General features: G+C 54.3%; 53 protein-coding genes and 1 pseudogene (2 of these 54 cut by a window edge). 27 read left to right on the top strand and 27 right to left on the bottom strand.

Annotated elements, in window-relative coordinates; all coding sequences use genetic code 11:
• The 5 genes from RAC60_RS00765 to RAC60_RS00745 all read left to right on the top strand — a co-directional run.
• Positions 1–188, top strand: partial view of a YeaH/YhbH family protein gene (locus tag RAC60_RS00765; protein WP_006119424.1) — the 3' end only. 1,087 nt of this gene lie to the left of the window's left edge; only the last 188 of its 1,275 coding nucleotides appear in the window; the start codon falls outside the window, past its left edge; its stop codon occupies positions 186–188.
• 249 nt (positions 189–437) lie between these two features.
• A complete protein-coding gene (locus RAC60_RS00760; protein ID WP_033741886.1) occupies positions 438–2,165 on the top strand; it encodes a potassium/proton antiporter in 1,728 nt (575 codons plus the stop codon).
• Positions 2,166–2,242: 77 nt separating this feature from the next.
• Positions 2,243–2,476, top strand: coding sequence for a DUF1480 family protein (locus RAC60_RS00755; RefSeq protein WP_033741887.1), 234 nt, complete (start codon positions 2,243–2,245; stop codon positions 2,474–2,476).
• A 379-nt stretch (positions 2,477–2,855) separates the two neighbouring features.
• Positions 2,856–4,322, top strand: a complete 1,467-nt coding sequence (wbaP, locus tag RAC60_RS00750) for an undecaprenyl-phosphate galactose phosphotransferase WbaP (protein WP_033741889.1) — start codon at positions 2,856–2,858, stop codon at positions 4,320–4,322.
• A gap of 121 nt (positions 4,323–4,443) precedes the next feature.
• On the top strand, positions 4,444–5,637 hold the full coding sequence (locus RAC60_RS00745) for a multidrug effflux MFS transporter (protein WP_033741891.1): 1,194 nt from the start codon (positions 4,444–4,446) through the stop codon (positions 5,635–5,637).
• On the opposite strand, the gene dadX is transcribed toward RAC60_RS00745, so the two are convergent.
• Together dadX and RAC60_RS00735 are read right to left on the bottom strand one after the other, a co-directional pair.
• Entirely contained in the window at positions 5,630–6,700 is a 1,071-nt protein-coding gene (dadX, locus tag RAC60_RS00740; protein WP_006119432.1) for a catabolic alanine racemase DadX, read from the bottom strand. The genes RAC60_RS00745 and dadX overlap by 8 nt on opposite strands.
• 19 nt (positions 6,701–6,719) lie before the next feature.
• On the bottom strand, positions 6,720–8,021 hold the full coding sequence (locus RAC60_RS00735; RefSeq protein WP_375092442.1) for a D-amino acid dehydrogenase: 1,302 nt from the start codon (positions 8,019–8,021) through the stop codon (positions 6,720–6,722).
• 502 nt (positions 8,022–8,523) lie between these two features.
• On the opposite strand from RAC60_RS00735, the gene RAC60_RS00730 reads away from it, so the two are divergent.
• On the top strand, positions 8,524–10,059 hold the full coding sequence (locus RAC60_RS00730; protein ID WP_033741895.1) for a SpoVR family protein: 1,536 nt from the start codon (positions 8,524–8,526) through the stop codon (positions 10,057–10,059).
• Between the two features lie 39 nt (positions 10,060–10,098).
• Here RAC60_RS00730 and fadR read toward each other — a convergent pair whose 3' ends face one another.
• Positions 10,099–10,818: a fatty acid metabolism transcriptional regulator FadR gene (fadR, locus tag RAC60_RS00725; protein ID WP_033741897.1), complete on the bottom strand. Its 720-nt coding sequence runs from the start codon at positions 10,816–10,818 to the stop codon at positions 10,099–10,101.
• Positions 10,819–11,183: 365 nt separating this feature from the next.
• Here fadR and dsbB point away from each other — a divergent pair, with 365 nt between their 5' ends.
• Positions 11,184–11,714: a disulfide bond formation protein DsbB gene (gene dsbB, locus RAC60_RS00720; protein ID WP_039343052.1), complete on the top strand. Its 531-nt coding sequence runs from the start codon at positions 11,184–11,186 to the stop codon at positions 11,712–11,714.
• A 41-nt stretch (positions 11,715–11,755) separates the two neighbouring features.
• On the opposite strand, the gene RAC60_RS00715 is transcribed toward dsbB, so the two are convergent.
• The 3 genes from RAC60_RS00715 to RAC60_RS00705 all read right to left on the bottom strand — a co-directional run bounded on the left by RAC60_RS00715 (position 11,756) and on the right by RAC60_RS00705 (position 13,497).
• Positions 11,756–12,202, bottom strand: a complete 447-nt coding sequence (locus tag RAC60_RS00715; protein ID WP_033741898.1) for a YcgN family cysteine cluster protein — start codon at positions 12,200–12,202, stop codon at positions 11,756–11,758.
• A 63-nt stretch (positions 12,203–12,265) separates the two neighbouring features.
• Entirely contained in the window at positions 12,266–12,925 is a 660-nt protein-coding gene (locus tag RAC60_RS00710; RefSeq protein ID WP_058701812.1) for a fumarylacetoacetate hydrolase family protein, read from the bottom strand.
• Between the two features lie 296 nt (positions 12,926–13,221).
• The gene (locus RAC60_RS00705) at positions 13,222–13,497 is read right to left on the bottom strand and encodes a YcgL domain-containing protein (RefSeq protein ID WP_006119443.1); all 276 of its coding nucleotides are present in this window, start codon (positions 13,495–13,497) and stop codon (positions 13,222–13,224) included.
• A 154-nt stretch (positions 13,498–13,651) separates the two neighbouring features.
• On the opposite strand from RAC60_RS00705, the gene minC reads away from it, so the two are divergent.
• Genes minC through minE form a run of 3 tightly spaced genes read left to right on the top strand, consistent with a single transcriptional unit; the run spans position 13,652 to position 15,469 of the window.
• The gene (minC, locus tag RAC60_RS00700) at positions 13,652–14,350 is read left to right on the top strand and encodes a septum site-determining protein MinC (protein WP_006119444.1); all 699 of its coding nucleotides are present in this window, start codon (positions 13,652–13,654) and stop codon (positions 14,348–14,350) included.
• Positions 14,351–14,383: 33 nt separating this feature from the next.
• Positions 14,384–15,196, top strand: coding sequence for a septum site-determining protein MinD (minD, locus tag RAC60_RS00695; protein ID WP_006119445.1), 813 nt, complete (start codon positions 14,384–14,386; stop codon positions 15,194–15,196).
• 3 nt (positions 15,197–15,199) lie between these two features.
• Positions 15,200–15,469 (top strand): cell division topological specificity factor MinE, encoded by a 270-nt coding sequence (gene minE / locus RAC60_RS00690; protein ID WP_006119446.1) that lies wholly within the window; start codon positions 15,200–15,202, stop codon positions 15,467–15,469.
• A 48-nt stretch (positions 15,470–15,517) separates the two neighbouring features.
• Here the strand turns inward: minE and rnd are convergent, their stop codons facing one another.
• The 6 genes from rnd to RAC60_RS00660 form a co-directional block, all read right to left on the bottom strand.
• Positions 15,518–16,639 (bottom strand): ribonuclease D, encoded by a 1,122-nt coding sequence (gene rnd / locus RAC60_RS00685; RefSeq protein WP_033741901.1) that lies wholly within the window; start codon positions 16,637–16,639, stop codon positions 15,518–15,520.
• A 99-nt stretch (positions 16,640–16,738) separates the two neighbouring features.
• Complete coding sequence (fadD, locus tag RAC60_RS00680) at positions 16,739–18,415, bottom strand: long-chain-fatty-acid--CoA ligase FadD (protein WP_152998362.1); 1,677 nt, start codon at positions 18,413–18,415, stop codon at positions 16,739–16,741.
• Between the two features lie 206 nt (positions 18,416–18,621).
• A complete protein-coding gene (locus RAC60_RS00675; protein WP_375092441.1) occupies positions 18,622–19,215 on the bottom strand; it encodes a Slp family lipoprotein in 594 nt (197 codons plus the stop codon).
• A 60-nt stretch (positions 19,216–19,275) separates the two neighbouring features.
• Positions 19,276–19,974, bottom strand: coding sequence for a tRNA (adenosine(37)-N6)-threonylcarbamoyltransferase complex dimerization subunit type 1 TsaB (tsaB, locus tag RAC60_RS00670; RefSeq protein WP_058701808.1), 699 nt, complete (start codon positions 19,972–19,974; stop codon positions 19,276–19,278).
• A gap of 44 nt (positions 19,975–20,018) precedes the next feature.
• Positions 20,019–21,929, bottom strand: coding sequence for an ATP-dependent DNA helicase (locus RAC60_RS00665; RefSeq protein ID WP_033741909.1), 1,911 nt, complete (start codon positions 21,927–21,929; stop codon positions 20,019–20,021).
• 143 nt (positions 21,930–22,072) lie between these two features.
• On the bottom strand, positions 22,073–22,240 hold the full coding sequence (locus RAC60_RS00660) for a hypothetical protein (RefSeq protein ID WP_006119453.1): 168 nt from the start codon (positions 22,238–22,240) through the stop codon (positions 22,073–22,075).
• 151 nt (positions 22,241–22,391) lie between these two features.
• Here RAC60_RS00660 and RAC60_RS00655 point away from each other — a divergent pair, with 151 nt between their 5' ends.
• Positions 22,392–22,736, top strand: coding sequence for a RidA family protein (locus RAC60_RS00655; RefSeq protein WP_006119454.1), 345 nt, complete (start codon positions 22,392–22,394; stop codon positions 22,734–22,736).
• A 16-nt stretch (positions 22,737–22,752) separates the two neighbouring features.
• Here RAC60_RS00655 and RAC60_RS00650 read toward each other — a convergent pair whose 3' ends face one another.
• On the bottom strand, positions 22,753–22,935 hold the full coding sequence (locus RAC60_RS00650; protein ID WP_006119456.1) for a YoaH family protein: 183 nt from the start codon (positions 22,933–22,935) through the stop codon (positions 22,753–22,755).
• A 108-nt stretch (positions 22,936–23,043) separates the two neighbouring features.
• Between RAC60_RS00650 and pabB the strand changes: the two genes are divergently transcribed.
• The 4 genes from pabB (at position 23,044) to RAC60_RS00630 (ending at position 28,295) form a co-directional block, all read left to right on the top strand.
• Positions 23,044–24,402 (top strand): aminodeoxychorismate synthase component 1, encoded by a 1,359-nt coding sequence (pabB, locus tag RAC60_RS00645; RefSeq protein WP_039343069.1) that lies wholly within the window; start codon positions 23,044–23,046, stop codon positions 24,400–24,402.
• A complete protein-coding gene (locus tag RAC60_RS00640; RefSeq protein ID WP_006119458.1) occupies positions 24,403–24,966 on the top strand; it encodes a CoA pyrophosphatase in 564 nt (187 codons plus the stop codon).
• Between the two features lie 185 nt (positions 24,967–25,151).
• Positions 25,152–26,516: an L-serine ammonia-lyase gene (locus tag RAC60_RS00635; protein WP_033741913.1), complete on the top strand. Its 1,365-nt coding sequence runs from the start codon at positions 25,152–25,154 to the stop codon at positions 26,514–26,516.
• Between the two features lie 216 nt (positions 26,517–26,732).
• Positions 26,733–28,295: an EAL domain-containing protein gene (locus tag RAC60_RS00630; RefSeq protein ID WP_033741915.1), complete on the top strand. Its 1,563-nt coding sequence runs from the start codon at positions 26,733–26,735 to the stop codon at positions 28,293–28,295.
• A gap of 62 nt (positions 28,296–28,357) precedes the next feature.
• On the opposite strand, the gene RAC60_RS00625 is transcribed toward RAC60_RS00630, so the two are convergent.
• On the bottom strand, positions 28,358–29,926 hold the full coding sequence (locus tag RAC60_RS00625) for a TerC family protein (RefSeq protein ID WP_205958535.1): 1,569 nt from the start codon (positions 29,924–29,926) through the stop codon (positions 28,358–28,360).
• A 501-nt stretch (positions 29,927–30,427) separates the two neighbouring features.
• Here RAC60_RS00625 and manX point away from each other — a divergent pair.
• The 4 genes from manX (at position 30,428) to RAC60_RS00605 (ending at position 33,636) form a co-directional block, all read left to right on the top strand.
• A complete protein-coding gene (gene manX, locus RAC60_RS00620) occupies positions 30,428–31,399 on the top strand; it encodes a PTS mannose transporter subunit IIAB (RefSeq protein WP_375092440.1) in 972 nt (323 codons plus the stop codon).
• Positions 31,400–31,442: 43 nt separating this feature from the next.
• Entirely contained in the window at positions 31,443–32,243 is an 801-nt protein-coding gene (locus RAC60_RS00615) for a PTS mannose/fructose/sorbose transporter subunit IIC (RefSeq protein ID WP_375092665.1), read from the top strand.
• Between the two features lie 15 nt (positions 32,244–32,258).
• The gene (locus RAC60_RS00610; RefSeq protein WP_006119465.1) at positions 32,259–33,104 is read left to right on the top strand and encodes a PTS mannose transporter subunit IID; all 846 of its coding nucleotides are present in this window, start codon (positions 32,259–32,261) and stop codon (positions 33,102–33,104) included.
• Positions 33,105–33,177: 73 nt separating this feature from the next.
• The gene (locus tag RAC60_RS00605) at positions 33,178–33,636 is read left to right on the top strand and encodes a DUF986 family protein (protein ID WP_033741922.1); all 459 of its coding nucleotides are present in this window, start codon (positions 33,178–33,180) and stop codon (positions 33,634–33,636) included.
• Here the strand turns inward: RAC60_RS00605 and rlmA are convergent.
• The 5 genes and pseudogenes from rlmA to RAC60_RS00580 form a co-directional block, all read right to left on the bottom strand.
• Positions 33,633–34,442: a 23S rRNA (guanine(745)-N(1))-methyltransferase gene (gene rlmA, locus RAC60_RS00600; RefSeq protein WP_033741923.1), complete on the bottom strand. Its 810-nt coding sequence runs from the start codon at positions 34,440–34,442 to the stop codon at positions 33,633–33,635. The two genes, RAC60_RS00605 and rlmA, sit on opposite strands and share 4 nt — an antisense overlap.
• Positions 34,443–34,578: 136 nt before the next feature.
• A complete protein-coding gene (gene cspE / locus RAC60_RS00595; protein ID WP_001062678.1) occupies positions 34,579–34,788 on the bottom strand; it encodes a transcription antiterminator/RNA stability regulator CspE in 210 nt (69 codons plus the stop codon).
• A 36-nt stretch (positions 34,789–34,824) separates the two neighbouring features.
• A pseudogene (locus RAC60_RS00590) lies at positions 34,825–34,943 on the bottom strand (DUF2627 domain-containing protein).
• Between the two features lie 529 nt (positions 34,944–35,472).
• The gene (locus tag RAC60_RS00585) at positions 35,473–36,477 is read right to left on the bottom strand and encodes an MBL fold metallo-hydrolase (protein ID WP_375092439.1); all 1,005 of its coding nucleotides are present in this window, start codon (positions 36,475–36,477) and stop codon (positions 35,473–35,475) included.
• 17 nt (positions 36,478–36,494) lie between these two features.
• Complete coding sequence (locus RAC60_RS00580; protein WP_185199370.1) at positions 36,495–36,767, bottom strand: YebO family protein; 273 nt, start codon at positions 36,765–36,767, stop codon at positions 36,495–36,497.
• A 218-nt stretch (positions 36,768–36,985) separates the two neighbouring features.
• Between RAC60_RS00580 and RAC60_RS00575 the strand changes: the two genes are divergently transcribed.
• Positions 36,986–37,225, top strand: a complete 240-nt coding sequence (locus tag RAC60_RS00575; protein WP_033741931.1) for a YobH family protein — start codon at positions 36,986–36,988, stop codon at positions 37,223–37,225.
• A 31-nt stretch (positions 37,226–37,256) separates the two neighbouring features.
• Here the strand turns inward: RAC60_RS00575 and kdgR are convergent, their stop codons facing one another.
• Positions 37,257–38,051, bottom strand: coding sequence for a DNA-binding transcriptional regulator KdgR (kdgR, locus tag RAC60_RS00570; RefSeq protein ID WP_058701802.1), 795 nt, complete (start codon positions 38,049–38,051; stop codon positions 37,257–37,259).
• A 184-nt stretch (positions 38,052–38,235) separates the two neighbouring features.
• Here kdgR and RAC60_RS00565 point away from each other — a divergent pair, with 184 nt between their 5' ends.
• Entirely contained in the window at positions 38,236–39,609 is a 1,374-nt protein-coding gene (locus RAC60_RS00565) for an MFS transporter (protein ID WP_375092438.1), read from the top strand.
• A 37-nt stretch (positions 39,610–39,646) separates the two neighbouring features.
• Here the strand turns inward: RAC60_RS00565 and htpX are convergent, their stop codons facing one another.
• From htpX to RAC60_RS00545, 4 genes are all read right to left on the bottom strand, one after another.
• Positions 39,647–40,528 (bottom strand): protease HtpX, encoded by an 882-nt coding sequence (gene htpX, locus RAC60_RS00560; protein ID WP_033741934.1) that lies wholly within the window; start codon positions 40,526–40,528, stop codon positions 39,647–39,649.
• 245 nt (positions 40,529–40,773) lie between these two features.
• Complete coding sequence (gene prc, locus RAC60_RS00555) at positions 40,774–42,819, bottom strand: carboxy terminal-processing peptidase (RefSeq protein ID WP_033741935.1); 2,046 nt, start codon at positions 42,817–42,819, stop codon at positions 40,774–40,776.
• A 19-nt stretch (positions 42,820–42,838) separates the two neighbouring features.
• A complete protein-coding gene (proQ, locus tag RAC60_RS00550; RefSeq protein WP_375092437.1) occupies positions 42,839–43,543 on the bottom strand; it encodes an RNA chaperone ProQ in 705 nt (234 codons plus the stop codon).
• A gap of 96 nt (positions 43,544–43,639) precedes the next feature.
• Entirely contained in the window at positions 43,640–44,140 is a 501-nt protein-coding gene (locus RAC60_RS00545; RefSeq protein ID WP_033741940.1) for a GAF domain-containing protein, read from the bottom strand.
• Positions 44,141–44,349: 209 nt separating this feature from the next.
• Between RAC60_RS00545 and yebS the strand changes: the two genes are divergently transcribed.
• The 3 genes from yebS to rsmF all read left to right on the top strand — a co-directional run bounded on the left by yebS (position 44,350) and on the right by rsmF (position 49,711).
• Positions 44,350–45,594, top strand: coding sequence for a membrane integrity lipid transport subunit YebS (gene yebS / locus RAC60_RS00540; RefSeq protein ID WP_375092436.1), 1,245 nt, complete (start codon positions 44,350–44,352; stop codon positions 45,592–45,594).
• On the top strand, positions 45,563–48,202 hold the full coding sequence (locus tag RAC60_RS00535) for a PqiB family protein (RefSeq protein WP_033741944.1): 2,640 nt from the start codon (positions 45,563–45,565) through the stop codon (positions 48,200–48,202). The genes yebS and RAC60_RS00535 overlap by 32 nt, the downstream gene beginning before the upstream one ends.
• 81 nt (positions 48,203–48,283) lie before the next feature.
• Positions 48,284–49,711 (top strand): 16S rRNA (cytosine(1407)-C(5))-methyltransferase RsmF, encoded by a 1,428-nt coding sequence (rsmF, locus tag RAC60_RS00530; protein WP_039343108.1) that lies wholly within the window; start codon positions 48,284–48,286, stop codon positions 49,709–49,711.
• 144 nt (positions 49,712–49,855) lie between these two features.
• Here the strand turns inward: rsmF and RAC60_RS00525 are convergent, their stop codons facing one another.
• The 3 genes from RAC60_RS00525 to RAC60_RS00515 form a co-directional block, all read right to left on the bottom strand.
• Entirely contained in the window at positions 49,856–50,074 is a 219-nt protein-coding gene (locus tag RAC60_RS00525) for a DUF1272 domain-containing protein (protein WP_375092435.1), read from the bottom strand.
• 79 nt (positions 50,075–50,153) lie between these two features.
• Positions 50,154–51,533 (bottom strand): MFS transporter, encoded by a 1,380-nt coding sequence (locus RAC60_RS00520; protein WP_054633658.1) that lies wholly within the window; start codon positions 51,531–51,533, stop codon positions 50,154–50,156.
• Positions 51,534–51,788: 255 nt separating this feature from the next.
• Positions 51,789–53,819: a choline transporter gene (locus RAC60_RS00515; RefSeq protein WP_375092434.1), complete on the bottom strand. Its 2,031-nt coding sequence runs from the start codon at positions 53,817–53,819 to the stop codon at positions 51,789–51,791.
• A gap of 257 nt (positions 53,820–54,076) precedes the next feature.
• Between RAC60_RS00515 and betI the strand changes: the two genes are divergently transcribed.
• The 3 genes in view from betI to betA are tightly spaced (at most 23 nt apart) and all read left to right on the top strand, a layout consistent with a single transcriptional unit that may run on beyond the window.
• Positions 54,077–54,670 (top strand): transcriptional regulator BetI, encoded by a 594-nt coding sequence (betI, locus tag RAC60_RS00510; protein ID WP_054633656.1) that lies wholly within the window; start codon positions 54,077–54,079, stop codon positions 54,668–54,670.
• A gap of 17 nt (positions 54,671–54,687) precedes the next feature.
• Positions 54,688–56,160, top strand: coding sequence for a betaine-aldehyde dehydrogenase (gene betB, locus RAC60_RS00505; RefSeq protein ID WP_164482025.1), 1,473 nt, complete (start codon positions 54,688–54,690; stop codon positions 56,158–56,160).
• A 23-nt stretch (positions 56,161–56,183) separates the two neighbouring features.
• Positions 56,184–57,671, top strand: the 5' portion of a protein-coding gene (betA, locus tag RAC60_RS00500) for a choline dehydrogenase (protein ID WP_033741949.1). 195 nt of this gene lie beyond the right edge of the window; only the first 1,488 of its 1,683 coding nucleotides appear in the window; the start codon lies at positions 56,184–56,186; its stop codon lies off the right edge, out of view.

Here is a 57,671-nt window from a genome sequence, read left to right as displayed (position 1 = left end):
ACCTGTTGCCGGTGGTGCGTTACTACACCTACATCGAGATAACACGTCGCGCGCATCAGACCTTATGGCGCGAATACGAACATCTGCAGTCAATGTTCGACAACTTTGCGATCCAGCACATCCGGGAGCCCGAAGATATTTATCCTGTGTTTCGTGAGCTGTTTCACAAACAGGCAATGGAAGCCTGAGACACTAAGCCGACGCCCAGTCGGCTTTTTTTTATTGTATTTATAACCTCTTAAAATGCGGTCTTGCCTGCTGCAAGCTATCTAACTCCCCTATTAGCCTTGTTAACTGGGATTATCCAGTGCATTAGCAATTAAGATAAATTGCAAAATGACAATGACAACTCATTGATAAAACATTATCTTGCAGACATAGCATGGTTGTTTCTACACCTTAGTTAACATTGTCTGCCGTATCTCAGGAGACCGCGTTTGAACCACACTATTGTTTATAGTCTTTTCATTATTGGATCCGTGTTGGTTGCGTCGAGTATCTTGCTCAGTTCCTTTTCGTCCCGATTGGGCATTCCTATCCTGGTGATTTTTCTGGCGCTGGGCATGCTGGCCGGCATTGACGGTATTGGCGGCATCGCATTTGATAACTATCCGGCGGCCTACCTGATCTCTAACCTTGCCCTGGCAATCATCCTGCTGGACGGCGGCATGCGCACCAAAGCCAGCTCCTTTAAGGTGGCGCTCGGACCGGCCTTATCACTGGCAACCGTAGGCGTGATCATTACGGCAGGCCTGACTGGCATGGTCGCGGCCTGGCTGTTCAGGCTCGATATGATGCAGGGCTTCCTGATTGGTGCGATTATCGGCTCCACCGACGCGGCTGCGGTATTTTCCCTGCTCGGTGACAAAGGTCTGAATGAACGTGTCAGTGCCACGCTGGAAATTGAGTCCGGCAGCAACGACCCGATGGCGGTGTTTCTGACCATTACGCTGATCGAAATGATTGAGCAGGGACGAACCGGTCTGGACTGGATGTTCGTGGTGCATCTGATTCAGCAGTTCGGTCTGGGGATTGTCCTCGGTCTGGGCGGTGGCTGGGCCCTGCAGCAACTGATTAACCGCATGAATCTGGCTCCCGGCCTGTATCCCTTACTGGCACTGAGCGGCGGCATTCTGGTCTTTGCGCTGACCACCGTGCTGGAAGGCAGCGGCATCCTCGCCGTCTATCTGTGCGGCTTCTTACTGGGTAACAGCCCTATCCGCAACCGTTTCGGCATTTTGCAGACCTTTGACGGTATGGCCTGGCTCAGCCAGATCGGCATGTTTATCGTACTGGGATTGTTAGTCACGCCTTCCGACCTCTGGCATATCGCTGTTCCGGCGATGATTCTGTCCCTGTGGTTAATTCTGGTGGCACGTCCGCTGTCGGTGTTTATCGGTCTGTTACCGTTTCGTGGATTCACGGCGCGGGAGCGTATCTTTATCAGCTGGGTCGGTCTGCGGGGAGCAGTGCCGATTATCCTGGCCGTCTTCCCGATGATGGCCGGTCTGGAGAATGCCTCGCTCTATTTTAATATTGCGTTTTTCGTGGTGCTGGTTTCCCTGATGCTACAGGGCACCTCGCTGGGCTTTGCGGCGAAGAAAGCCAAAGTAGTGGTTCCGCCTACCGCCTCTCCGATTAGCCGTATCGGGCTGGATATTCATCCGGAGAATCCGTGGGAGCAGTTCGTCTATCAGCTCAGCGCCGACAAATGGTGCGTGGGCGCGGCGCTGCGGGATTTACAGATGCCACGCGAAACCCGTATCGCCGCACTGTTTCGGGACAACGTGTTAATGCACCCCAACGGCGCAACGCGTTTAAAAGAGAATGACGTGATTTGTGTGATTGGCCGTGAGCGCGATCTGCCTGCGCTGGGTAAAATGTTCAGTCAGTCGCCGCCTGTCTCGCTGGATCAACGTTTCTTCGGCGACTTTATTCTGGATGCCGACGCCCGACTTCATGATGTCGCGCAGATTTATGGCCTTGAACTCGACGAAGATACGAACGCGCAACAGTCGCTGGGTCAGTTGATGATGAGTATGTTAGGCGGGGCACCTGTGGTCGGTGACCAGATAGAATGGAATCAACTGACATGGACGGTGGCGGAGAAAGAAGATAATCATATTGTTAAAATTGGCGTACGCCCCAATGAAGACAAAGAATAATCTTATTTAAATAGCGCGGTTTAATTAGCTGAATTGCACTACGCTTTTATAACATTCAGTTAAAACGGGAGTTATCCATGAGTCACGTGGTTAAAATTGGTCGCTATGAAATTGTTGATGCGGAATTCAGCAGCGAAGACCCGGTGACGGTGAGTATTCCCTGCCACACCAATCCCGGCCTGAGTTATCAGCTTGACGGCTGGGATCAGGAAACCAGCGTACCGGCCTGGATCGACGGTAAAGAAGTGATATTAGCGATCGGTCATTACGATAAACAACAAGACCGCTGGGTATTAAAAAAACCCGCGTAAGCCCGGAGGATTACCGCCAGTCAGCCCGTTTGGCGGTAATTCCTAAAAATGGACCTGAATATCTCCGTGCATCACGCTTATCCCTGATACAATATTCTGCATATCAATAACTTAAATAAAACCCGCGCGATTATCCCCTGACTTTTTAAGAATTATTCCGTATTAACTCTGTCAAACATCTCCTGCATACTCTTCTCCAGTGCTGCATTTTTACGTGACTTGTCTCACGTTTAGAGAATCTGTTTTTTGCAGCGTCAATGGCTCTAATGACTGTAACAAACTGAAAACGTCCCGGTTTCGGGTTTTCAGTCGTTAACCCCTGAACGCGTACTTGATTCTGGTCAGGCCATCTTTTACTTCATTAAAGAGAGCAGGTTTTATGGCAAGTACAATTGTAATGAACAATGCGACTCGCTCGTGGAGCGGTCTTCGTAAAAATATTCTTGTAAAGCTTGCGTTAAGTTTTTCAGATCTCATTGCGCTGAATTTAGCGCTGTTTCTCTCTGCCGCAACCGTGCAGGGAATTTGGGGCGACCTTGATGCCTTTATTCCACCCCATCAAATTGAGAACCGTTTTATTGCGCAGTTTATTATGTCGGTGCTTTGCACCGGTTGGTTCTGGATGCGCCTGCGTCACTATACCTACCGCAAACCTTTTTGGTTTGAACTGAAAGAGATTGTTAAAACCCTCGTCGTGTTCTCTCTGCTGGATCTGGCGTTAATCGCCTTCTCCAAATGGGACTTCTCCCGCATGGTCTGGGTGTTCAGCTGGAGCTATGCCCTGCTGTTGCTGCCGTTAATGCGTGCAGGCGTGAAAAGCGCGATTAACCGGGCCGGACAATGGCAAAAAGAAACCATTATCATTGGCTCGGGCCGTAACGCTACCGAAGCTTACGCCGCATTACAAAGCGAGGAGATTCTCGGGTATAACGTTCAGGCGTTTATTTCCGTTGAAGACGCACCGCTGCAGCAGAGCGTTAATGGTGTGCCTGTTATCTCCGCCAACGATATTAACTGGCAGACCATCGACCGTGACAATGTGCAGTTCATTGTGGCAATGGAATACGAACAGCAGCCTGAGCGCGACCGCTGGCTGAAATTCTTGTCTAAAATGAACTGCCGTTCCGTGTCGGTTATCCCAACATTACGCGGTGTACCGCTTTACGGCACAGACATGTCCTTTATCTTCAGCCATGAAGTGATGATTCTGCGCGTCAGCAATAACCTGGCGAAGCATTCGTCACGCTTCCTGAAACGGGGATTTGATATTGTGGTAGCTTCGCTGCTGCTGCTCTTCCTGGCACCGGTTTTTGCCTTACTTTGCTATATGGTGAAGCGTGATGGCGGTAATGCCATTTATGGTCACGAGCGCGTGGGTCAGGATGGCAAGAAATTTAAATGTCTGAAGTTCCGTTCGATGGTCACCAATTCCAAAGAGGTGCTGGAAAACCTGCTGGCGACCAGCGAAGAAGCGCGTCGCGAATGGGACAAAGACTTCAAGCTGAAAAATGATCCGCGCATTACCCGCATCGGGGGCTTCCTGCGCAAAACCAGCCTGGATGAGTTACCTCAGCTCTGGAACGTGATTCGGGGTGAAATGAGCCTGGTCGGCCCACGTCCGGTTATCGAAGCGGAACTGGAACGTTATGCCGGCGACGTGGATTACTATCTGATGGCGAAGCCCGGGATGACCGGCCTGTGGCAGGTGAGCGGACGTAACGACATTGACTACGATACCCGTGTCTACTTTGATTCCTGGTATGTCAAAAACTGGGCGCTGTGGACGGATATTGCCATCCTGTTTAAAACAGCCGGTGTGGTATTACGCCGCGACGGCGCGTACTGATTTAGCCTGCGATGCCTGTTTCAGACAGGCATCGCCATTTCGCTGGTAATTCGCTTTCCTTTTGCTTTATTAATCATTACCCTCTTCCCTCGCTTTATCGTACGTTTACCCTCTGGTTGCTATGCAAAAATATACCCTGTTGCTGTTAAGCCTGGTGCTCCTGGCGCCTTTAGGCATCGATCTCTATTTACCCACGCTGCCGCAGATCGCAGAAGGTCTGTCAACACCGGTGACGCTGATACAAACAACGATCCCCCTTTTCCTGCTGATAATGGGACTGGGTCAGCTGGTGAGCGGCCCGCTGGTCGATAACTATGGGCGTAAACCTATTGCGCTGCTGGGCCTGACGCTCTACATAGCGGGCAGCGCCATTGCGGCCACCGCCACCTCCTTCCCGCTGTTCCTGCTGGCCCGCGTCGTACAGGGCTGTGCAGTATGTTGTAGTGCCGTCGTTGCGTTCAGCGGCGTACGCGACCGGTTAAGTGGTGATGATGCCGCCCGGGCTTATGGCTTTCTGAATGGCGCACTGAATATCGTGCCCGCACTGGCACCGTTGCTGGGTGGACTGCTGGCCAGCGCCTTTGACTGGCGCGCGCCCTTCTGGTTCCTGTGTACTTATGCCGCCGTCGTGATGCTGATGGTCATTATCTGGCTGCCGGAAACCCGTCCGGCCGATACGCTGCGTGTAAAAGGGCTTCCCGTTAATCAGTATGCCGCCATTTTACGTCAGCCGCGCTTTCTGGCCTTTGCCTTCGCGAATGCGGGCGCACTGGGCATGGTGCTGACGTATGTTTCGCTGGCCCCCCACATTCTGATGACCGAGGGCGGCCTGTCGCCTCTGGCATTCTCTTTTGCCTTTGGCGCGAATGGCTTTTGGATCATGCTGGTGAGCGTGGTGGTAAACAAGGCGATTCGTAAGGCGGGCAGGCCATTTTGCCTGGCGATGGGTTGCCTGACCATGCTACTGGGTGCTGGCCTGCTGCTGGCCGGTATGACACTGCTGCCTGACAGCCTGCAGTCACACTGGGCGCTGTATATGTTCCCTGTCGCCGTAGCCGTAGCCGGACTGGCCTTCACCGTCGGCCCGGCCACCAGCTATGCGCTGGAACCTTACCAACAGCAGGCTGGTGTCGCATCGGCGTTACAGGGTTTTATTCAGATGGCAGGCGGTGCAGCGGGGAGTTTGCTTATTGTCGCCCTGCCACTGGCAGAGAAAATGTCGCTGGCGTTGATGATGCTGCTGGGTGCAGCGCTGGCGTTCCTCGCCTGGCGCTGCAGTAAAAACATGCACAGCCGGATTACAGCGATTAAATAACGTTTACCGGAACGCGTGGAGCCAGGGCACACATCAGCTCATAACCTACCGTTCCGGCCGCTTTTGCTACCTGATCGATTTTGACATTGTTTCCCCACAGCTCGACAGGTGAACCAATGCCCGCCTGTGGGCAGGGTGTTAAATCAACGGTAATCATATCCATCGACACCGCACCCACGACCTGCGTCAGCACGCCATCAACAAAAACCGGCGTCCCGTTGGGCGCATGGCGAGGATAACCGTCGGCATAGCCACAGGCGACAACACCTATTCGCTGCGGCTGGGATGCCCGGTAGCGATAGCCATAACCCACGCCATCTCCGGCCTGAAGCTGCTGCACACCAATGATTTCACTGGACAGGGTCATCACCGGCTGAAGTCCACTGCTGGCCACGTCCTGCCAGTCACCACTGGGTGACGCACCATACAAAATGATCCCCGGTCGCACCCAGTCCCGGTGCGCCTCAGGATGCCACAACGTACAGGCCGAATTGGACAGCGAGACCGGGCTGTCCAGCCCTTCGGTGGCGTCGGCGATTCGCTGTAGCGGTGCCACAATGCCGTCGGGATTCTCGGCATCAGCGAAATGCGCCATCAACGTAATATCCCCGACGTTTTCCAGCGCACGCAGTTTATGCCAGATGCCATTTACCTGTTCAGGGCGAAAGCCCAGTCGGTTCATACCGCTGTTTATCTTCAGGTAAATATCGACAGGCGCCGAGAGCGTCGCATTGGCCAGGGCATGAATCTGCCAGTTGCTGTGCACGCTGGTCGTCAGACGGTAACGATCGATTAAGGTCAGATCGTCAGGGTGAAAAAAGCCTTCAAGCAGCAGGATGGGTTTCTTCCACCCCTGCTCCCGCAGCAGAATGGCTTCTTCCATATTCAGTAACGCGAAGCCATCGGTGCTGGACAGACTTTCCCACACGCGGGCAATGCCATGGCCGTAGGCATTGGCTTTCACCACAGACCAGACACGTGATGCGGGGGCCGCACGACGCACAATGGCCAGGTTATGTCGCAACGCCTGTTGATTGATGGTTGCGACAATTGGACGTGACATACTTCCTCTCCCTGAAGGCTTAACGTGTAGCGTTAACGTTACGAAGCGGTGATCGGCTGGCCGCAAAACCAGGCAAATAACGGAAGACCGTGAGATCGTCCGATGCAATCGCAGGCGACGTGCCGGAAATGACGTCAGCCAGTAACTGACCGGAGCCACAGGCCATTGTCCAGCCCAGTGTGCCGTGTCCGGTATTCAGATAAAGATTGGACAGCGGCGTCGCCCCGACAACCGGCGTACCGTCTGGCGTCATAGGACGCAGGCCTGTCCAGAAACTGGCCTGGCTGACATCACCCCCTTCAGGATAAAGATCTGTAACCACCATCTCCAGCGTTTCGCGACGCGCTTCAGACAGTTTGGTGTTAAAACCCACAATTTCTGCCATACCGCCGACTCGAATACGGTTATCAAAACGTGTGACGGCCACTTTGTAGGTTTCGTCCAGGATGGTGGAGACGGGTGCCGCATCGGCATTCGTCACCGGAATCGTTAAGGAATAGCCTTTCAGAGGGTAGACCGGGATATCCACAATATTTTTCATCAACGCGGTGGACCAGGAGCCCAGCGCAACGACGTAGCTGTCGGCTTTAATCACCTCATCGCCGCACTTCACACCGTAAATCCGGTTACCGTCGCGCAGCAGCTGATCGATGGGTGTATTGAAGCGGAAGACCACACCGGCTTCCTCGGCCATTTTGGCCAGACGCTGGGTAAAAAGCTGGCAGTCGCCGGTTTCATCATTTGGTAAACGCAGACCGCCGGTAAGTTTATGCTGCGTCGCCGCAAGGGCAGGCTCAACGCTGGCCAGCTGATGCGACTCCAGTAATTCATAGGGCACGCCGGCCTCGCGCAGAACGGCAATGTCTTTGCTTGCGCTCTCGAATTGCTGTTGCGTACGGAATAGCTGGAGCGTGCCGCCCTGTCGGCCTTCATAGGCAATGCCCGTTTCGGCGCGGAGGGCCTTCAGGCAATCGCGGCTGTATTCAGCAAGCCGGACCATGCGACTTTTATTCTGCTGGTAGTGCTGCATGTCACAGTTACGCAGCATATGCCACATCCACTCAAGCTGAAAGCGGCTGCCATCCAGCCGGATGGCCAGAGGCGCATGACGCTGAAACATCCATTTCATCGCCTTAAGCGGCACACCGGGTGCAGCCCAGGGCGCCGCATAGCCTGGCGAGATCTGCCCGGCATTTGCCGCGCTGGTTTCCATGGCGGGTTGAGGCTGACGATCGATCACGGTGACCTGATGGCCGGCGCGCGCCAGATACCACGCGCTGGTTACGCCCACAACGCCACTACCAAGAATAACTAAGTGCATAAGTCCCCCGCGAAAATAAAAAGCATAATCCACTATTCACCGGTTAACATTCAGAGTGATCACAAAGTGGAAACATCCTTTACACAATCCATCCATTTCACCTCTTTTTGCGCCTACAGGTAACTAAAATCATTTCACGCCCTCAAATTCAGAGAATTATGCGTCCTTTATTAAAAAATCAGGCATAAATGACACCAGTTCTGGTTAATTATGCCTTTCACAGGAGAATCCTTCATAATCTCCCCCTCTGAAAAAAGTCAGCATTTAATGCTGAAAAGTGACAGATATTCAGTGTGTAGAGCTATTTAATCCCAGCACGGTAAACCTGAAATGATTTTTCTGCCAAAGAATTCGTTTGAGTTCCCGGATCGGATAAGCGACAGTGAACTATCATTGATCTGTTCACTCAGTTTTTTTGGGTTCCTTTCTCAGGAAGAGCCTTAAATAAATCGTAACGGACAACGCGTCAGGGTGAGTCCGTTCGCCAAAACAGAGGTGCGCTATGACAACAATCTTTGACGATTCCATCATGGACAGCAAACGACTCAGCGACGGGCCCGACTGGACATTCGAGTTACTGGATGTCTATCTCGCTGAAATCGACCGCGTAGCGAAACACTACGGTCTGGATACCTACCCGCACCAAATTGAAGTGATTACCTCCGAGCAGATGATGGACGCCTACTCCAGCGTCGGTATGCCCATCAACTATTCGCACTGGTCGTTTGGCAAAAAATTTATTGAGACTGAGCAACGTTACAAGCATGGGCAGCAGGGTCTGGCTTATGAGATCGTGATTAACTCTAACCCCTGCATCGCCTATCTGATGGAAGAGAACACCATGACCATGCAGGCGCTGGTTATGGCGCACGCCTGCTATGGGCATAATTCCTTTTTTAAAAATAACTACCTCTTCCGCAGCTGGACCGATGCCAGTTCGATTGTGGATTACCTGTTATTTGCCAGAAATTACATTGCCGACTGCGAAGAGCGCTATGGCGTTGAAGAAGTGGAGCGCCTGCTCGATTCATGTCACGCCCTGATGAATTACGGTGTGGACCGCTATAAGCGCCCGCAAAAAATTTCCCTGCAGGAAGAGAAGGCCAGGCAAAAAAGCCGCGAAGAGTATCTGCAAAGCCAGGTCAATACCTTATGGCGCACCTTACCGCGGCGTGAAAAAGAAGCCGCGCATTTTGAAGCGGCGCGCTACCCTTCTGAACCGCAGGAAAACCTGCTCTACTTTATGGAAAAGAACGCGCCGCTGCTGGAGCCGTGGCAGCGTGAAATTCTGCGCATTGTGCGTAAGGTGAGCCAGTATTTTTACCCGCAGAAACAAACTCAGGTGATGAATGAAGGCTGGGCGACCTTCTGGCATTACACCATCCTGAATCACCTCTATGATGAAGGCAAAGTGTCAGAACGCTTTATGATGGAGTTCCTGCACAGCCATACCAACGTAATCTATCAACCGCCCTACAACAGCCAGTGGTACAGCGGTATCAATCCGTATGCACTGGGCTTTGCCATGTTCCAGGATATTAAACGTATTTGTCAGTCGCCGACGGAAGAGGATCGCTACTGGTTCCCGGATATTGCCGGTTCTGACTGGCTGAAAACCCTGCATTTCGCGATGCGTGAATTTAAAGATGAAAGCTTTATCAGTCAGTTCCTGTCGCCTAAGGTCATGCGTGACTTCCGGCTGTTCACTGTGCTGGACGACGACCGCAACAATTATCTGGAAATCGCCGCGATCCACGACGAGTCCGGCTATCGGGCCATTCGGCAGCAGCTTTCGGCACAGTACAACCTGAGTAATCTGGAGCCCAATATTCAGGTTTACAATGTGGACTTACGGGGTGATCGTTCCCTGACGCTGCGCTACGTGCCACAAAGCCGTGCACCACTCGATAAGAGCCGTCGGGAGGTGCTTAAGCACGTGCACCGCCTGTGGGGCTTTGATGTGATTCTGGAACAGCAGAATGAAGATGGCAGCGTCGAACTGCTGGATCGCAATCCGCCGCGCAATGTTCCCCTCTAAAACAGGCATAAAAAAACCGGACGCGCAGTCCGGTTTTTTTTAGCGCTTAGCGCCTAAGTCGTTCGGCATACTCTTTTGCATCGAATGCCAGATATCTCCACTCTGGCGTCCGTAGTGCCGGACACACTCCACGATTTCATCCTGAGTGGGCTGTTTGTCACACAGGTCGAGCAGTGTCAGATAAAACTCGCGGGCGACTTTACGGGCTTCCGGATTGGAGAAATAGTGCCGCCCAACGCGCGTATACAGTCCTTTCAACCCATTCAGGATCAGGCCATAAATCGGATTGCCCGAGGCGAACGCCAGGCCGCGAAACACCCGATAATCGAGTTCCGTATAGCTGTCCACCTGATCGTCGGTTTGCGCGACGGCCTGCAGCACCTCACGCGCCTTCTCAGGATAGTGGCGCAGCGCGCGGCTGATAAAGATAGAAGAAATATTGGTGCGCACCGACAACAGGTTATCGATCAAAGCCGGTACACTATCGTGGTCCAGGCGCGCCAGGGTTTCCAGAATGTTCAGACCCGACGTTTCCCAGAAATCGTTAACGCGCGTGGGCTTGCCATGCTGAATGGTTAACCAGCCGTCTCGCGCCAGGCGTTGTAACACTTCACGTAACGTTGTACGCGTTACGCCAATCAGTTCAGAAAGCTCACGTTCGGCAGGAAGGATCGATCCGGGTGGAAAACGGCTGTTCCAGATGCTTTCAATAATATACTCTTCAGCAAATCCGGCTGGACTCTGCGCCTTAATAACCATAACTGTGTGTTCTCATTGCTTTCTGGATCGTAATGGGCACTCATCATACCAGAGCGCCTATAGCGGATATAGCCTTGTCAACGATTAAAAATGCGGTTCAGCACAAAAATAAGACAGATTACCGTGCTGCGCCATACGTGCGAGGATGCCTTAGGTTAAGCCCTGAAAACCGCCTCGGGCAGCAGCGCGTTGATGAATAATCCGCCGAATGAGGCAGAAGGTGTCAGCCGCATTCGCAAACAAACAAAGAATTAATCTGGATCAGGGCCAGGTTAGGTTTGCACACGATTTTTTCTTACCACAGGATGGCGCGCCGCGTCTTTTGGTTTACACTGCGGGGCATTAACGTTTACAGGGAATGCACTATGTTGCGATATTTAAACCAATGTTCGCGGGGTCGCGGTGCCTGGTTATTATTGGCCCTTTCCGCTCTGGCGTTGGAACTGACAGCATTATGGTTTCAGCATGGTCTGGGCTATAAACCCTGCGTCATGTGTATTTACGTGCGTTGCGCGCTTTTTGGCGTGATGGGCGCAGGCATCCTTGGCTTCCTGATGCCACGTTCGCCGGTTCGACTGGTGGCGATTGTGTTATGGATATACAGCGCATGGGAAGGCCTGCGCCTTTCTTACGAACACACCATGATCCTGCTGCATCCGAATCCCTTTGTAACCTGTGACTTTGCCGCCCGCTTCCCCGCCTGGTTGCCGCTGGATAAATGGTTGCCATCGGTATTTGTCGCCAGCGGCGATTGTTCGGAACAGGCCTGGCGCTTCTTATCACTCGCCATGCCACAGTGGATGATCGGCATCTTCGCGGCTTATCTGCTGGTGGGTGTGCTGGTGTTGCTTGCTCAGCCGTTTAAACCTAAACGCCGCGACTTATTCGGTCGTTAATCCGTTAAAAGGCTGCCAGGGGCAGCCTTTATCGTCAGGACTTAGCCATTCCGGTCAGGGCGATCGATAATATGATCTTCCCAGTCGCGCACTTCACTTTCCCGCACTGCAATGTAACGTACAGAAATTCGCTGCGCATGCATCGCATTTTTTGAGCCCGTCAGCAGCGGATGCCAGGCAGGCAGCGGCTTCCCCTCGCCCAGTAAACGGTAGGCACAGGTGCGCGGTAACCAGTCAAAGGTGGTCAGATTTTCGCGCGTCAGCTTGATACAGTCTTCTTCATATTCAAAGCGACGCGCATAGTTACGGCACTGGCAGGTTTTGATGTTGAGCTGATTACAGGCGACATTGGTGAAATAAATTTCATCCGTGTCCGCGTCCTGAAGTTTGTTCAGACAACACTGACCACAACCATCACACAAGGATTCCCATTCCTCATCGCTCATTTGTGCCAGGCGTTTGTGTTGCCAGAAAGGGGTTTCAGTCATGATGATTGTCCAGATTTAGCGTAAACCGCACCTTATAAAGCGATCAGCACGCTGATGCAAGTTTTACAGCACGCGCGTACTGATTCCGTGACCGGCAAAGGAGACTTCCAGCGTGTCGCCTGACCGCATTGGGCCCACCCCTTCTGGCGTACCGGTCAAAATGACGTCGCCAGCATGTAGCGTAAAATACTGACTCATATGGGCAATCAGCGGCAGGATTTTGTGAATCATATCTGACGTATTGCCATCCTGACGGACTTCCCCGTTTACCACCAGCTTCAGATCGGTATTCTGGGGATCGCCCGCAAACTCCGCGACCGGTATGAAACCTGACAGCGGACAGGCGTTATCAAACGCTTTTGCTTTTTCCCAGGGTTGTCCGGCTTTTTTTAAGCCCGCCTGCAGATCGCGCAGCGTCAAATCCAGCGCCACACCATAACCGGCAATGGCTTTCGCCACGTGCGCTTCGCTGGCCTGTTTTAGCGTGGTGCCGATCAACACCGCCAGCTCGACTTCATGATGCACTTCACCAAAGGCATCAGGAATGGATAAAGGCTGCCGCAGATCGCACAAGGCCGAAGCCGGTTTAATAAAGATAACCGGTTCGGTCGGCGTCGCACTGCCCATTTCTTTAATGTGTTTCGCATAGTTGCTGCCCACGCAAACCACTTTGCTGACGGGATAATCTAACAAAGCGCCTTGCCAGTTACGATGCTGATACATGCTAATCCCCTGTTTCATGATGCCGGACGGTCAGTCTTCGACGATTAAAAAGCATACAGGGCAGCACCGCACAGCGCTCCCCTGCGTAGCCATTGCGATGATTTAACCTGACAGATGCGCAGGAATTGTCAACCTGCCCGCCAGGCTATTTGTGCGTCAGTACAGGAAAACGCGGTGCGGCAGGTTACCGGGAAGGGGAAAACAGCAGCGCTGCACAATTAATATTCAGCGCGGATGCAAAATATAAATTTGCTGTTCACTGCCGCACATCAATAATATTAACGGAACAATCCGAGTTAATCTTTTTTGTCCGCCTCAAGATGGGTTTTTAACAAACTTTCAATCGGCGGAGGAATTTGCAAATAATATCCCTGCTCGCTTAACCCCTGCTTAACTTTATTGATGTCGGCGTTGGCCAGCTTGTCGCGTTGGGCAAGGTTAATCACCATGGCCAACTGCGGTTTACCAAAGCCTTTCAACAGCGCGTCAGGCACGCGCGAAAAATCGTCTTTTTTTTCAACATAAAGATAAGTCTGGTCACGGACGGGACTTCTGTAGATCACACAAAACATATTTTTTACTCGAATTAACCCGCGCTGAGGCTTGTTTGAATATAGCGCTAACTATAACATGCTTGCAGTACTTCGAATATTCGCCGATCGCGCTTTAACGATGCTTTTATCATCGCTTAGCACAGGGTAGTAAAACAGGACTGAGTCGGGACAGATGCCGCAATCGCCAATCGAATTTAAGGGAAGCAGTTTTACCTTGTCTGTTGTTCATTTGCATCACCATGAGCCAGAGGTGATCCGCAAAGCGCTTCAGGACAAAATTGACCAGGCACCCGATTTCCTGAAAAACGCACCAGTGGTGCTGAATGTTGCGGCACTCAATGCCGCCGTAAACTGGAAACAGATGCTGCAGGCGGTAAGCGCTACGGGACTGCGTATTGTCGGTGTCAGTGGCTGCAAAGACGAGGCGTTGAAAAAGCTGATCGCCCGTGCCGGTCTGCCGGTGCTGGCAGAGGGGAAAGAGAGCCAGAAACGTGAGGAGCCAAAACCTGAACTCAAACTGGTTGCTGCGGAACCTCTGGCCGCGAAGACACGCATCGTCAATACACCGGTCCGTTCAGGCCAGCAAATCTATGCCCGTAATGCGGATTTGATTGTGACCAGTAGCGTCAGTGCCGGTGCAGAACTGGTCGCTGACGGCAATATCCATATTTACGGCATGATGCGTGGTCGGGCGCTGGCAGGCGCCAGCGGCGACAGAGAATGCCAGATTTTTTGTACCAACCTGTCCGCAGAGTTGGTTTCTATCGCCGGGGAGTACTGGATTATGGATCAGATCCCCGAAGAATATTTTGCTAAAGCAGCGCGGCTTTGCCTTCAGGATGGCGCGCTGACTATCCAGACACTTAATTAGGCCCCTTTTCTTTCGTTAAGGAAATCAATATTTATGGCACGCATTATTGTAGTTACATCCGGTAAAGGGGGCGTTGGTAAGACCACGTCAAGCGCGGCCATCGCCACCGGTTTAGCGCAGAAAGGCAAGAAAACGGTTGTCATCGACTTTGATATCGGCCTGCGTAACCTTGATTTGATCATGGGCTGCGAGCGCCGGGTTGTTTATGATTTCGTGAATGTTATTCAGGGTGATGCCACGCTGAATCAGGCCCTGATCCGCGACAAGCGCACTGAGCAGCTGTATATTTTGCCTGCCTCACAAACCCGTGACAAAGACGCGCTGACCCGCGAAGGCGTCGAGAAAGTCCTGAATGATCTTGCGGAGATGGAGTTCGATTTTATTGTTTGTGACTCCCCTGCGGGCATTGAAACCGGTGCGTTAATGGCGCTCTATTTTGCCGATGAAGCCATCATCACTACCAACCCGGAAGTCTCTTCGGTTCGCGACTCTGACCGTATTCTCGGTATCATTTCGTCCAAATCACGCCGTGCGGAAACCAGCCAGGAGCCGGTTAAAGAGCATCTGCTGCTGACCCGCTATAACCCGGGTCGTGTTAACCGTGGCGATATGCTGAGCATGGAAGATGTGCTGGAAATCCTGCGCATACCGCTGGTCGGCGTCATCCCGGAAGACCAGTCTGTGCTGCGTGCCTCAAACCAGGGTGAACCCGTGATTCTGGACGCGGAGTCCGATGCGGGTAAAGCCTATGCCGATACCGTTGAACGGTTGCTCGGTGAAGTTCGCCCCTTCCGCTTTATTGAAGAAGAGAAGAAGGGTTTCCTGAAACGCCTGTTCGGGGGATAAACCATGGCATTACTCGATTTCTTTTTATCCCGGAAGAAGAACACTGCCAACATAGCCAAGGAACGGCTGCAGATTATTGTGGCAGAACGGAGAAGGGGCGACAGTGAGCCCCACTATCTTCCGCAACTCAAGCGCGACATTCTGGACGTGATTTGCAAGTACGTGAAGATTGATCCGGACATGGTGACAGTTCAGCTTGATCAGAAAGGAGATGATATCTCGATTCTGGAACTGAACGTCACCTTACCTGAAACGGAAGACGTAACGAAATGACGCGTCTGGTTTCCTGAGATTCCCCTGCGCAGTAGCAGGGGAATTTTTTTATATCTCGGCAAGTATCTCGCTAATGCCGGGTTTCAGAAGCGCACCGCGCCAGCCTGCCAGCAGTTCGGGCTCACGGTTCTGTGGCTTTAATCCCCAGTGCTGACTCAACACCTGATTAATCTGTCGACGTGATGCCAGCAGTTCCTGGCTTAATCCGCTCTGTTCACTGACCTGCTGTACCAGTGCTTTAATCGCTTTAAAAGCCCGTTTGTAATGCACGTGATCCACCAGATTCGCTAACGGCGGCGGTAACGCACTGTCCTCCAGCGCGGCGGCTTCAGCAACCCGCGCCAGCATTGCCCTGCCGTGGAAACGGATCTCGTGACCGGACAGGCCCAGATGGTCTAACTCCCCTTGCGAGCCCGGCATAAAGCGCGCCACTTTCCACAGGTTTTCTTCACGCACCACAAAATTGACCGCCATGTCTTTTTCGCGGGCAACGTTAAGCCGCCATGCCGCCAGGCGCTGCAGCGCGGCCAGTTGACGCGGACGCAGTTGCCAGGCGTTGGTGATGTCCCGCCATGCGTCCTCGGGATCAAGCACATCTAAACGGCGCTGACACAGGTTTTCACATTCGCTCAGTGCCGCCGTCACGTTCCCCACCTGCTCCACCTGCGCCATCAGCTGATGCGCAATGGGCAGCAGGTAATGCACATCCGCTGCGGCGTACTGACACTGCCGCTCAGTCAGCGGACGGGCCAGCCAGTCGGTCCGGGCTTCACTTTTGTCTAATTCCACCTGAGTGAAATGCGCCACCATTGAGGCAAAACCCCAGGAAAGTGGCTGACCGCTGAACGCCGCCAGAATCTGTGTATCGATCATGGGCTGTGGCAGTACCCCAAAGCGGTGCAGGAACACTTCCAGATCTTCCCCCCCGGCGTGCAAAAATTTGGTCACGCGGGTATCCGTTAAGAGCGCAATAAACGGTGACCAGTCACGGACAGGTAACGGATCGATCAGGACTAACTGCTCGCCATCAAACAGCTGGATTAACCCCAGCTGAGGATAGTAGGTCCGGGTACGGACAAATTCGGTATCCAGGGCGACAGCCGTATGCTGGCGTGCTTTTTGACACACCTCGGCCAGGTGATCATCGTTATCGATCAGAGAATAGTTCACGTTCAGTTTCCACCGCAGCTGACAACGTGCGGTGCTCCATGTTAAAAGCAATAAAAACGCCGGACAGTGCCGGCGTTCAACCTGAATCCTGACGGCGAATCAGCTTGCGCTGGTTTTCACCTCGTCGCGCAGTTCACGACGCAGAATTTTTCCTACATTCGTTTTAGGCAGTTCATCACGAAACTCAACAATCCTGGGCACTTTGTAGCCTGTCAGTTGACGGCGACAATGGTCCAGCAGCTCTTCTTTGGTCAGCGACTGATCTTTCTTGACCACACAAACCTTCACCGCTTCACCGGACAACTCACTCGGCACACCAATGGCTGCCGCTTCACGCACTTTCGTATGCTGCATCAGGACATCTTCTATCTCATTAGGATAGACGTTGAAGCCCGAAACCAGAATCATATCCTTTTTGCGGTCAACGATGCGGATAAATCCTTCGTGATCAACGGTAACAATATCGCCGCTGTGGAGCCAGCCATTTTTCAGGACCTCTGCCGTGGCCTCCGGATGCTGCCAGTAACCCAGCATTACCTGCGGCCCACGAATGCATAATTCGCCGGGCTCACCAGTGGGGACTTCATTACCGTTTTCATCCAGAATAATGACATCCGTTGAGGGAACCGGCAAACCAATACTGCCGGTGTGGCAGTTAATGTCGTAGGGATTAACCGACACCAGTGGGGAACATTCCGTCAGCCCATAGCCTTCCAGCAGATAGTGCCCGGTCAGTTTTTCCCAACGTTCCGCCACTGCTTTTTGCACCGCCATCCCCCCGCCCGCGGACAGACGTAACGTCGAGAAGTCAAGTTTGTTAAAATTATCGTCGTTGAGTAAGGCATTGAACAGCGTGTTCACGCCGGTTATCGCCGTGAAAGGATACTTCGCCATTTCTTTCACAAAAGCGGGGATGTCGCGCGGATTGGTGATCAATACGTTTTGCCCACCCAGTTCCACGAACAGCAAGCCGTTCACGGTCAGCGCAAAGATATGGTAGAGCGGCAAGGCCGTCACGACGCACTCTTTGCCGTCGCGGAGTAACTTGCCATACGTCGCCTTGGTCTGCTCAAGGTTTGCCTGCATGTTTCGGTGCGTCAGCATCGCACCTTTCGCGACGCCGGTCGTCCCGCCCGTGTATTGCAGGAATGCCAAATCATCATTACTGACCTGTGGACGTCGATACGGCATTGACGCGCCCGTTTCCAGCACATGGCGAAACGATATCGCCCCCGGCAAATGATACTTGGGCACCAGCCGCTTCACATACTTCACCACAAAATTCACCAGCGTGGCTTTTACCGGTGCCAGTTGATCCCCCATCCGGGTCAGCACCACATGTTTGACCGCCGTATCAGCGACGACTTTTTCCAGCGTATGTGCAAAGTTCGACACGATGACGATCGCACTGGCACCGCTGTCATTTAGCTGATGCTTCAGTTCACGCGGGGTATAAAGCGGATTGACGTTAACCACGACCATGCCGGCCCGGAGCACACCAAACAGCGCGACCGGGTATTGCAGCAGGTTCGGCATCATGAGCGCGACGCGCGCGCCCGGTTGTAACCTGAGTTCGTGTTGCAAATATGCCGCAAACGCCCGGCTTTTCTCGTCCAGTTGGCGGTAGGTCATTTTTTGACCCATGTTGTAAAATGCGGGCTGTCCGGCGTAACGCACGACAGCCTGCTCAAATAAATCGACCAGAGACGTATAACGATCAGCATTAATTTCGGCAGGGACGTCTGCCGGGTAGCGTTTCAGCCAAACCTTATTCAAGGATTCACCCCGATAATCTTGTTGTGTACTCATCGCCGCCTCAACAATCGTATTTGTTAACAATATTTTAACTGATTGTACCAGTTTGCTCTTATTGGCATGTTGAGGTTGCGAAGCCCATCACTAAATTTCGTGTTGGTTAACGATGCAAATAAAAAGCCCGGTTGCGAGCACCGCGACCGGGCCTGATCAAAACGGATGTCACACTATTGCGTGAGGATGGTCTCGACCTGAGCCGGACCGGGGTTGTACATGCCCCAGTAAGGATTTGGACCCCAGTAACCACCACGATGGCGCCTAGGGCCATACCAGATCCAGGGATCGAGAGGCTCTGGCGGTGACACGATCTGACGGGTCAAATGCCAGCGCTGGTAACCCCGAACATCAACGACCACAAACGAGTAGTTTGCTTCGCCGATTTTACCGGGCTCCGTTCCCTTAATCGTGCCGAGAACGGTGACGTACTGGTCTTTGACATCCGTCGGGTCAACAAAACCGGGAATGTCGGCATAGATACGCCCTACCGAGCTGGCCCCCAGCACCGGGCGCGCGCCGTCATCCAGCGGCTGGGTCGCAATTTCCAGCCGGGTTTTGCCATTGCGGTTAATTACGTTGACCACTTTACCGCCAAAGCGCGACTCCTGGCCGACATAGAGGGCCGGATTGCTCATCACCCGTAGTAAATCCTGCTGGGGCAACGCTGAGTGACCTTTAATCGTATCCGGTACGGAAACACAACCACTTAACACCAGGGCGCAGACCAACATCACACCGGCAACGCCTCTACGACACATTGACATAGACATTCTCCTGAAGGTTGATGTTTAGAGTGCCCCGATAACAATAAGTTGCGTTGCCTGTCAGCGGCCCGGCAGTTTTTTCCATGCCACTTCATTACGCAGATAGGTTGGCTCAGCCTGTTCGGGCAACACGGTTTGCCCCTGTGCTAAGGCGCGCGCCGCCAGGGGCAACATGTCCTCAGCCGCTGGCAGCAAAACGCCGCTGTCTTTGAGCTGGAGTGCATGGCCCTGCTGCAGTACCGGCCAGGCCTGCCATCCGGTGCCGGCGGTATACCACTCCCCGCTTAGCGCCTGCATGCGCTCCAACGCGGCCTCGGGCGTAAGCACGCTTTCCGTTGCTTCCCCTTGCCAGATACCGTCCTCATCGCGCTGATATTCTGCCCAGTACACTTCACCCATGCGCGCATCAATCGCGGTGAGTACCCGACAGGCACCGTGCTGACGCCAGGCGCCCTGCGCCAGCGTGGCCAGGGTGGAAATACCCGCCATCGGTAACGCCGCGCCGAGTGCCAGCCCCTGGGCAATACCAATCCCGATACGCACGCCCGTAAAACTGCCGGGCCCGCGACCAAAGGCCAGCACATCGAGTTCGGTGAGTTCCAGTTGCTGAGCCTGCAGCAGCTCGGCGACCAGCGGCAAAATGCGCTGTGTGTGATCGCGCGGCGCAATTTCAAAACGTGCGTCACACTCTTGCCCGTTGAACAATGCCGCAGAACAGGCTTCTGTCGCTGTATCCAGCGCTAAAATTCGGACCGACATATCGACCTCTGAAGATTCAAAACGGCGCGCATCTTAGCACACAATTACGCGCCAGGTTGCTGATGAATAAAGGCAATAGCTTGCGCAAGATCACGCGTGCGTGGTGTGGGCGGCAGACTGCTCAGAAAAAGTGCGCCGTAGGGCCGTGACACCAGCCGCTGGTCGCAGATGACCAGAACGCCGCGGTCGTCCGTATCACGAATCAACCGGCCCACGCCCTGTTTCAGCGTAATCACGGCATCCGGCAGTTGCACATCGCTGAAGGGATCGCCGCCGCGGATGCGGCAATCTTCCATTCGGGCCTTAAGCAGCGGATCCTCTGGCGACGTAAACGGCAGCTTATCAATAATGACCAGCGACAGCGCATCTCCCCGTACATCCACGCCTTCCCAGAAGCTGCTGGTCGCCACCAGCAAGGCATTCCCTTTATCGATAAACTCTTTGAGCAACTGTCCTTTGCTGGTTTCGCCCTGCACCAGCACCGGCAATGTCATGGAGGCCCGGAACTCGGCGGCCAGCTCACGCATCATCAGATGGGAAGTGCATAAAAAGAAGCAGCGGCCTTTGTTCGCCTCGATCAGCGGCTTCATCATTTTTGCCAGCTGACGCGCGCCACCAGGGCGATTGGGCTCAGGCAGATTGCGTGGCACACACAGCAGCGCCTGCCGCGCATAGTCAAACGGGCTGTTAAGAATCAGGTTTTTTGCCTGACTGACGCCCAGTCGCTCGGCAAAGTGGTCCATCTTTTCATCTACAGCCAGGGTGGCAGAGGTAAAAATCCAGGCCGCTTTACGGTTATCCATGACCTCGCGGAAACGTTCGGCAACCGATAAAGGCGTCAGCGCCAGCACAAAGTGACGCGATGTACATTCATACCAGTAGCTAAAGCCCGGTTCGCTGATGGCACGAATCCGTTTCAGTCGCGTGCGATAGAGCGCCGCGCGCTCAAAGGCCGCATCCAGCAGGGCAGAACGTCCAAGCGAAAGTTTGATCACGTCGTAACAGAGTTCCAGCGCATCATCCAGCAGCGTAAACATGCGCATGATGTTGTTATCGCTGAGGAGGTCGCGCAGGTTGCCGCGGTAGCCCGGTTCTCCCAGCGTCAGGCGAAAGTCCTGGGCACACTGGGCCAGACGGTCAGCGGATTTTTGCAACTGCTGAACGTCCCGCACTTCCGTGCGGTAGGCGATAATGATGTCTTTGGCGAGATCGGCTAACTGACGACTCGACAGCTGCTGACCAAAATACTGACTGGCGATATCCGGCAGTTGGTGCGCTTCATCAAAAATCATGACGTCCGCTTCAGGGATCAGTTCCCCGAATCCGCCCTCTTTTACCACCAGATCGGCCAGGAAAAGATGGTGGTTGACCACGACGACATCGGCGTCCATCGCTTTTTTACGTGCTTTAACGACAAAACAGTCTTTATAAAGGGGGCAGTCGCTGCCCAGACAGTTGTCGTTGGTGCTGGTAACCAGCGGCCAGAGCGGACTGTCTTCGGTGACGCCGGCACAGGTACTGATATCGCCATCCGGGGTTTGCGAGGCCCAGCTGCGGAGCGTGACAAAATCCGTGAGAGCCTGAACGCTCATATCGCCCCCGGTCGCGGACTGCTGCTCCATACGCTCCAAGCACAGATAGTTGGACCGGCCTTTAAGCAGCGCAGTTTTACCGGTAAACGTAAGCGCTTTCGCAATGGTGGGGAGATCGCGCGCGTAGAGCTGATCCTGCAGGGCTTTTGAGCCCGTTGACACGATCACCTTTTTCTTCGCCCGCAGCGCCGGAGCAAGATAAGCGTAGGTTTTACCGGTGCCGGTCCCCGCTTCGACGACCAGTTCACCCTGATTCTGTACCGCCTCGGTGACCGCCTGCGCCATTTCACGCTGGGCCTCACGCGGTTTAAAGCCCGCAATGCCTTTTGCCAGCGCGCCATCAATTGCAAAATCGTCTGCCACGTACCCTCTCAATTACGGCCGAAAACACTGTATATTATGTCAGCATTGCAGCCCTGAAGGAAATCACAAACGGCAGCATTCTGCATGAAGTCTGCTGACCGGATGCGTTCAGTCAGTCTGACGGGCCAGGCCGCCCGTTATCGTCACGGGCTGATGTAGAGCGCACCCGCAACCAGTATCGCCATCAGGACGACAAGCGTAAAAAAACCGTGTTTTGCGGTACGCGACATACCGACAAACGTGGCGATCACAATAAACAGCAGCGTCAGTGCCCCGAACATTACCCAAAAGAGATAGTGCGTATTGGCCATGCGTTAATCCTGATTGTTCTGAACAAGTAAGCGACGCTTTATACCACTTTTCGCTGACGGTTGCGCGACTGACGGCGACCGTCTTCTGCAAGGGATGACAATCGTACCGGGAATATGTCAGGCTAGGCGTTCAGAAAATCAGGAGAAGAAAATGAGCATTACGCGCGTTGATCCCGAACACCGTATGTCCGAAGCCGTTATTCATAACGACACCATTTATTACACCAGTGTGCCCGAAAACCTCGACGCTGATGCCGAGGCGCAAACGGCTAATGCGTTAGCGGTGATCGATGCCCTGCTAACGCGCGTAGGCAGCGACAAAAGCAAAATCCTTGACGCTACCATTTTTCTGGTCGACAAGGCGGATTTCGCCGCGATGAATCGCGCCTGGGATGCGTGGGTTTCCCCCGATAACGCCCCGGTTCGCTGTACGGTCCAGGCCGGGTTGATGAATCCGAAGTATAAAGTTGAAATAAAAATTATCGCGGCCCGCTGATCCCGAGCCCCGGGCGTCAGCCTTCATCGTCCTCTTCGAAGCGCGCCCGGATCATTTCACCTGTATGGCTTTCACGTATCTCCTGTGCCACAACGGTAATCGCTTCACCGCTGGACATCCCTTCGGCCATTAACTGTTGAATGCGCTCTACGGCGCGCTGCTGCTGATCGTGTGAGAGTGCGGGTAATCCTGTCATCATCATTTTCTCCTGTTAAGGGCTGTCATTATTTCATGGGGAACAAACAGGTGCCAGTCAGGGAAAAATATGTCAGTCTAACGGCCTTACTGATGTCAAATTTCGTGCTCAATGATCGTTCAAACTCATAACCTGTGTTATTCGCCCGACGCTATCACCCACTATTTTTCGCGCATTGCGCATTTACCCTGGGCGATGCTGCTTTCGTCCGGCCAGGCCAGTCACAGTGATAACCGTTTTGATATTTTGACGGCGGACCCGCTTACCACCCTGACAACCCGTGGCAGCATAACAGAAATTCAGCAGGGCGATCGCGTTGAAACGCGTACTGACGATCCGCTCTCCTTATTACAACAGCAGTGTGATGCGCTGGGCGCTAAGCCACCGCGTCATCCCGATTTGCCCTTTCAGGGCGGAGCGCTGGGACTGTTTGGCTATGATCTGGGGCGACGCTTTGAAACGCTGCCCGATACCGCCCTTCACGATCTGACTACGGCAGACATGGCCGTGGGCATCTATAACTGGGCACTGATTGCCGACCATCACCTCGGTAAACTCACCCTGGTCGCCCTGGACGATATCGCCTCGCGCCTTGCCTGGCTGGAAAACTGGCCCGAACGTGACGCGGCGGCGTTTTCCCTCACCAGTGACTGGCGGTCAAACCTCAGCATAGACGACTACGCGGAACGTTTTAATAAGGTACAGGCCTATATTCAGGCCGGTGACTGCTATCAGGTCAATCTGGCACAGCGCTTCAGCGCCAGCTATCAGGGGGATGAATGGCGGGCATTTTGTATGCTCAACCAGGCCAATCGCGCCCCGTTCAGCGCATTTTTGCGCCTGCCCGACAGCGCCATTCTGAGCCTGTCTCCCGAGCGCTTCCTGGCACTGGATCAGCAGGTTATCACCACCCGTCCCATCAAGGGTACGCGTCCGCGTGCGGCCGATCCTGAGGCGGATGCGGCCCAGGCTGAAAGTCTGCGCACGGCGGCGAAGGACCGCGCAGAAAACCTGATGATAGTCGACCTGCTGCGCAACGATATCGGTCGGGTCGCCGTCGCGGGCTCCGTGCACGTGCCCGAACTGTTTGTGGTCGAGCCGTTCCCGGCAGTCCATCATCTGGTCAGCACTATTCAGGCCACATTGCCGGATCATCTTCATGCCTGCGATCTGCTGCGTGCCTGTTTTCCCGGCGGCTCGATTACCGGTGCGCCTAAAATTCGCGCCATGGCGATCATTGATGAACTGGAGCCTCACCGCCGCAATGCCTGGTGCGGCAGCATTGGTTATCTCAGTGTCTGCGGCAGAATGGATACCAGCATCACCATTCGTACGCTGATTGCTGAGCGTCAGCATCTTTACTGCGCTGCGGGCGGCGGCCTGGTCGCCGACAGTGATATGGCCTCGGAATATCAGGAAACGCTGGATAAGGTCAGTCGCATTCTGCCTGCACTGGAAAAAGGAGCCTGAATGGCGCTGACGCTGGCTGATTTTCGCACCCGTTTTCTCCTGCAGCAGCCGCTGCATAACGCCCAGCCGCTGTCGGGGCGACATGCCGCTGTGTTAATCCCCGTCGTTGCCCGTCAACAGCCCGGCTTGCTGCTGACGCAACGTTCGCACGCCTTACGTAAACATGCCGGTCAGGTGGCCTTTCCCGGCGGGATGCAGGATCACGACGACAGCTCACTGGTGGCGACAGCGCTGCGAGAAGCGCAGGAGGAAGTGGGCATCGCACCCGATCGGGTTGAGGTGCTCGGCTGCCTGCCTCCGGTGACCAGCAGCACAGGTTTTCAGGTCACACCGGTGGTCGGCATTGTGCCTGCAACCCTCGAATTGCGCCTTAATCCTGACGAGGTTCAGAGCGCCTTCGAAATGCCCCTGACCGAAGCGCTTCGTCTTAGCCGCTACGCCGAACTTGACTATTATCGTGCCGGCATTCGCCACCCGGTGTGGCTTTCCCATTATCAGGGCTATCTGGTGTGGGGAATGACAGCAGGCATTATTCGTGCCCTGAGCCAGCAAATTGCATTTTAGTTGAGGGCGAGCCCATTTCTGCGTCTGAATTCAGGCTTTTGCGCCATGTCACACTATAATTTTTTCTGGTGGAGTTAATTAGTTTATTTCATGCGAAAAGCAGCACGTTTACCCTGCCTCGCCGTTTACTATTAGCGCCATTAACTGCCACGGCAGTCTGCAAGTTTTTGTGAGGAGTGTCACCCATGATTTCGGTTTTTGACATGTTTAAAGTGGGCATCGGCCCATCCAGCTCTCATACGGTCGGTCCGATGAAAGCGGGTAAACAGTTTGTAGAGTTGTTGTCTGAACAAGGCAAGCTGCATGAGGTGACACGCATTGCGGTCGATGTCTATGGTTCCCTGTCGCTGACCGGTAAAGGTCACCATACGGATATAGCGATTATTATGGGGTTAGCCGGCGAATCGCCTGACAGCGTCGATATCGACGCCATCCCCGCGTTTATTAAGGATGTGCAACAACGTGAACGCCTGCCCCTTGCCAAAGGCGCGCATGAAGTCGATTTTCCGCGTGAAGGCGGTATGGTGTTCCGTAGCGAAAATCTCTCCCTGCACGAAAATGGCCTGCGCCTGCTGGCGTTCTCCGGCGACCTGCTGGTGCTGTCTAAAACCTATTACTCTGTCGGCGGCGGTTTTATTGTCGATGAAGAGCATTTTGGTCAGTCGGCCCTGGACGAAGTCACGGTACCCTGGCCCTTCCACTCGGCCAAAGAACTGCTGGCCCACTGTCGCGAGACCGGACTTTCCCTGTCCGGGCTGGTGATGAAAAACGAGCTGGCACTGCACTCACGTGAAGAGATCAATGCGTATTTTGCGACCATCTGGCAAACCATGCAGGCCTGTATTGACCGCGGTCTGAATACTGAAGGTGTGCTGCCCGGGCCGTTGCGGGTACCGCGCCGGGCGGCGTCACTGCGGCGTTTGCTGATCTCCTCAGCCAAACACTCTAACGATCCGATGGTGGTGATTGACTGGATCAACATGTTTGCGTTGGCGGTTAATGAAGAGAACGCGGCGGGCGGTCGGGTGGTGACCGCACCGACCAACGGAGCCTGCGGTATCGTCCCCGCCGTCCTGGCTTACTATGATCACTTCATTGAACCCGTCACGCCCGACATTTTTATTCGCTATTTCCTCGCCTCCGGTGCCATTGGCATTTTGTATAAAATGAATGCCTCTATTTCCGGCGCGGAGGTCGGTTGTCAGGGGGAAGTCGGCGTTGCCTGCTCAATGGCTGCGGCAGGTCTGGCCGAACTGCTGGGCGCCAGCCCTGAGCAGGTGTGCGTGGCCGCCGAAATCGGGATGGAACATAATCTGGGTTTGACCTGCGATCCGGTTGCCGGCCAGGTTCAGGTGCCCTGTATTGAACGTAACGCAATCGCCTCGGTGAAAGCGATCAACGCGGCACGTATGGCCCTGCGCCGTACCAGCGAACCGCGTGTCTCACTGGATAAGGTCATTGAAACCATGTACGAGACCGGCAAAGACATGAACGCGAAATACCGCGAGACATCCCGGGGCGGACTGGCGATAAAAGTTCAATGTGACTAATCATTCAGCCTATTTATTTTTAAATTGCGCCCGTTAAACAGTGCATTAGCAAGTCCTGCCTGATATAAATATTAACGACGCTAAAGCGACCCGGCAGTCGCTTTAGCGCGTTCTTTACAGCCTTTCATTTTACGCACCGGTCCTAAATTTGCTCCAGGCCGTGCCGATAACAACCCAGCTATATCTATTTTTCTGGTTTTGGGAAGGTGATTCTTGATGTTCATGGCCCAGCAATATGTTGGACAGTACAGACGTAAGCGTTTGCTAATTGCTGTGGTGATTGCTTCTATTGTTCTTACGTTAACGCTGGCTTTGCGCTATTTCGAAGAAAAATCACGGATTCAGCAGCGTGCAATTAGCTTTGCCGATAACGCGATTACGCGTTTTGATCGTATGTTTTCTCCGCTGGATGTGGCAGCCAATAACACGCTGGGTTTAGTGGGCATGCCCTGTGAGGACGCGCGTTTTCCCTTAATCGAAAAGATTGCGTCCTTACAAACCGTGCGGGCGATTCTGCTGGTGAACGATGACTTACTGTACTGCTCCAGTATTTTCGGCTCGCGGGATATCACCTTTAGTCAGACCTACCCTGAACTGGCGCTTAACGATAAGCGCATGATCCTGTCTACAGATGACTATCTGCTTAAAGGTTCGCCGGTCTTATTACTCTGGACGCCAACAACGCTGGATAACCGCTCAGGCATCCTGCAGGCCATCAACATTGAACTGATGAGCAGTTATCTGCTGGAGCCGCAGTCGCCCTGGGTGGAACGCGCCATCTTTAACGTCAACGGCAAGAGCCTGGAATACGGCAATCCGCTTATTGAGTCGGCGGTCCCTTCGGAAGATGAAGTCACCTATAACGAAGCGTCACTGCGTTATCCCTACACGGTAACGCTTTATGGCCCTTCCCCATCCCGTCTGGCACTGGCCTCGTTGCCTTCTCAGTTGCCGCTGGCACTAATGCTGAGTTTGTTAATAGGCTATGTCATGTGGCTGGCAACCGCCAACCGCATGAGTCTGAGCTGGCAAATCAGCTATGGCATCACCGCCAGGGAGTTTATTGTTTACTGCCAGCCGCTCATCAATGCCCGAAACGGTCAGTGTGACGGCATTGAAATCCTGCTGCGCTGGCATAACCCGCGCCAGGGCTGGATCCCGCCCGATGTGTTTATTCCGCTGACTGAGCGCCAGAATCTGATTAAGCCTTTAACCCGTTTCGTGTTAAATCGCGTTGTCGAAGCCTTGCCGGATCTGCCTCACAGCCCGGATTTTCACATTGCTGTGAACGTCGCCGCCAGTCATTTTCGTGACCGCGCCATTCTGGAAGATCTGCAAACTATCTGGTGGCCTGCCAATCCGGTGCCAAAGCTGGTCGTCGAGCTTACCGAACGTGATGCGCTGCCGGTGGTCGATCAAACGGTCATTTCACAACTGCATGAGATTGGCGTACGGCTGGCAATTGATGATTTTGGCACAGGCCACAGTTCGCTGTCTTACCTGAAGGACCTGCAACCGGACGTGCTGAAGCTGGATAAAATCTTCACCGCCTCGATTGGCACGGATGCGATTAACGCGACCGTAACGGATATGGTAATCTCACTGGCGCAACGGCTGAATATCAGCCTGGTGGCGGAAGGCGTGGAAACCCCGGAGCAGGCTGACTATCTGCGTGACCGCGGCGTGGATCACCTGCAGGGCTACTATTTTGCCCGCCCCATGCCGCTGGAGGATTTCCCCGCGTGGCTACGGCAACATCAACTGACCAGCGACCTGTAGTGCCATGCCTGGGGCAAAAAAAACGCATCACAGTGTGATGCGTTTTGCGTTTTCCGGGGAAGTTAACCTTCTTCGTCCTCGTCATGCTGCGGATCGCGCGTCACACGAACCAGATCAATGCGGTATTCTGTCGCTTCAATAATTTGGAAGTGAAGCGGCGCGATATCAATGACGTCACCCGGCTTCGGTAATTGTCCTTTCTGAGCAATCAGCAACCCTGCCAGTGACGCATGATCGTCGTCCGGTTTCACCAACTCATGAAAATCAAGCAGCTGCTGGAGCGAGTGGAGATCGGTTCCCCCCTTCACTAACCAGCCGTCGCCGTCCATGATGATATCCGGCGTTTCGTCTTCATCCGGGAATTCACCTGCTATCGCTTCCAGCACATCCAGCGGGGTAATCAGGCCCTGTACCACACCAAACTCGTTGGTGACGATCACAAAGCTCCCTTTGGCACGACGCAGTACGCCCAGCAGGTTAATCGGATCGAGCGTTTCCGGCACCACGATAATCGGCGTGTTTGCCGCAAAGGTGGCGACATCCACACCATGATCCAGTGCGACCAGCAGCTCTTTGGCCCTGACAACGCCGATAATCTCGTCCAGTTCTCCCCGGCAGACCGGGAACAGGCTGTGCGGTGTGTCCAGCAACTGGATACGAATCTCGTCTACCGGACGACTGGCATCCACCCAGGAGATATCGCCACGCGGCGTCATGATGCTGCGAATTGAACGGGAAGCCAGCGTCAGTACGCCGTTAATCATATAGCGCTCTTCATCCTTAAAGGCTTCCTGTGGGATCGCGACGGCTATCGCCTGCTCTTCAGGGCTGGCCGGGGCCGTCTGTACCCGGTTGCGGCCCCCCATCAGGCGCAAAATGGCCTCAGCGGTACGCTCACGCATAGGACGATGCGACTGATGGCGAAGAAAGTTGCGACGCGCAATCTGGTTAAACAGCTCGATCAGGATCGAGAAACCAATCGCCGCATACAGATAGCCTTTAGGAATATGGAAGCCAAACCCTTCCGCCACCAGCGACAGACCGATCATCAGCAGGAAACTGAGACACAGGACAACGACAGTAGGATGGGCGTTAACAAATTTTGTTAACGGTTTAGAGGCCAGCAACATCACAATCATGGCGATCACCACCGCCGTCATCATGACCGGCAGGTTATTCACCATCCCCACGGCCGTAATCACCGCATCCAGTGAGAAGACTGCATCAAGTATGACGATCTGTGCCACAACGGCCCAGAAGCTGGCATAGCTGCGGTTGCCGCTGTTTTCCAGCTGACGGTTTTCCAGCCGCTCGTGCAGTTCCATCGTGGCTTTAAAGAGCAGGAAGATCCCGCCCGCCAGCAAAATAAGATCGCGTCCGGCGAAACTAAACCCGCCTACGCTAAACAGCGGGCGCGTCAGTGTGACCATCCAGGAGATCAGCGACAGCAGGCCCAGACGCATAACCAGCGCCAGCGAGAGGCCAATCAAACGCGCTTTATCGCGCTGCTTCGGCGGTAACTTATCGGCCAGGATGGCAATGAATACCAGGTTATCAATGCCGAGCACAATCTCGAGCACGATGAGCGTGAGCAATCCCGCCCAGATTGAGGGGTCGAACAGAAATTCCATTAGTGACTCCTGAAAAAGGCTGTGATTACGCTAAAACGTACCAGCGTCTGACGACGTGACGGTGAGCAAGGTGTAAAAGCAAAGAAAACGCGGTCTGGCGTAAATTGACGCGCTGAGGAGCGCAAAGACAAGGTTAAGCAACGTCGGTGACGGTCCATAAGGGTGGGCTGAAGCCCATTACTCCTGAATAATTAACAGATCGCTAATGTATCAGTTCGGTCAACAAGGTCAAAAAATTTTCTTATTTTTACATTCTGTCATCACTTCGTTTATGCGCCATTAAAACGTAATTTCACGCTTTTATGCTGTAAATAGCCAACCGACATCACAAAATTTATTTTTTCGGTCACTAAAATAAATCCGGCATGCACGTAGTGAGTTGGTTATCCCTGCAATGTGGATATCGGGCCGGCAGGCTCAATAAAGAAGTCAGCATTGTTAACGCGATAATTCTTAACGGTTCCTCACCTTATGGAATCAACAAGCGAACGGAGGTAGCACGTGACCATTGCTCTGATCATTGGTACACACGGCTGGGCAGCAGAACAACTGCTTAAAACGGCAGAGATGCTTTTAGGCGAACAGGAAAACGTCAAATGGATTGATTTTGTACCGGGCGAAAATGCAGAAACGCTGATTGAAAAATATCAGGCAAAGCTGGCCGAACTGGATACCTCAAAGGGGGTGCTTTTTCTGGTAGATACCTGGGGCGGAAGTCCTTTTAATGCGGCAAGTCGGCTGGTCATGGATCACGACAGCTATGAGGTCGTGGCCGGGGTGAATATTCCCATGTTAGTGGAAACCCTGATGGCGCGGGATGACAATCCAACCTTCGATGAGCTGGTGGCGATTGCGGTTGAAACTGGCCGTGAAGGCGTCAAAGCGCTGAAAGCCCAACCTGAAGTCAAACCCGCGCCCGTTGCTGCCGCACCGACTCCACCTCCCACCCCTGCCGCTGTCAGACCCCTCTCGCCTGACGAACACATGATTATCTGCCTGGCCCGTATTGATGACCGCCTGATTCATGGCCAGGTCGCCACACGCTGGACCAAAGAGACCAATGTCAGCCGCATCATTGTCGTCAGTGATGAGGTGGCAAACGACAATGTGCGCAAGACACTTTTAACCCAGGTCGCGCCGCCGGGCGTGACCGCGCACGTGGTTGGCGTCGATAAAATGGTGCGCGTCTGGAATAACCCCAAATATGCCCGTGAGCGCGTCATGCTGCTGTTCACCAATCCCACCGATGTCTTGCGGGTTGTGGAACAGAGCGTCGATATCAAAAGCGTCAACATTGGCGGCATGGCCTTCCGGCAGGGCAAAACGCAGGTCAACAATGCCGTGTCCGTTGATGAGAAAGATATCGCCGCGTTCCAAAAGCTCAATGAGCGCAATATCGAGCTTGAGGTACGCAAGGTTTCAGGTGATCCCAAACTGAAAATGATGGATCTGATAGCCAAAGTAGGCGCTTAACGGGCCAGCACTCTTTTCTATCCTGTAGAGGACACGAAGTATGATGGAAATAACCACACTTCAAATTATTTTGATCTTTATTATCGCCTGTATTGCCGGTATGGGATCCATCCTGGATGAGTTCCAGTTTCACCGCCCTCTGGTGGCCTGTACCCTGATTGGGATCGTATTGGGGGACATGAAGACAGGCATCATCATCGGCGGAACGCTGGAGATGATTGCTCTGGGCTGGATGAACATTGGCGCGGCGGTCGCCCCTGATGCGGCGCTGGCGTCCATTATCTCCACCATTCTGGTCATTGCAGGCGGGCAAAGCGTCGGCGCCGGTATCGCGCTGGCTATTCCGCTCGCCGCCGCCGGCCAGGTGCTGACCATTATCGTGCGCACGTTGACCGTGGCATTCCAGCATGCGGCGGACAAAGCCGCAGAGAAAGGCAATCTTACGGCCATTTCGTGGATCCATGTCTCCGCCCTGCTGCTTCAGGCCATGCGCATCGCCATTCCGGCGTTGATCGTTGCGATTTCGGTTGGCACGGACGCGGTGCACTCTCTGCTCAGTTCGATTCCTGAAGTCGTGACGAACGGACTCAACATTGCGGGCGGCATGATTGTGGTGGTGGGTTACGCCATGGTCATCAATATGATGCGGGCCGGTTACCTGATGCCGTTCTTCTATCTCGGTTTCGTGACGGCGGCTTTCACCAGTTTCAACCTGGTTGCGCTGGGGGTGATTGGCGTGGTGATGTCCGTGCTTTATATCCAGCTCAGTCCGAAATATAACCGTACCGCCGGTGCGCCTGCGGCCTCGCCGTCAGCTAACGATCTTGACAACGAACTCGATTAAGGAACAGGTGACAACATGGTTGATATAACAAAAGTCGAAAAGAAACTGACGCCAGGCGATGTCCGTGCTGTTTTTGTACGCTCAAACCTGTTCCAGGGTTCCTGGAACTTCGAACGTATGCAGGCGCTGGGATTCTGTTTTTCTATGGTGCCGGTGATTCGCCGTCTCTATCCTGAAAACAACGATGACCGCAAGCAGGCGATAAAACGTCACCTTGAGTTCTTTAACACACATCCTTATGTTGCGGCCCCGGTCCTGGGCGTGACCATGGCGATGGAAGAGCAGCGCGCCAATGGTGCCGCAATTGATGATGGTGCAATAAACGGCATCAAAGTGGGCCTGATGGGGCCGCTGGCTGGCGTAGGTGACCCGATTTTCTGGGGAACGGTTCGTCCGGTGTTTGCCGCCCTGGGTGCGGGCATCGCAATGAGCGGCAGTTTGCTCGGTCCATTGCTGTTCTTCATCCTGTTTAACCTGGCCCGTCTGCTCACCCGTTATTACGGTGTGGCCTACGGTTACCGTAAAGGGATTGATATCGTCAGCGATATGGGCGGTGGCTTCCTGCAAAAACTGACCGAAGGTGCCTCTATCCTTGGGCTGTTTGTCATGGGCGCGCTGGTCAATAAGTGGACGCACGTCAATATTCCGCTGGTGGTGTCACGCATTACCGACCAGACCGGCAAGACCACAGTCACTACCGTCCAGTCGATTCTGGATCAGTTAATGCCCGGCATCGTCCCGCTCCTGTTGACCTTTGCCTGTATGTGGCTGCTGCGGCGTAAGGTCAATGCCCTGTGGATCATCGTTGGTTTCTTTGCTATCGGTATCTTCGGCTACTGGATCGGCCTGCTTGGGCTGTAATCCTGACGCAATCGGGAGCAAGGCTCCCGATTTTTTTGGCGGTAACATCCACTGAAGCTCGAAAGGAAGCCCCATGTCATTGACGGACATCATCATCGCTCTCTGCATCGCTGCTCTGCTGGTGTTTGCGATCTACGACGAGGCGATTCTGCCACGACGTAAAGGCCCGACGTTGTTACGTGTGCCGCTGCAGCGCCGTCATAAAGCCGACAGCCTGATTTTTATTGGTTTACTGGTCATCCTGCTCTGGAACAACGTCACGCATCAGGGACCCGTGCTGACCACCACACTCTTGATGATGCTGTGCTTTTTGTCCTTCTGGCTGTTCTGGCTCCGCCGCCCCACGCTGGTCATGAAACGGGAGGGATTGTTCTTCGCGGGTATCTGGATCGCCTATTCCCGTATCCAGAGCATGAATCTGTCTGAAGACGGCATTTTAGTCATCCAGCTTGAACAGCGGCGCTTACTGATCGCCGTGCAGCAGCTTGACGATCTTGAACGGATTTATCAAACCCTGGTCGAGGCACGTTAGTCGCGTTGCCACAGGGTTATCACAAAATCCGCTTCGCACTGAAACTGTGTGCTTTCGGCTAACGTCTGCCAGACGTCCGGCCGCGCGCGCCAGGCAAAGGGCGTCATCTGCAATAACGTGGTGGCGGCCTGTCCGGTAAGGGCCATCGGATAGGTTAACGCATGCCGGGCACGTTGCTGAAAGCCCTGATACACTTTCCCTTCCGGTGCGTGCAGCTGAACATCGCGATAGATCAGCGCTTTGAACTGCGCCAGATGGTGCGGGCCCGGCGTAACCGTTAACAGGTATCCACCGGGTTTGATGACGCGATTAAGCTCCGCTTCATTACAGGGCGCATAGATGCGAACCACTGCATCAAGGGAATGGTCCGCAAACGGCAGACGCTGACTGGAGGCGACACAGAACAGGACCTGCGGATAGCGCTTCGCCGCGAGCCGAATGGCCATTTTGGCCACGTCCAGGCCAAAGACCTTGCCCGCTGGCGCAAAGTTATCCGCCAGCGCACCGGTGTAGTACCCTTCCCCACAGCCTGTATCCAGGATCTGAGCGGCCGGTACCTGCAGATGCTGATTCAGCACGTCAACCACCTTGTCCCGCAGGGGCTGATAGTAACCGGCCTGCAGAAAGTCACGTCGCGCCTGCATCATCTCCGCGCTGTCGCCCGGCTCGCGGGAGCCTTTATGTTGAACGGGCAGCAAATTGACATAGCCCTCTTTCGCCTGATCGAACTGATGACGATTTTCGCAACACCAGCTGCGTTCGGTCAGGTTCAGGGAAGAGTGACAAAGTGGGCAAATCAAGGACATAAGGCGCTCCGGCATCTATCGACGCGCAGCAGTGTACTCGACAGGGAACCCGAGCGAAAGCGTAAAAAAAGCCTCGGCCAGAAGGCCAAGGCTTTAATATCTGAGACCGGGCGCAGGGCACCCGTCTGAGGCGAAATCAGATAGCAGTAACGTTAACAGCTGCCGGGCCTTTCTGGCCGTCCTGAATTTCGAACTCAACGTTTTGGCCTTCGGCCAGCGTTTTGAAGCCGTTGCCCTGAATAGCAGAGAAGTGTACGAACACGTCTTTGCTACCGTCAGCTGGAGTGATAAAACCGAAGCCTTTAGACTCGTTGAACCACTTAACCTGACCTTTAATCTTTGCCATTTTACTAATTCCTTAAAGTGTTTATTTGCCCGGAGGCTAACCTACAGATAAAACAGAGACATTACTGAATGAGGCACTGATTAAAGTTCGGCAAGGAAGCGGTATTCAACGTCAACGTCTTTACTCGTAACTTCTTTACTGAAGATGCCATACATAAACAGAACTGTACCTCGTTTAACCCACGAATTGTTATCACATATCCGCTAAATAATGGCAAGCCATTTTTAATATGTCGATCGTTAGTTTTTGCATAATTGCAGGGTAGCTCCCAGAGAATGTACTTTATGGTACAAAATGCTGCGAACCGAAACCCAGCGACCGTCATAACTTCACGATAAAATAAAGGCTTCCTGCATCCCGGATGGGATAACGTACTACTTTTCCTGCTTTTATCATGATGTATGACAATAAATAAATTACATTGCACTAATATGGCAATAATGCACCAAATAAAGGAATGGATAAGGGGAACGGTAAACCCGGACGGCTTCAGCTTGTACAGCTTTTATTATTTCGTACAAATATAAAAATTATTATTAGTAAAATCAAAAGTTGAGACTTCCCCTCCGCACTAATCATTTTCTTGACAGCTGACGTTTGAATTACCCCGAGCGCGTAAAAGAAATAAAAAGCGAATACGCCGGGGCCTTGCCGCTTCACAAACACAGGGCCCCGTATTTCGGATTAGGTCGGATTGAGATCGCTCAGACTGTGGCTCGCCCCAATTTTCCAGGGCGCAAAATTTTGCTGACCCTCGCCGCTCTGCGCGAGTGCTCGCTGGAGTTCAGCCGGGGGCGCATCCAGTGACTCATCCGCCAGTTCGAAAACGCCCCAGTGAATGGGAAGGGTCAGTGGCTGACCTATCGCGCGCCACAACGCCACCGCCTGCTGGGGATCCATGTGTTGTGCCCCCATAAACCAGCGCGGAGCATAAGCGCCTATCGGCAAAGCGGCCAGATTAAAAGGGCCATAATGCTGCGCAATCGCCAGAAGACTGTCGCTGTAGCCGCTGTCACCGGAAAACCAAAACCGCAGCGAAGCGGTCCTGATCACCCAACCGCACCACAGGGTTCGGTTGCGATTAGTAACGGTGCGCATGCTCCAGTGGCGCGCAGGGACCGCATCAAACTGTATTCCCGCAAACCCTTTCTGTTGCCACCAGTCAAGCTCATGCACCTGTTTCACCCCATGACGCTCACACCACTCTGCCAGCCCCAGCGGCACCAGAAAAACAGTGTCCGGAAAGCGGCGCACAATCTGTTTGATGGTGGGCTTATCCAGATGATCGTAATGATTATGGGATATCAGGACGTAATCCAGCCGCGGTAACTGGTCAATGGCCAGCGGAGACGGCGTTTTACGTTCAGGTCCGATAAACGGCAAAGGGGAAGCCCGCCGGGACAGCGCGGGATCAATCAGAATATAGTGTTGGTTTATGCGCATCAGCAGCGCCGCATGGCCCAGCCACCAGAGACGGTCATCCTCCCCGTTCAGATCGGCAGGTTGCCACCACTGCGTAATAAACTGGTCATAGCCCTGACGAGGCGGATGGGGTAATCCCTGGGCTTTGCGTTCACGTCGCCAGCGCTGCAGATCACCCTGCTGGCGGCTGTCGGGCTCAGGGTTACGAAACCCCTCAGCGGTGTGATGGTGTTTACTGCTGTCATACCAGGGATTTTTCCAGGCCATCCGGCCTCCATGCAGGGTTAACGTTCCGGGATTAAACGAATCAGTCCGTCGTTTTCCGACGGCGCTTCGGGGGACGGCTCATCTGCACCATTCTGCGCCTCAATCATCCGCCGCAGCAGTGCATTCTGTTTCTTTTGCTCTTCTAACAATGACGTCAATAACGCAACCTGTTCGTTCGCCCGGACGCTGGCGCGATTAACGTAAAACCACAGCATTAATGCCACAATCAGCGCCAGCAGAAAAACGCCGTAACAGATTACCGGTCCCGCATTCGCGGCTAACTCATTCATAACTGCCTCAAGATACCTGATGAAATCACAAAAAAGGAACGACCGTCTATTCTACTCCGCGCCGCCGCAAAAGATAATGGTGACGTCAGCGATATAGCGCTTTATGCGCTTTCAGTTATCTCTGATCGCATCCTGCCTGAAAGCGAGGCATGCTAATCCTGTACATCATGTTAAGCAGCAGTCACTGGAACGCTGCGTGGGTATCATAAGGAGATACAATGAAACTCTTCATTCGGGCGATTATCGTTATCGGCATCCTCTGGCTGGCTATGCTGTTCACAGGTTACGGCGTGCTGGCGGGCAGCAACAAGAATGCCGCGGGACTGGGGCTGAAATGTAACTATCTGACCGCCAGAGGGATGGTGACCGCGCAATATCTGCATACAGACAGCGGCGTGGTGGGCGTGACGGATTGCCCGCTGCTAAAGAAAAGTAGCGAAGTGGTCGACAACGGATAACGGAAGAGCGGGCCAACTGGCCCGCTTTTTTTTAACCCACGTCATTGCCGGTATAGCCCAGCTCTGACGAAAGACGTTGGCCCGCTTCACGTAACAGCGTCACATACTGTTGCTTGTTCGCGGCAGAAAAGCGCAGCGTGGGAAAGGAAAGGCTCAGTCCGGCGACGGCAACACCAAAGCGATCAAAAACGGGCACGGCGATGCAGCGCACGCCCACCTCCTGTTCTTCGTTATCCTCACCATAACCCTGTGCCCTGACCTGACCCAGTGCTTCGCGTAACGCGCCTGCGTCCGGTAAGGTGTTGGCGGTGTTAATAGTGAACGTCATACGCTCCAGAATGGCATTCACCTCCTCCCGACTGCGCCAGGCCAACAACACTTTTCCCAGTGCGGTGGAGTGCAGTGGATTGCGGTGACCAATTCGTGAGGCCATACGCAGGTTATACAGCGAGTCAATTTTATGCACATAGACCACGCTGTCATCATCCAGCGCGCCCAGATGGATTGTCTCTTTGGTCAGACGCGATAACTCGCGCATGTGTACATCGGCGCTACGGATAAGATCGCTATGCTGCAACGCGTTGGATCCCACCTCAAACAGTTTCAAGGTCAACGAATATTTTTCACTTTCCCCTTCCTGCGCGACATAACCCAATGCTTTCATAGTTTGCAGGAATCGGTAGACCGTACTTTTGGACATCATCAGCCGTTGTGCCAGCTCGGTAATACCGTGATCGCGCTCTTCGCTTAACGCCTGCAAAATCCCGAATACTTTTTGCACCGAAGAGACGGCATCCGGCTGTTTATCCTTTTCGTCAGCGGCCATTTGTCACCCTGAATACGTGTTTCAAAAAAACTGGAACAGAGTTGCAGTATAGAGTGACAGCGCCGATCCCGGCAATCTTCCGGGTTTGAAACATCTCTAAAATATATTTTTTCCGTGGGTACGATGCAATTTGGCGGCCAATTGATTAGCATGATGATATTCACACTCTTTAATATTAGCCTCTATGTCACTTTCCTCTTCTGACGGCGGACTCGCAGTACCCCAACGCTACTGGGCTATTCTGACGATCGCCATCGGCCTTATCATGGCGGTACTGGATGGATCGATTGCCAATGTCGCGCTGCCAACCATCTCACGTGAGCTACAGGCCAGTCCGGCCCAGTCAGTCTGGGTGATTAATGCTTATCAGATTGCCATTGTCGCCTCGCTACTGTCGTTGTCTTTTTTAGGCGATATCGTCGGCTACCGCCGCGTCTACCAGGCAGGGCTGGTGGTGTTTGCCATCACGTCGGTGTTTTGCGCACTTTCGCCCTCCCTTCCCCTGCTTACGCTGGGCCGGGTGCTTCAGGGTTTGGGAGGTGCGGCGATCATGAGCGTTAACACCGCCCTGATTCGTATCATTTATCCCCCACGTTATCTGGGCCGCGGCATCGCGATCAACGCCCTGCTGGTGGCGATCTCGACGGCGGCCGGCCCCACAGTTGCGGCAGCCATCCTCTCCTTTGCCAGCTGGCGCTGGTTGTTCCTGATCAACCTGCCACTGGGCGTTGTCACGCTCTGGCTGGCGTTACGTTATCTGCCGGATAACCCGCAACGGGCCAAAACACAGAAGTTTGATGTCACCAGTGCGGTAATGAATGCGCTTTTTTTCGGCCTGCTTATTTCGGCGCTGGGTGGCTTTGCCCAGGGACAATCGATCTGGCTTATCGCAGGAGAACTTATCACGCTGATTGTGGTGGGCTACGTTTTTATCCGACGCCAGCTGACGATGGCCGTGCCGTTGCTGCCGGTTGATTTGCTGCGCATCCCTATTTTTGCCCTGTCGATGTGCACCTCCGTCTGCTCTTTCTGCGCACAGATGCTGGCGATGGTATCACTGCCCTTCTACCTGCAAAGCGTGCTGGGGCGTACAGAGGTCGAAACCGGTTTATTGCTTACGCCGTGGCCGCTGGCCACCATGCTGCTCTCACCGGTCGCGGGACGTTTAATTGAACGAGTGCATGCGGGCTTACTCGGGGGATTAGGGCTGGCCCTGTTTGCCATCGGGCTTTTTCTGCTGGCTCACTTACCTGCGAAGCCAGACGACATGGACATTATCTGGCGCATGATGCTGTGCGGGGCGGGCTTTGGCCTGTTTCAGTCCCCGAATAACCACACCATTATTACCTCCGCTCCGCGTCAACGCAGCGGTGGTGCCAGCGGTATGCTGGGCACGGCACGGTTGCTGGGTCAGAGCAGCGGTGCCGCACTGGTAGCGCTGATGTTCAACTGGCTGGGCAATGACGGCACCCATGCGGCGCTGTTACTGGCGGCTGGATTCTCAACCGCAGCGGCCCTGCTCAGTCTGTCGCGCATAAAAACACCGCGCGTACAGTGATAAAAAAAGGCGACTTCTCAGTCGCCTTTTTGCCTGGTTACTTCAGGTATTCGCCGCTACGCAGCGCTTCAATACGTTTATCTAACGGGGGATGCGACATAAACAGCTCGCTGAATGACTTCCCTTTACCGTTGATACAAAACGCCATCATGCTGCTGGGCTCCTGCGGCTCGTAGCTGGTTTTCAGGCGCTGCAGTGCCGCAATCATCTTCTCACGGCCCACCAGTTTCGCTGAACCGGCATCCGCATGGAACTCACGGTGACGAGAGAACCACATGGTAATGATGCTGGCAAGGATACCAAACACCAGTTCCAGCACCATAGAAACGGCAAAGTATACCAGCGGATTACCGTTGCTGCTTTCTTCCCCATCGCGGTTACCAGACATGAATCCTGCCGCAATCTGCGCCAGAATACGCGAAACGAAAATCACGAAGGTGTTCACGACGCCCTGAATCAGGGTCATGGTGATCATATCGCCGTTGGCAATATGCGCGACTTCGTGCGCCAGCACCGCTTCAGCCTCGTCGCGGCTCATGTTTTGCAGCAGCCCGGTCGATACAGCCACCAGTGACGCATTACGGCGGGCACCGGTGGCAAAGGCGTTGATGTCAGGCGCGTGGTAAATCGCGACCTGCGGCATCGCAATACCGACCTGCCGGGCCTGCTGGCTAATGGTCTCTAACAACCAGCGCTCGGTTTCGTTGCGTGGTTGTTCAATCACTTCACCGCCGACCGAACGCAACGCCATCCACTTCGACATCAGCAGTGAGACAAACGCACCGCCGAAGCCAAACAGACCTGCCATAATCATCAGGCCCTGAACACTGCTTGACTGAATTCCTGTCAGGCTGAGAATCAGCCCGAATACCAACATCACTGCCAGGTTGGTCAGCAGGAAAAGAGCAATACGCATCATAACGGTTAATCATCCTCAGTAGTTCATGCGCTCATGCGCGGATACATATCCTATGAGCATTGTGCAGGTTTTCAAGCGACCTTAACGTTTAAGTGCCTAAAAAGACATAACTTTACAATATGACATAACCTTTACCGCAACCCTACTGAATGCGCGCAGTACAACCCATTAACGTGACGCATCCTTGCCAGACTTATCATAAAAAAAGCACCGCAGTGCGGTGCTTTTTATTAAACCAGAACGTATCAGTTGCTTTTCGCTGCGGACGCGTCGGGAAGCGTCTTTTCCAGCTGCGCCAGATCGTTGGCAATCTTGACGGTTTCATCCAGATAAGGATCGGGTTCTTTGTAATCCTTAGGCAGGTCATCCAGGCTCTTCAGCGGCTTTTTGCCTTCGGCCTGATAGCGCGCATTAATGCGTTCCAGACGCAGCGCATCGTCTTCGTGGTTCTCTTTCTCGCGTTGAGCAAGATTGAGCGACACGATATTGCGCTTGTCCTTCATGGCATTAAAGCGGGCAATGTCCTTCATGATGTACTGGAACTCACGATCTTTCGCAATACGTTCATCATGTTCTTTCGTCAACTGCGGCACCAGCGCTTTCACATCCCCGGTTTTCGCGTAGGTGGCAGCCGTGATGCTGTCCCACGGTAAGGCGTTATCTTCAAACTTCTCGCCTGTCTCCGCCGCTTCAACGCCGGTAGGCATCAGCAGATCGGGAGTGACGCCTTTACGCTGTGTACTGCCACCGTTAATACGGTAGAACTTCTGAATCGTGTACTGAACCGATCCCAACGCAGGCCATTCCGGACGCAGCATCTGATCGTAAATGCGGTTCAGCGAGCGATACTGCTGAACGGTGCCTTTACCAAAGGTCGGCTCGCCAACAATCAGCGCACGCCCATAGTCCTGCATTGCCGCCGCAAAGATTTCAGAGGCAGACGCACTGAAGCGGTCAACCAGCACCACCAGCGGCCCTTTATAGTACACAATGCCGTCGTTATCGCTGTCCTGACGGATGCGACCATTATTGTCGCGCACCTGCACCACGGGGCCACTTGGGATAAACAGGCCAGACAGTGAGACCGCCTCGGTCAGTGCGCCACCGCCGTTGGTCCGCAGATCAATCACGATGCTGTCGACATTCTGCTTTTGCAGTTTCTGCAACTGCACTTTGACATCATCGGTCAGGCCCACGTAGAAGCCCGGAATATCCAGTACGCCGACTTTCTGTTTGCCCACATTGTGAATACTCATCTTAACGGCGCGATCTTCCAGACGGATTTTCTCACGCGTCAGTGTCACAATGCGGGTTTTAGTACCTTTACCGGCAGGCAGGATTTCAAGGCGAACCTTACTGCCTTTCGGTCCTTTAATTTTGGCGACGACATCATCCAGACGCCAGCCAATCACATCTTCCATTGGCTTGCCTGGCTCACCGACGCCGACAATACGATCGCCAACGGTGATGGCTTTACTTTTCGCCGCCGGGCCACCCGCGACCATAGAATTGATCACGGTATAATCGTCATCCATCTGCAGTACGGCGCCAATCCCTTCGAGCGACAGGCTCATTTCAGTATTGAACTGCTCGGTATTGCGCGGCGACAGATAGTTGGTGTGCGGATCGATTTCGTGGGCAAATGCATTCATTGCCAGCTGGAACACATCTTCGCTGTTGCTCTGTGCCAGGCGACGGATGGCGAAGTTATAGCGTTTGGTCAGCACGTCACGAATTTCTTTTTCGTCTTTACCGGCCAGCTTCAGGCTCAACTCATCGTATTTCACCTTGGCATCCCACAGCGCATTTAATTCGTTCTGGTCTTTTGGCCAGGGCGCTTTGGAACGGTCAATATCGATGGTGTCATTACCGGTAAAGTTCATCGGGCGAGCCAGGACCGTGAGCGCGTACTGATAGCGTTCGAAGCGGCGTTTCTGGGCCAGATTATAAAGATCGTAAAAAATATCCAGCTTACCGCTACGCAGTTCGTCACCCAGCTGTGTTTTCTTGCTGGCAAACTGTGCTACATCCGACGCCAGCAGCACGTTGTGGCTGTAGTCGAGCATGTTGAGGTAGCGGTCAAAAATTTTGGCGGAAAACGCCCCGTCCAGATCGAACTGACGATAGTGAGAACGCGTGAACCGTGAGGTGACGCGCTCGCTGACGGTAGGATCCTGGGGATCTTCATGCAACTGAGGAATTTGATCGGCACGAGTGATGTTCTCGGCGGCAAAGGAAGGGCCTGACAACAGCAGGCCCGCGATCAATCCAACTTTTAACAAGGTGTTCATGCCGGGGTCAGCCTCCGTTTCAGAACTGCAGGTGTTCTGCGCGCACAATCATTGCCATGCCGGAAGCGAGCTGTACCCGGACGCCGTCTTTAGAAACTTCCAGAACGGTTGCGTCCATTGCACTTTTGCCTGCTTTAACTTTAATACTCTGGCCGGGTTGCAAAGTTGAGGTATCAGTGATGGGTTTAGCCTGCTGCTGCTCCGGACGGGGTGCCGGTTTGCGATGCTGCGATGCAGTAGGACGCTCAGCAGACTGCGGACGCGGCTTACGCGCGGCATCACCCTCTGCGGCTTTACGCGGAGCAGGTTTGCGTGGACGACGTGGCGCGCTGGCCCCTTCTTCGCCCTCACCGGCTTCACGACGCGCGGCCCGCTGCTGATCGCGTTGCGCCTGAACACGCGCTTTCGCGTCTTCCAGCTGCTTGCGGGCATGCTCAACGTGCTGCTCATCGAGAACACCGCACGGATTGCCGTCGAGATCCACGCGGGTCGCACCCGCTTTAATACCGTACAGATAGCGCCAGCTGGAGGTATAAAGACGTAATGCTGAACGTAACTGTGTTTTGCTCAGGTTCATTTCGCCCTGAACGCGCTCGACCAGATCCTGAAAGATACCGATTTTGAGCGGACGCGCTTCACCTTCAGCGCTAAAGCAGTGCGGAAAGCGCTCCGCCAGAAAGCAAATGACTTCTTTACTGCTATTCAACTTAGGTTGATTTTCCATGAAATTTCCTGATTACTACGGGTTTGCCGACCAGAGCAGGCATGAACAGGCGACATTATAATGACAACATCGCTAAATGCCATGCAATCCAGTCGATTAGCTACGCGTCAGCTGCAAATATTTTTCTAAGTCCGTGTTCGCGAGCACGTCGCAAAGCCCGTCAGTCAAGGCTACCAGCCCTTTTTCATCATCACTATCAAAGCGATTGTATTCCACACTGTCGATATCCAGCACGCCTACAACGTGACCGTTTACTTTCAGAGGAATCACAATTTCAGCATTACTGGCCGCATCGCAGGCGATGTGCCCCGGAAACGCATGCACATCATCTACACGCTGGACCTGATTTTGCGCCAGCGCTGTACCACAGACACCTTTACCCACGGGGATGCGCACACAGGCAATTTTACCCTGGAACGGGCCAAGCACCAGTGTGTCTGCTTCCGTCAGCAGGTAGAAGCCTGCCCAGTTCACGCCTTCGAGACGTTCATACAACAGCGCGCTAAAGTTACCCATCGCGGCGAGGAACGCCGTTTCTCCCGCCAGCAAGGCGCGCATATCGCGATCTAAATCGGCGTAAAAGGCAGTTTTGTTCATTATTCAACCGTTACCAGTGACATCCGGGCGGCTAACCACTCCGCCAGTTAAAAATAAGCACTAAAAATCCATAGCCATAAGGTGAATCATAGCGTTAGTTACTATAACCTTAACATTCTGTGGATCGAAGCGTGATACCCGAAACAGGTACACAGCAATGTCTTAACAACCCTTTGCGTAAATAACAATAAGCGAACCCTGCACTCTTTATGAAAATTCACGCGATTAGCGAGACATTGCCCCACGCACGTTATCAGCGTTGTCCGCAATGCGATACCCTTTTTTCCTTACCAGATGTGAAATCGCATCAGTCGGCACATTGCCCCCGTTGTAATGCGCAAATTGTCAGCGGCTATGACTGGTCGATGACGCGTCTGCTGGCGATGGCGGCCACCATGCTGGTCCTGATGCCGTTCGCCTTCAGCATGCCGTTGATTGATATCCGGCTGCTGGGTATGCGCATTAACGCCAGCCTGCTGGAAGGCATTGTGCAGATGACGCTACAGGGCAACGTGTTAACGGCCTCCATGGTGGCGTTCTGCACTATCGGTGCGCCCGTCACGCTTGTGGCTGGCATTGGCTACCTGGCGCTGGGCCAGCGTTTGGGCATGAATCTGCGCCCGGTTCTGCTGATGCTGGAGAAGCTGAAAGAGTGGGTCATGCTGGACATTTTCCTGATTGGCATCGCGGTGGCGTCGATTAAAGTTCAGGAATACGCCGATCTCGAAATGGGCTACGGTCTGGTGGCTTACATTGCCCTGACCGTCCTGAGCGTGATGACGCTGATTCATCTCAATATTGAGCAGCTATGGGAACACTTTTATCCGCAACAGCCTCAGGTGACGCGACGGGAGGATCTGCAGGTTTGTCTCAACTGCCATTATACCGATGTTCCCGACGCACGAGGCCGTTGCCCCCGCTGCCATACACCGCTCGACTTCCGTCGCCGTCACAGCCTGCAAAAATCCTGGGCTGCGCTCATCGCCTCCATTGTGCTGCTGATCCCGGCCAATCTGCTGCCCATTTCGGTGGTGTACCTCAATGGCTCGCGGCGGGAAGATACGATCTTCTCCGGCATTCTTTCCCTGGCATCCGGTAATATTCCGGTCGCCGCCGTCGTCTTTATCGCCAGTATCTTAGTGCCCTTTACCAAGGTTTTGGTCATGCTGGCGCTGCTTCTCAGCATTCATTTTCGCTGCGAGCAAGGCCTCAAAACCCGCATCCGTCTCCTGCGTTTTGTAACCTGGGTCGGTCGCTGGTCTATGCTGGATCTGTTTGTCATTTCGTTAACCATGTCACTGGTCAATCGTGACCAGTTACTGGCTTTTACCATGGGACCTGCCGCGTTTTACTTTGGCGCGGCTGTGATCCTGACCATTATGGCCGTTGAGTGGCTGGATAGCCGCCTGCTCTGGGATGCACATGCAACAGGAAACGCCGACTACACCGACTAATGCTACGCTGCGTAATAAGCGTAAAATTTCCCCTTTTTGGCTGCTGCCCGTTATCGCCATGCTGATTGCGGGCTGGCTGCTATGGACGAATTTTCAGGAGCGCGGCACTACAATCACCATTAATTTCCAGACGGCAGATGGGATTGTGCCCGGGCGCACGCCTGTGCGCTATCAGGGCGTGGAAGTCGGTACCGTGCAGGGCATCAACCTGAGCGACGACTATCGCAAGATCCAGATCAAAGCCAGCATCAAAAGTGATATGCGTGATGCCCTGCGTGAGAATACGCAATTCTGGCTGGTGACACCGAAAGCCTCGCTGGCCGGGGTTTCCGGCCTTGATGCGCTGGTCGGCGGTAACTACATCGGCATGATGCCGGGCGATGGTAAAGAGAGCGACACCTTCACCGCCCTGGATACGCAACCGAAATACCGTGTTAATACCGGCGAGCTGATGATCCACCTTCATGCACCGGATCTGGGCTCGCTGAATACCGGCTCACTGGTCTATTACCGCAAAATTCCGGTAGGCCGCGTGTACGACTACAGTATCAACGGTCAAAACAACGGCGTGTCAATTGACGTGCTTATCGAACGTCGCTTCGTCAACCTGGTGAAAACCAACAGCCGTTTCTGGAACGTGTCCGGCCTGAACGCTGATGTCAGCCTGAGCGGTGCCAAAGTGCAGCTGGAAAGCCTGGCGGCACTGGTCAATGGCGCGATTGCCTTTGACTCGCCCGAAGGCGCGGAAGCCGCAAAGAGCGACCAGAATTACACCCTCTATCCTGATCTGGCTCACAGCCAGCGCGGTGTGCTGATTAGCCTCGATCTGCCCAACGGCGATAACCTGTCGGCTAACCGAACGCCGCTGATGTACCAGGGTCTGGAAGTCGGGACGCTCACCAAACTGAATCTGCAGGACGGCGGCAAAGTCACCGGCGAGATGACGGTTGATCCGTCTGTGGTCGGCCTGATGCGCGAAGGCACACGCATTGAAATGCACAGTCCGAAACTCAGCCTGACTGACACCAGCCTGAGCAGTTTGCTGACCGGCAATACCTTTGAACTGGTGCCCGGCGACGGTCCACCCGTACAGCATTTTACCGTGGTTGCGCCTGACAAAACGCTGCTGCAGCAACCCAATGTGCTCACCGTAAAACTCAGCGCGCCGGAGAGCTATGGCATCGATGCGGGGCAACCGCTGATGTTATACGGTATGAAAATCGGCCAGGTCATCTCGCGCGATCTGGATGAAAATGGGGTGAATTTTGTTGTGGCAATCAATCCTGACCACCGGCAACTGGTGCACAGCGACAGTAAATTCATCGTGAACAGTCGTCTTGATGTGAAATTCGGTCTGGACGGCATGCAGGTGCTGGGAGCCAGCGCACGTGAATGGGTCGATGGCGGTATTCGTCTGGATCCCGGCAAGCGCGGCGCGCCAAAAGCCGCCTATCCGCTGTTTGCGGATGCGGAACGTGCGGAGGAAGGTATTGTGGGTGACGGTCCGTCGACCACGCTGATGCTGACCGCGAAAAGTCTGCCGGATGTTCAGGCGGGATCTGTCGTGCTGTACCGCAAGTTCCAGGTGGGCGAAATCACGAAAGTCACACCGCGCGCGGATGCGTTTGATATTGCCGTTCATATCAAACCGGAATACCGTAAGCTCCTCACCAACGAAAGTGTCTTCTGGGCGGAAGGCGGCGCACGCGTGCAGCTTAACGGCAGCGGATTAACGGTGCAGGCCTCCCCGCTGAACCGGGCTTTAAAAGGCGCGATCAGCTTTGACAACCTGACCGGGGCGAAAGTGGATAAAGGCGTAAAACGCGTGCTTTATCCGTCCGAAACGGCCGCTCGCGCGGTGGGCAGCCAGATTACCCTGCACACCTATGATGCCAGCAAACTGTCTGCGGGCATGCCGATTCGCTATCTGGGCATTAACGTGGGTCAGATCGAATCGCTGTCGCTGAGTGATGACAATAATCAGGTGGTGGCCAAAGCCGTACTTTACCCGGAATACGTGCAGAACTTCGCGCGCGTCGACAGTCGTTTCTCCGTGGTGTCGCCCGAGATTTCGGCCGCCGGGGTGAATCATCTGGAGACGATCCTGCAGCCTTACGTTAACGTTGACCCGGGTAAAGGACGCGGCGCGCGGACCTTTGAGCTGCAGGAAAGCACCATCACCGACTCGCGTTACCTCAACGGCCTGAACATCTATGTGGATGCCACCGAAGCGGGTTCTCTGTCATTAGGAACGCCGGTCCTGTTCCGGGGCGTCGAAGTCGGTACCGTGACCGGCACCTCGTTGGGTAATATGGCGGATCGCGTGCAAATCGCCCTGCGCATCAGTAAGAAATATCAGCATCTGGTACGTAATAACTCGGTGTTCTGGCTCGCCTCCGGCTATAACCTGGACTTTGGGCTGATTGGCGGTGTGGTGAAAACCGGTACCTTCCAGCAATTTATCCGCGGCGGCATTCAGTTTGCTACGCCACCGACGGTCCCGCTGGCCCCGCAGGCGAATGCGAACAAGCACTTCCTGCTGCAGGACGAACCGCCGAAAGAGTGGCGTAACTGGGGTACGGCCATTCCTGACCCGAACCAACCTTAATCCTTCCAAAACGGGCAGCCAGGCTGCCCGTTTTCTTTCCGCGTGTTACACTCCCGCCTTTGCCTCAAAGAGAACTTATCCGTGTCCGACGCCGCTTCACGTTTTCCTGCCGATTTCCTTGACCTTATGCGCCAGAGCCTGCCCGATGAGGCCAGCCTGCAGCAGTTTATCGACATTAGCCAGCAGCCGTTACGCCGCAGCCTCCGAGTCAATACGTTAAAAATCAGCGTCAGCGCGTTTCTGGCCCAAACGGCTCACTACGGCTGGCAGCTTACGCCGGTGCCGTGGTGTGAAGACGGCTTCTGGATCAGCCGGGAGGATGAAAGTTTACCGTTGGGTAGCGTGGCAGAGCATCTGAGTGGCCTGTTTTATATTCAGGAAGCCAGCTCGATGCTGCCGGTGACGGCGCTGTTTGATGCCTGTCCCGATGCACAGCATGTCATGGATATGGCGGCCGCCCCCGGCTCGAAAACAACACAGATTGCTGCCCGAATGCACAACCAGGGAATTGTCCTTGCTAATGAGTTCTCTTCCAGCCGGGTAAAAGTGCTGCACGCGAACATTACCCGATGTGGCGTGACCAATACCGCGCTGACTCACTTTGACGCCCGCGTCTTTGGGCCTGCGCTGCCGGAACAGTTCGATGCGATCCTGCTGGATGCGCCCTGCTCTGGCGAAGGCGTGATACGTAAAGATGCGGATGCGCTGAAAAACTGGTCGCTTGCCAGCACCCACGATATCGCCCAGACCCAACGCGATCTGATTGACAGCGCGTTTCATGCCCTGAAGCCTGGCGGTACGCTGGTGTATTCCACCTGCACACTCAATCCGATCGAAAACCAACAGGTTGTGGCCTGGCTGCTGGCGCGCTACCCCGCAGCCGTCGAGGTTGCGCCGCTGACGACGCTGTTTCCAGGCGCAGAACAGGCAGCCACGCCCGAAGGTTACCTGCACGTCTTTCCTCAGCTGTTTGACAGTGAAGGCTTCTTTGTCGCGCGGTTACGCAAAATCGCCTCTGTTGAGCGGCTGCCTGCGCCGACATACAAAGTCGGCAAGCTTCCGTTTACCCCCGTAAACCGCAAACTGGAAAACGATATTGTTCAGGCGGCCGCGAAGGTGGCGCTTCAGTGGGATGAGCGCCTGCAACTGTGGCAACGCGATAAAGAAATTTGGCTGTTTCCCGCCGACATCGTTCCGCTGTTAGGGCAGGTCCGTTTCTCGCGGATTGGCCTGAAACTGGCTGAAACCTTTGCGAAGGGTTATCGCTGGCAACATGAGGCCGTTGTCGCGCTGGCGTCACCGCGTCCAGCGCAGACAGTGGAACTGAATGAGGCGGAAGCGGAAGCGTGGTTTCGCGGTCGCGATATCTACCCTGAAAACCCGCCCACCGTTGATGAGATGATTGTGACCTATCAGGCTCAGCCGCTGGGGCTGGCAAAGCGGGTTGGTAGCCGCATTAAAAACAGCTATCCGCGCGAACTGGTGCGCGACGGTCGGCTGTTCCGTTAAGCCGTCATATCCTGCAAGTGACACTGTCACGCATGCGGCGCTGTTTTGCTGATATCAGCGCCATAAATGTGGCTCAGCGCGGACGGACCTGCACAAGCGGCAGGCATCGCGCCTGTGCATTCTGGCGCGATGCCCGGCGATAACTCAGGCGGTGCGCGCTTTCACCGGATGGGTCAGCAATTTGGCGGCGGGCCGGATGGGACGTCGCACTAATTCTCCCCCGCAGTTGGGACAATGCCCCTGCAGATGCTGCTCAGCGCAGGTCGCGCAGAAGGTACATTTGAACGAACAGATGCGCGCATCACGCGATGCCGCAGGCAGATCGATATCACGACGTTCACAGTTTGGGCGCAGTTCTAACATGACATTCCCCCTTGCGGTAACGGCTTTCAGCGTGGCAAAACCCATGCAGCGTGTCGAGGATTTTCATCGCCCGTAACGCTTATCCGTCAGGAGATGTGGAACCCGACGTGGCCCTGCTGCGGCTTTCATCGTCGCGCGCCTGGGTCACGTCGCCTTCGTCCTCATTCTCACCCTCGTCCTCTGCGCCCTCCTCATCACTGGTGACCATCGCCGCCTGAATCGCCTCGTCTTCCAGCACCGGGTTAAGCGCCGCGCCTAAAGGCGAGGTAGCCAGGCTGTCCGGTAACACCACGTGGGGCAAAGGTACCTCGGTAGTCGGTAACGGAAGCGGCGCTTTCTTCACATAGCTCAGCACAGCAATCAACAGGGTGCACACCGTGAAGAACAGATAAAGCATGTTACTGCCGAAAGGCTGCATCAGCGAGCCCACCAGCAACGGGCCGATACTGGCTCCGATACCAAACGCCATCAGCAGACAGGCCGTCAGTGAAACGCGCTGCTCCGCCGCCACCTGATCGTTTGCCAGCGCCACCTGCAAAGGATAGAGGGCAAACTGCACCATGCTGGCAAGAAAGGCGATGCCGAGCACCCAGTGAAATGACAGCCTGGGCAGCAACACCAGCGGCAAACAGGCCAGCGCCAGCAGCGCTGCAATATAAAACAGCAGCCGCTGACGATCGTAACGGTCGGACAGCCAGCTTAAAGGAAACTGCGATACCAGCCCGGCAAAGATCGTCAGACTCATAAAAATACCGGTCTGCGCATCACTGAATCCCTTGCTGCTGGCATACACCGGCGCCAGGCCATAAAAGGCGCCGACGACCATACCGGTTAATAAGGTGGTGCTGAGTAATTTAGGGATGGTGCGAAGAAAGTAGCCCAGTTCCATCGGCGCAGGTGACATCGCGCGAACATGCGTGCGCGTCGTCAGCGCAATCGGCACCAGACAGAGGGCAAAACAGAGCGCCACGATTAACAACGTCTGAAGACCAAAGTCACTTTGTAAGGTCAGCACCACCTGACCGCTACTTAAGCCAAGGTAGGTCGCCACCATATAGAAGCCAAAGATTAGCCCACGCTGTGACGATTCCGCCTGGTCGTTAAGCCAGCTTTCCAGCACCATGTACTGGCACATCATGCACAGCCCGATGATCAGGCGCAGGAAAACCCAGAGGGGGATAAAATCTGTCAGCCCGTGTCCGATCACTGACGCCGTGATAATGCCGGCACAGGCTACATAGGCACGAATATGACCGACGCGCGCAATCAGGTTGTGACCCACCTTGCCACCGATCACCAGGCCAATATAGTTTGCCGCAATGATGGCCCCAATCAGCGCACCATTAACCTGATCATGGGCCAGACGCAGTGACACGTAGGTAGTGAGTAACCCTGAGCCCAACAGCATCAACAACGTGGTGGTGTAAAGCGGCAGAAATGTTCTGAGAATTTTTCGCATACGACTCCCTGTCCACAACAGTCATTGGTGTCCTGTAAAGTTTAAAGATAGTTGAATTTGCCCCGCTTTAGGTCGGGACAATTCCGACAGTAAACTCCCGTTGTCACGTGGACGGCAGTGATGACACATTTCCCTGTCCCTGGATGTATCGTAGGCCTCCGGCAAAACCTGACTGGCTGTGGACCATGTTTACGCGGCCGGGTTTTCCGTCAGCCATAAAAAACCCGTTAACCTGGCGGCTAACGGGCTGTGGGATCAGGCGCTGGGGAACGTAATGTTGCTGCCCGGTGCCTCTCGATGCAGATGGATAAAGTTCAAGTGGCGCTCATACTGATCGAGTATATCGATGATCACCTGCTCTTTGCTGTAATCCATCAGGTCATTACCCTGACTGCCCTCCAGCAGGAACGTCTCCAGCCGGTAATAGGTAGATTTCCCGCTGCGCGCGCGGTAGGTAAAGCCCGGAATGGAATACTGCTGTGGCCAGACCTGATAGAGGAAATCCTGCTCCTCGCCCAGCTGTACGCGCAGGTCCAGATACCCCAGGGGATGCTCCCCGTCGGCGGCCACGCGGTCCAGCGTGACGCGCGCGCCACGCAGCTCCAGCTCTTTTGCCACGTCCTCCATGGCGGGAAAGATCGTGTGATCCATCATTTTCAGGGTGTAGCGCGAGCCAGGATAGTTCATCAGACGCGACAGACGTTTTTTCCAGGTCAGGCGGTCAGTGGCATGTGCCAGATAAGGCGCCGTATCCCGCGTCGCACTCACGCGGCGATAATCTTCCACCTTGAGCGATTTATACAGCCCTGCCATCACGAAGAAGATGACGAAACTGAACGGCAGCCCCATGATGACCGTGGTATTTTGCAGCGCCGTAATGCCGTTGGTCATCAGCATACTCAGCGTCAGGACGCCGATGGCGACTGACCAGAATATACGCAGCCAGTTCGGCGCATCACTGTTGATGTCTTTCAGTTTGGAGGTGAAATTACCCAGCACCAGCGAACCGGAATCCGCCGAGGTCACATAGAACAGCATACCGGTAATGGTCGCGACGGAAGCACTCAGCTTGAAGGCCGGGTACTGCGCCAAAAGACTGTAGAAACCGCGTTCCGCATGGCCCATCACTTCCTGTGCAAAACCCGCATCGCCATGAAGGATTTCATACAGGGCCGCGTTACCGAAGACCGACAGCCACAGTAGCGTAAAGGTAAAAGGAATCACCAGCGTACCGAGCACAAACTCACGGATGGTACGGCCACGGGAGATACGTGCCAGAAACAGGCCCACGAACGGCGACCAGGCCACCCACCATGCCCAGAAAAACAGGGTCCAGCTGTTCATCCACTCTGTTGGCCGGTCAAAGGCAAACGTATTCAGCGTCATGCCCATAAAGCGATTGATGTAATCCCCTACGTTGAGCACCAGTGCGTTAAGCAGGAAGCCGGTATTGCCAGCGAACAGGACGAACAGAATCAGGCCGAGAGCCAGCGCCACATTCAGTTCCGATAAAATACGAATGCCTTTGTCAACGCCCGACGTCACGGAAATGGTGGCAATGATCACCGACAGAATAATCAATGCCGTCTGTGCCGTTAATCCTTCCGGAATATCGAACAGGACCTTCAGCCCATAGTTTAACTGCACCACACCAATTCCCAACGTGGTAGCGATACCAAAGATCGTCCCAATTACCGCGGCAATGTCTACGCTGTGGCCGATGGGACCGTTAATGCGTTTACCAAAAATGGGATACAGGGCGGAACGGATGGTTAAGGGCAGATTGTAGCGGTAGCTGAAATAGCCAAGGGCAATCCCCATCAGGGCGTACATTGACCAGCCGGTTAAGCCATAGTGGAACAGAGTCCAGACCATCGCCTGACGGGCCGCTTCAAGCGTTTGCCCTGCCCCTTCCGGCGGCTGCATATACTGCGAAACCGGTTCCGCCACCGAAAAAAACATCAGGTCTATCCCGATACCGGCAGCAAACAGCATTGCCGACCAGCTCAGTATGCTGAATTCCGGTTTCGACTGCTCAGGCCCGAGTTTGATGGAGCCAAAACGGGAACAGGCGATATACACCACGAACACGATATAAAGCGTGGCGGCCAACATGTAATACCAGCCAAACGCTTCGGACACCCAGTTTACCGCCCTCAGTATCCAGTTGGCGGCTTCGCTGCTGAATAAAATAGTGATGAGTGAAAAGGTCAGAATCAATCCTGCGGAGGTGTAGAACACCACGGGGTTGATTCTGTCTTTTTCACTCGCTGGTGGACTCATCATCGTTTACCTCTGGTTGTTGGCTTATCAATTTTGCAAGAGTTCAAACCGGTAAAAACATCCGGTTTCCCGAGGGGAAGTGTTTTTTACGCTTCGTTTCCTGCCGTTACATTCTGGTCAAAACTAACGAATCTGCCACACTTACCGCTTCACTTACTCAACTTTTAAGACACAGCATCCTAACAAGGTTTCTATTTATATTGAACATCCAATCAAAAAAAGATTAAATAGGGGACAGATTTTGGGTGGGAGCGAACGCAATGCCAAAGTTAGGGATGCAGCCAATACGACGTCGACAGCTGATCGATGCGACGCTGGCAACGATAAATGACGTAGGTATTAATGATGCCACCATTGCTCAGATTGCCCGACGCGCGGGCGTGTCGACCGGCATCATCAGCCACTATTTCAAGGACAAGAACGGATTGCTGGAAGCCACGATGCGTGACGTCACCCGGCAACTACGTGAGGCAGTTGCCCGTCGCCTGCAGCCATTAGCCAACGCCCCCGCCGAAGAACGACTGCGCGCAATCGTTGAGGGAAACTTCGACGAAAGCCAGGTCGAACGCGCAGTGATGAAAGCCTGGCTGGACTTTTGGTCAAGCAGTATGCACCAGCCTCAGCTTCAACGTCTGGAACGGGTCAGTCATCGCCGTCTTTTTTCATCGCTGGCCGTGGAGTTTCGCCGCCAGTTGCCCAGGGACAGGGCCAGGCTGGCCGCTCACGGGCTGGCCGCCATGATTGATGGCCTGTGGCTACGCGCAGCATTAAGCGGCAAGCCCTTTGACCCGACGACAGCACGGACACTGACCACTCAATTTATTCGCCAGCAGTTAGCCGGCGAACACGCGTAACGGAACCAGGAGAAATTATGTCCCGATTCACCGAACAACACCTTTACATCAATGGTACTTATGTTGCCGCGACGTCTGGAGAAACCTTCCAGACGATTAATCCGGTCAACGGCGAAGTACTGGCTGATGTCCAGATTGCCGGGCGCGAGGATGTCGATCGCGCTGTGGCGGCGGCCAGAAAAGGGCAAAAAGTCTGGGCAGCCATGACCGCCATGGAACGCTCACGCATTCTGCGTCGGGCCGTAGATATTCTGCGCGAGCGCAATGATGAGCTGGCTGAACTGGAAATGCTTGATACCGGTAAGCCGTTCAGTGAAACCGCCAGCGTCGACATCGTTACCGGTGCCGATGTGCTGGAGTATTACGCTGGGCTGATCCCTGCGCTGGAAGGCCAGCAAATTCCTCTGCGTGATACCGCGTTTGTGTATACCCGCCGTGAACCCTTAGGCGTGGTCGCCGGTATTGGCGCGTGGAATTACCCGATTCAGATTGCCCTGTGGAAATCTGCCCCGGCCCTCGCCGCAGGCAATGCCATGATTTTCAAACCCAGCGAGGTCACACCGCTGACGGCCCTGAAACTGGCTGAAATTTACACCGAAGCCGGTGTGCCGGACGGCGTTTTCAACGTGCTGCCCGGTACCGGCGCGGTTACCGGTCAACTGCTTACCGAGCATCCGGGTATCGATAAAGTGTCATTTACCGGCGGTGTCGTCAGCGGCAAAAAAGTCATGGCAAATGCGGCAGGATCGACCCTGAAGGACGTCACCATGGAGCTGGGCGGCAAATCCCCGCTGATCATCTTTGATGACGCCGATCTCGATTTGGCCGCCGACATCGCCATGATGGCTAACTTCTACAGTTCCGGCCAGGTATGTACCAACGGTACCCGCGTTTTTGTCCCGGCCGCATTGCAGTCTGCGTTCGAAGCCAAAATCGTAGAACGTGTTGCCCGTATCAAAGCGGGCGATCTGCGCGATCCCGAGACGAACTTTGGTCCGCTGGTCAGCTTTAGCCACCGTGACAACGTGATGCGCTTTATTGAGTCCGGTATTGCAGAAGGTGCCCGTCTGCTGTGTGGCGGTAAACGCTTAACCGGTGACGGGTTTGATCAGGGCGCGTGGGTGGCACCAACCGTATTCAGCGACTGCCGCGACGACATGAAAATTGTCCGTGAGGAAATTTTCGGGCCGGTGATGTCGATCCTGAGTTACACCTCGGAAGAGGAAGTGATACGTCGCGCTAACGATACCGAATATGGTCTGGCTGCGGGTCTGGTGACCCGGGATCTGAATCGTGCGCACCGCGTCATTCATCAGATTGAAGCGGGCATCTGCTGGATTAACACCTGGGGTGAATCTGCCGCTGAAATGCCCGTCGGCGGTTACAAGCATTCTGGCGTCGGTCGTGAAAACGGCTTGATGACGCTGCAGAATTACACCCAGGTGAAGTCGGTTCAGGTTGAGCTGACGCGCTTTCAGTCTGTCTTTTAATCCCCTTACCTGAGGAGCGACGAATGGAATTTGATTACATTATCATTGGAGCCGGATCCGCAGGGAATGTGTTGGCCACCCGACTGACTGAAGACAGTAGCGTGAATGTTCTGCTGCTGGAAGCGGGTGGGCCTGATTATCGTTTCGATTTTCGGACGCAGATGCCCGCGGCCCTGGCGTACCCTTTACAGGGAAAACGGTATAACTGGGCGTATGAAACTGAGCCTGAGCCGTATATGAACAACCGCCGCATGGAGTGTGGTCGGGGTAAAGGCCTGGGCGGTTCTTCGCTGATCAACGGCATGTGTTATATCCGGGGTAACGCGATGGATCTGGACAACTGGGCAAGCATGCCCGGCCTGGAAAACTGGAGCTATCTGGACTGTCTGCCCTACTATCGCAAGTCAGAAACGCGCGATACCGGTGCCAATGACTACCACGGCGGCGATGGTCCGGTCAGCGTGACCACGCCGAAGAAAGGCAACAACGTGCTGTTTGAAGCAATGATTCAGGCAGGCGTTCAGGCCGGCTATCCGCGCACAGATGACCTGAATGGTTATCAGCAGGAAGGCTTTGGGCCTATGGACCGCTTCGTCACGCCAGAAGGCCGACGTTCCAGCACCGCGCGCGGTTATCTTGACCAGGCGAAACGCCGACCGAACCTGAAAATCGTGACCCATGCCACCACTGACCGTATTTTGTTTGAAGGCAAGCGTGCAATTGGCGTGGAATATATGATCGGTGACAGTAATACGCTGCACACCGTTCATGCGCGACGCGAAGTGCTGCTGTGTGCGGGTGCCATTGCTTCGCCACAAATCTTACAGCGCTCGGGTGTGGGATCGTCCGAACTGTTACAGCAGTTTGACATCCCGGTCGTCCATGACCTGCCGGGCGTAGGTGAGAACCTGCAGGATCACCTTGAAATGTACCTGCAGTATGAATGCAAGGAGCCCGTCTCTCTGTATCCCGCACTGAAGTGGTGGAATCAGCCGAAGATCGGCGCAGAGTGGCTGTTTAACGGCACGGGCGTGGGTGCCAGTAACCAGTTCGAAGCGGGTGGCTTTATTCGCAGCCGTGAAGAGTTTACCTGGCCGAATATTCAGTACCACTTCCTGCCGGTAGCGATTAACTACAACGGCTCGAATGCGGTCGATGCGCACGGTTTTCAGTGTCACGTGGGCTCAATGCGTTCACCCAGCCGCGGACATGTGCGCCTGAAGTCCCGCGATCCGCGTCGCCATCCCGCAATTCTGTTCAACTATATGTCGCATGAACAGGACTGGCATGAGTTCCGTGATGCGATTCGTATCACACGTGAAATCATCAATCAGCCCGCGCTGGATAAATACCGTGGCCGTGAGATCAGCCCGGGCATTGAATGCCAGACGGACGAGGAGCTGGATGAATTCGTGCGTAACCATGGCGAAACGGCTTACCATCCTTGCGGAACCTGTAAGATGGGTAATGACGAGATGGCGGTGGTTGATGGCGAAGGCCGCGTACATGGA

It is taken from the genome of Pantoea sp. BR_17 (assembly GCF_041955125.1).
Taxonomy (GTDB): Bacteria; Pseudomonadota; Gammaproteobacteria; order Enterobacterales; family Enterobacteriaceae; genus Pantoea; species Pantoea stewartii.
The sequence above is the reverse complement of the archived record's forward strand: the minus strand, read 5'-3'. Positions and strand labels throughout refer to the sequence as shown.

Bases quoted from the DNA above. Each gene is read 5' to 3' on its own strand.
- RAC60_RS00755 (WP_033741887.1), top strand. From the start codon at position 2,243: ATGAGTCACGTGGTTAAAATTGGTCGCTATGAAATTGTTGATGCGGAA.
- wbaP (WP_033741889.1), top strand. From the start codon at position 2,856: ATGGCAAGTACAATTGTAATGAACAATGCGACTCGCTCGTGGAGCGGT.
- RAC60_RS00745 (WP_033741891.1), top strand. From the start codon at position 4,444: ATGCAAAAATATACCCTGTTGCTGTTAAGCCTGGTGCTCCTGGCGCCT.
- dadX (WP_006119432.1), bottom strand. From the start codon at position 6,700: ATGTCACGTCCAATTGTCGCAACCATCAATCAACAGGCGTTGCGACAT.
- RAC60_RS00735 (WP_375092442.1), bottom strand. From the start codon at position 8,021: ATGCACTTAGTTATTCTTGGTAGTGGCGTTGTGGGCGTAACCAGCGCG.
- RAC60_RS00730 (WP_033741895.1), top strand. From the start codon at position 8,524: ATGACAACAATCTTTGACGATTCCATCATGGACAGCAAACGACTCAGC.
- fadR (WP_033741897.1), bottom strand. From the start codon at position 10,818: ATGGTTATTAAGGCGCAGAGTCCAGCCGGATTTGCTGAAGAGTATATT.
- dsbB (WP_039343052.1), top strand. From the start codon at position 11,184: ATGTTGCGATATTTAAACCAATGTTCGCGGGGTCGCGGTGCCTGGTTA.
- RAC60_RS00715 (WP_033741898.1), bottom strand. From the start codon at position 12,202: ATGACTGAAACCCCTTTCTGGCAACACAAACGCCTGGCACAAATGAGC.
- RAC60_RS00710 (WP_058701812.1), bottom strand. From the start codon at position 12,925: ATGTATCAGCATCGTAACTGGCAAGGCGCTTTGTTAGATTATCCCGTC.
- RAC60_RS00705 (WP_006119443.1), bottom strand. From the start codon at position 13,497: ATGTTTTGTGTGATCTACAGAAGTCCCGTCCGTGACCAGACTTATCTT.
- minC (WP_006119444.1), top strand. From the start codon at position 13,652: ATGCCGCAATCGCCAATCGAATTTAAGGGAAGCAGTTTTACCTTGTCT.
- minD (WP_006119445.1), top strand. From the start codon at position 14,384: ATGGCACGCATTATTGTAGTTACATCCGGTAAAGGGGGCGTTGGTAAG.
- minE (WP_006119446.1), top strand. From the start codon at position 15,200: ATGGCATTACTCGATTTCTTTTTATCCCGGAAGAAGAACACTGCCAAC.
- RAC60_RS00675 (WP_375092441.1), bottom strand. From the start codon at position 19,215: ATGTCAATGTGTCGTAGAGGCGTTGCCGGTGTGATGTTGGTCTGCGCC.
- tsaB (WP_058701808.1), bottom strand. From the start codon at position 19,974: ATGTCGGTCCGAATTTTAGCGCTGGATACAGCGACAGAAGCCTGTTCT.
- RAC60_RS00660 (WP_006119453.1), bottom strand. From the start codon at position 22,240: ATGGCCAATACGCACTATCTCTTTTGGGTAATGTTCGGGGCACTGACG.
- RAC60_RS00655 (WP_006119454.1), top strand. From the start codon at position 22,392: ATGAGCATTACGCGCGTTGATCCCGAACACCGTATGTCCGAAGCCGTT.
- RAC60_RS00650 (WP_006119456.1), bottom strand. From the start codon at position 22,935: ATGATGACAGGATTACCCGCACTCTCACACGATCAGCAGCAGCGCGCC.
- pabB (WP_039343069.1), top strand. From the start codon at position 23,044: ATGATCGTTCAAACTCATAACCTGTGTTATTCGCCCGACGCTATCACC.
- RAC60_RS00640 (WP_006119458.1), top strand. From the start codon at position 24,403: ATGGCGCTGACGCTGGCTGATTTTCGCACCCGTTTTCTCCTGCAGCAG.
- RAC60_RS00635 (WP_033741913.1), top strand. From the start codon at position 25,152: ATGATTTCGGTTTTTGACATGTTTAAAGTGGGCATCGGCCCATCCAGC.
- RAC60_RS00630 (WP_033741915.1), top strand. From the start codon at position 26,733: ATGTTCATGGCCCAGCAATATGTTGGACAGTACAGACGTAAGCGTTTG.
- RAC60_RS00625 (WP_205958535.1), bottom strand. From the start codon at position 29,926: ATGGAATTTCTGTTCGACCCCTCAATCTGGGCGGGATTGCTCACGCTC.
- RAC60_RS00615 (WP_375092665.1), top strand. From the start codon at position 31,443: ATGGAAATAACCACACTTCAAATTATTTTGATCTTTATTATCGCCTGT.
- RAC60_RS00610 (WP_006119465.1), top strand. From the start codon at position 32,259: ATGGTTGATATAACAAAAGTCGAAAAGAAACTGACGCCAGGCGATGTC.
- RAC60_RS00605 (WP_033741922.1), top strand. From the start codon at position 33,178: ATGTCATTGACGGACATCATCATCGCTCTCTGCATCGCTGCTCTGCTG.
- rlmA (WP_033741923.1), bottom strand. From the start codon at position 34,442: ATGTCCTTGATTTGCCCACTTTGTCACTCTTCCCTGAACCTGACCGAA.
- cspE (WP_001062678.1), bottom strand. From the start codon at position 34,788: ATGGCAAAGATTAAAGGTCAGGTTAAGTGGTTCAACGAGTCTAAAGGC.
- RAC60_RS00585 (WP_375092439.1), bottom strand. From the start codon at position 36,477: ATGGCCTGGAAAAATCCCTGGTATGACAGCAGTAAACACCATCACACC.
- RAC60_RS00580 (WP_185199370.1), bottom strand. From the start codon at position 36,767: ATGAATGAGTTAGCCGCGAATGCGGGACCGGTAATCTGTTACGGCGTT.
- RAC60_RS00575 (WP_033741931.1), top strand. From the start codon at position 36,986: ATGAAACTCTTCATTCGGGCGATTATCGTTATCGGCATCCTCTGGCTG.
- kdgR (WP_058701802.1), bottom strand. From the start codon at position 38,051: ATGGCCGCTGACGAAAAGGATAAACAGCCGGATGCCGTCTCTTCGGTG.
- RAC60_RS00565 (WP_375092438.1), top strand. From the start codon at position 38,236: ATGTCACTTTCCTCTTCTGACGGCGGACTCGCAGTACCCCAACGCTAC.
- htpX (WP_033741934.1), bottom strand. From the start codon at position 40,528: ATGATGCGTATTGCTCTTTTCCTGCTGACCAACCTGGCAGTGATGTTG.
- prc (WP_033741935.1), bottom strand. From the start codon at position 42,819: ATGAACACCTTGTTAAAAGTTGGATTGATCGCGGGCCTGCTGTTGTCA.
- proQ (WP_375092437.1), bottom strand. From the start codon at position 43,543: ATGGAAAATCAACCTAAGTTGAATAGCAGTAAAGAAGTCATTTGCTTT.
- RAC60_RS00545 (WP_033741940.1), bottom strand. From the start codon at position 44,140: ATGAACAAAACTGCCTTTTACGCCGATTTAGATCGCGATATGCGCGCC.
- yebS (WP_375092436.1), top strand. From the start codon at position 44,350: ATGAAAATTCACGCGATTAGCGAGACATTGCCCCACGCACGTTATCAG.
- RAC60_RS00535 (WP_033741944.1), top strand. From the start codon at position 45,563: ATGCAACAGGAAACGCCGACTACACCGACTAATGCTACGCTGCGTAAT.
- RAC60_RS00525 (WP_375092435.1), bottom strand. From the start codon at position 50,074: ATGTTAGAACTGCGCCCAAACTGTGAACGTCGTGATATCGATCTGCCT.
- RAC60_RS00520 (WP_054633658.1), bottom strand. From the start codon at position 51,533: ATGCGAAAAATTCTCAGAACATTTCTGCCGCTTTACACCACCACGTTG.
- RAC60_RS00515 (WP_375092434.1), bottom strand. From the start codon at position 53,819: ATGATGAGTCCACCAGCGAGTGAAAAAGACAGAATCAACCCCGTGGTG.
- betI (WP_054633656.1), top strand. From the start codon at position 54,077: ATGCCAAAGTTAGGGATGCAGCCAATACGACGTCGACAGCTGATCGAT.
- betB (WP_164482025.1), top strand. From the start codon at position 54,688: ATGTCCCGATTCACCGAACAACACCTTTACATCAATGGTACTTATGTT.